General features: G+C 27.4%; 56 protein-coding genes. 10 read left to right on the top strand and 46 right to left on the bottom strand.

The features are described 5' to 3' along the window. Positions 1–363: 363 nt before the first annotated feature. The gene (locus tag BN346_RS14530) at positions 364–1,116 is read left to right on the top strand and encodes a TSUP family transporter (protein ID WP_040329582.1); all 753 of its coding nucleotides are present in this window, start codon (positions 364–366) and stop codon (positions 1,114–1,116) included. Positions 1,117–1,231: 115 nt separating this feature from the next. Here BN346_RS14530 and BN346_RS14535 read toward each other — a convergent pair whose 3' ends face one another. After that, complete coding sequence (locus BN346_RS14535; protein WP_040329583.1) at positions 1,232–1,477, bottom strand: hypothetical protein; 246 nt, start codon at positions 1,475–1,477, stop codon at positions 1,232–1,234. A 348-nt stretch (positions 1,478–1,825) separates the two neighbouring features. Between BN346_RS14535 and BN346_RS14540 the strand changes: the two genes are divergently transcribed. Then, positions 1,826–2,149, top strand: a complete 324-nt coding sequence (locus BN346_RS14540) for a hypothetical protein (RefSeq protein WP_040329584.1) — start codon at positions 1,826–1,828, stop codon at positions 2,147–2,149. A 37-nt stretch (positions 2,150–2,186) separates the two neighbouring features. Further along, a complete protein-coding gene (locus BN346_RS14545; RefSeq protein ID WP_040329585.1) occupies positions 2,187–2,537 on the top strand; it encodes a hypothetical protein in 351 nt (116 codons plus the stop codon). Positions 2,538–2,642: 105 nt separating this feature from the next. Here BN346_RS14545 and panD read toward each other — a convergent pair whose 3' ends face one another. The 4 genes from panD to BN346_RS14565 are packed head-to-tail and all read right to left on the bottom strand — an operon-like array spanning position 2,643 to position 5,617. Beyond that, entirely contained in the window at positions 2,643–3,026 is a 384-nt protein-coding gene (gene panD / locus BN346_RS14550; RefSeq protein WP_040329586.1) for an aspartate 1-decarboxylase, read from the bottom strand. A 13-nt stretch (positions 3,027–3,039) separates the two neighbouring features. Continuing rightward, positions 3,040–3,888, bottom strand: a complete 849-nt coding sequence (panC, locus tag BN346_RS14555) for a pantoate--beta-alanine ligase (protein WP_040329587.1) — start codon at positions 3,886–3,888, stop codon at positions 3,040–3,042. 47 nt (positions 3,889–3,935) lie between these two features. After that, the gene (panB, locus tag BN346_RS14560; RefSeq protein ID WP_040329588.1) at positions 3,936–4,763 is read right to left on the bottom strand and encodes a 3-methyl-2-oxobutanoate hydroxymethyltransferase; all 828 of its coding nucleotides are present in this window, start codon (positions 4,761–4,763) and stop codon (positions 3,936–3,938) included. Beyond that, the gene (locus BN346_RS14565) at positions 4,760–5,617 is read right to left on the bottom strand and encodes a Rossmann-like and DUF2520 domain-containing protein (protein WP_203226302.1); all 858 of its coding nucleotides are present in this window, start codon (positions 5,615–5,617) and stop codon (positions 4,760–4,762) included. Before BN346_RS14565 ends, panB begins: the two co-directional genes overlap by 4 nt. Before the next feature lie 657 nt (positions 5,618–6,274). Between BN346_RS14565 and BN346_RS14570 the strand changes: the two genes are divergently transcribed. Further along, on the top strand, positions 6,275–6,646 hold the full coding sequence (locus BN346_RS14570; RefSeq protein ID WP_040329589.1) for a hypothetical protein: 372 nt from the start codon (positions 6,275–6,277) through the stop codon (positions 6,644–6,646). A 119-nt stretch (positions 6,647–6,765) separates the two neighbouring features. On the opposite strand, the gene BN346_RS14575 is transcribed toward BN346_RS14570, so the two are convergent. The 22 genes from BN346_RS14575 to BN346_RS14680 all read right to left on the bottom strand — a co-directional run bounded on the left by BN346_RS14575 (position 6,766) and on the right by BN346_RS14680 (position 25,876). Beyond that, positions 6,766–7,236, bottom strand: coding sequence for a cupin domain-containing protein (locus BN346_RS14575; RefSeq protein ID WP_040329590.1), 471 nt, complete (start codon positions 7,234–7,236; stop codon positions 6,766–6,768). A gap of 47 nt (positions 7,237–7,283) precedes the next feature. Next, entirely contained in the window at positions 7,284–8,375 is a 1,092-nt protein-coding gene (eutH, locus tag BN346_RS14580) for an ethanolamine utilization protein EutH (RefSeq protein ID WP_040329591.1), read from the bottom strand. Between the two features lie 105 nt (positions 8,376–8,480). Further along, the gene (locus BN346_RS14585) at positions 8,481–9,020 is read right to left on the bottom strand and encodes a BMC domain-containing protein (RefSeq protein WP_040329592.1); all 540 of its coding nucleotides are present in this window, start codon (positions 9,018–9,020) and stop codon (positions 8,481–8,483) included. Between the two features lie 22 nt (positions 9,021–9,042). Further along, entirely contained in the window at positions 9,043–9,312 is a 270-nt protein-coding gene (locus tag BN346_RS14590; RefSeq protein ID WP_040329593.1) for a EutN/CcmL family microcompartment protein, read from the bottom strand. 34 nt (positions 9,313–9,346) lie between these two features. Next, the gene (locus BN346_RS14595) at positions 9,347–10,042 is read right to left on the bottom strand and encodes a TIGR02536 family ethanolamine utilization protein (protein ID WP_242838442.1); all 696 of its coding nucleotides are present in this window, start codon (positions 10,040–10,042) and stop codon (positions 9,347–9,349) included. Positions 10,043–10,075: 33 nt separating this feature from the next. Then, on the bottom strand, positions 10,076–10,912 hold the full coding sequence (gene eutJ / locus BN346_RS14600) for an ethanolamine utilization protein EutJ (RefSeq protein ID WP_040329595.1): 837 nt from the start codon (positions 10,910–10,912) through the stop codon (positions 10,076–10,078). Positions 10,913–10,923: 11 nt separating this feature from the next. Beyond that, positions 10,924–11,565 carry an ethanolamine utilization phosphate acetyltransferase EutD gene (gene eutD, locus BN346_RS14605; protein WP_081771026.1) on the bottom strand — a complete coding sequence of 214 codons (642 nt, stop codon included), beginning with the start codon at positions 11,563–11,565 and terminating at the stop codon, positions 10,924–10,926. A 12-nt stretch (positions 11,566–11,577) separates the two neighbouring features. Continuing rightward, positions 11,578–12,393: a cobalamin adenosyltransferase gene (locus tag BN346_RS14610; protein ID WP_040329596.1), complete on the bottom strand. Its 816-nt coding sequence runs from the start codon at positions 12,391–12,393 to the stop codon at positions 11,578–11,580. A 252-nt stretch (positions 12,394–12,645) separates the two neighbouring features. Beyond that, positions 12,646–12,930 carry an ethanolamine utilization microcompartment protein EutM gene (eutM, locus tag BN346_RS14615; RefSeq protein WP_040329597.1) on the bottom strand — a complete coding sequence of 95 codons (285 nt, stop codon included), beginning with the start codon at positions 12,928–12,930 and terminating at the stop codon, positions 12,646–12,648. A 111-nt stretch (positions 12,931–13,041) separates the two neighbouring features. Then, entirely contained in the window at positions 13,042–14,514 is a 1,473-nt protein-coding gene (locus BN346_RS14620; protein WP_040329598.1) for an acetaldehyde dehydrogenase (acetylating), read from the bottom strand. Positions 14,515–14,528: 14 nt separating this feature from the next. Beyond that, complete coding sequence (locus tag BN346_RS14625; RefSeq protein WP_040329599.1) at positions 14,529–15,152, bottom strand: BMC domain-containing protein; 624 nt, start codon at positions 15,150–15,152, stop codon at positions 14,529–14,531. Between the two features lie 15 nt (positions 15,153–15,167). Next, a complete protein-coding gene (gene eutL / locus BN346_RS14630) occupies positions 15,168–15,824 on the bottom strand; it encodes an ethanolamine utilization microcompartment protein EutL (protein WP_040329600.1) in 657 nt (218 codons plus the stop codon). An 18-nt stretch (positions 15,825–15,842) separates the two neighbouring features. After that, on the bottom strand, positions 15,843–16,727 hold the full coding sequence (gene eutC, locus BN346_RS14635) for an ethanolamine ammonia-lyase subunit EutC (protein ID WP_040329601.1): 885 nt from the start codon (positions 16,725–16,727) through the stop codon (positions 15,843–15,845). A 14-nt stretch (positions 16,728–16,741) separates the two neighbouring features. Further along, positions 16,742–18,109 carry an ethanolamine ammonia-lyase subunit EutB gene (locus tag BN346_RS14640; RefSeq protein WP_040329602.1) on the bottom strand — a complete coding sequence of 456 codons (1,368 nt, stop codon included), beginning with the start codon at positions 18,107–18,109 and terminating at the stop codon, positions 16,742–16,744. A 25-nt stretch (positions 18,110–18,134) separates the two neighbouring features. Next, positions 18,135–19,568, bottom strand: a complete 1,434-nt coding sequence (eutA, locus tag BN346_RS14645; RefSeq protein ID WP_040329604.1) for an ethanolamine ammonia-lyase reactivating factor EutA — start codon at positions 19,566–19,568, stop codon at positions 18,135–18,137. Positions 19,569–19,811: 243 nt separating this feature from the next. Beyond that, positions 19,812–21,239, bottom strand: a complete 1,428-nt coding sequence (locus tag BN346_RS14650) for a histidine kinase N-terminal domain-containing protein (RefSeq protein ID WP_242838441.1) — start codon at positions 21,237–21,239, stop codon at positions 19,812–19,814. Positions 21,240–21,245: 6 nt separating this feature from the next. After that, positions 21,246–21,824 (bottom strand): ANTAR domain-containing response regulator, encoded by a 579-nt coding sequence (locus BN346_RS14655; protein ID WP_040329606.1) that lies wholly within the window; start codon positions 21,822–21,824, stop codon positions 21,246–21,248. Between the two features lie 65 nt (positions 21,825–21,889). Further along, positions 21,890–22,324, bottom strand: coding sequence for a EutP/PduV family microcompartment system protein (locus BN346_RS14660; RefSeq protein WP_148361112.1), 435 nt, complete (start codon positions 22,322–22,324; stop codon positions 21,890–21,892). Between the two features lie 12 nt (positions 22,325–22,336). Then, positions 22,337–22,681 carry an ethanolamine utilization microcompartment protein EutS gene (eutS, locus tag BN346_RS14665; RefSeq protein ID WP_040329607.1) on the bottom strand — a complete coding sequence of 115 codons (345 nt, stop codon included), beginning with the start codon at positions 22,679–22,681 and terminating at the stop codon, positions 22,337–22,339. A gap of 211 nt (positions 22,682–22,892) precedes the next feature. Further along, the gene (locus BN346_RS14670) at positions 22,893–24,062 is read right to left on the bottom strand and encodes a 1-propanol dehydrogenase PduQ (RefSeq protein ID WP_040329608.1); all 1,170 of its coding nucleotides are present in this window, start codon (positions 24,060–24,062) and stop codon (positions 22,893–22,895) included. Between the two features lie 166 nt (positions 24,063–24,228). Then, positions 24,229–24,969 carry a glycerophosphodiester phosphodiesterase gene (locus tag BN346_RS14675; protein WP_040329610.1) on the bottom strand — a complete coding sequence of 247 codons (741 nt, stop codon included), beginning with the start codon at positions 24,967–24,969 and terminating at the stop codon, positions 24,229–24,231. A gap of 16 nt (positions 24,970–24,985) precedes the next feature. After that, complete coding sequence (locus BN346_RS14680) at positions 24,986–25,876, bottom strand: class I SAM-dependent methyltransferase (protein ID WP_040329611.1); 891 nt, start codon at positions 25,874–25,876, stop codon at positions 24,986–24,988. A 330-nt stretch (positions 25,877–26,206) separates the two neighbouring features. Between BN346_RS14680 and BN346_RS14685 the strand changes: the two genes are divergently transcribed. Then, positions 26,207–27,811, top strand: a complete 1,605-nt coding sequence (locus BN346_RS14685; protein ID WP_051540436.1) for a PAS domain-containing sensor histidine kinase — start codon at positions 26,207–26,209, stop codon at positions 27,809–27,811. 494 nt (positions 27,812–28,305) lie between these two features. Here BN346_RS14685 and cobT read toward each other — a convergent pair whose 3' ends face one another. Next, positions 28,306–29,376 carry a nicotinate-nucleotide--dimethylbenzimidazole phosphoribosyltransferase gene (gene cobT / locus BN346_RS14690; RefSeq protein WP_040329612.1) on the bottom strand — a complete coding sequence of 357 codons (1,071 nt, stop codon included), beginning with the start codon at positions 29,374–29,376 and terminating at the stop codon, positions 28,306–28,308. Positions 29,377–29,394: 18 nt separating this feature from the next. Next, positions 29,395–30,069 (bottom strand): uracil-DNA glycosylase, encoded by a 675-nt coding sequence (locus tag BN346_RS14695; RefSeq protein WP_040329613.1) that lies wholly within the window; start codon positions 30,067–30,069, stop codon positions 29,395–29,397. A 748-nt stretch (positions 30,070–30,817) separates the two neighbouring features. Here BN346_RS14695 and BN346_RS14700 point away from each other — a divergent pair. Beyond that, positions 30,818–31,471, top strand: a complete 654-nt coding sequence (locus tag BN346_RS14700) for a DUF4397 domain-containing protein (RefSeq protein WP_051540437.1) — start codon at positions 30,818–30,820, stop codon at positions 31,469–31,471. Positions 31,472–31,736: 265 nt separating this feature from the next. Here BN346_RS14700 and BN346_RS14705 read toward each other — a convergent pair whose 3' ends face one another. The 8 genes from BN346_RS14705 to cobC all read right to left on the bottom strand — a co-directional run bounded on the left by BN346_RS14705 (position 31,737) and on the right by cobC (position 39,629). Continuing rightward, on the bottom strand, positions 31,737–33,767 hold the full coding sequence (locus tag BN346_RS14705) for an ABC transporter ATP-binding protein (RefSeq protein WP_040329614.1): 2,031 nt from the start codon (positions 33,765–33,767) through the stop codon (positions 31,737–31,739). Beyond that, positions 33,767–35,518, bottom strand: coding sequence for an ABC transporter ATP-binding protein (locus tag BN346_RS14710; protein ID WP_040329615.1), 1,752 nt, complete (start codon positions 35,516–35,518; stop codon positions 33,767–33,769). The genes BN346_RS14705 and BN346_RS14710 overlap by 1 nt, the downstream gene beginning before the upstream one ends. A 221-nt stretch (positions 35,519–35,739) precedes the next feature. Further along, the gene (locus BN346_RS14715) at positions 35,740–36,183 is read right to left on the bottom strand and encodes a PadR family transcriptional regulator (protein WP_040329616.1); all 444 of its coding nucleotides are present in this window, start codon (positions 36,181–36,183) and stop codon (positions 35,740–35,742) included. A 2-nt stretch (positions 36,184–36,185) separates the two neighbouring features. Next, positions 36,186–37,034 (bottom strand): DegV family protein, encoded by an 849-nt coding sequence (locus tag BN346_RS14720; RefSeq protein WP_040329617.1) that lies wholly within the window; start codon positions 37,032–37,034, stop codon positions 36,186–36,188. Between the two features lie 301 nt (positions 37,035–37,335). Next, positions 37,336–37,563, bottom strand: a complete 228-nt coding sequence (locus tag BN346_RS14725) for a DUF1450 domain-containing protein (RefSeq protein WP_040329619.1) — start codon at positions 37,561–37,563, stop codon at positions 37,336–37,338. A gap of 87 nt (positions 37,564–37,650) precedes the next feature. Further along, positions 37,651–38,400, bottom strand: coding sequence for an adenosylcobinamide-GDP ribazoletransferase (cobS, locus tag BN346_RS14730; protein WP_040329645.1), 750 nt, complete (start codon positions 38,398–38,400; stop codon positions 37,651–37,653). Between the two features lie 19 nt (positions 38,401–38,419). Next, positions 38,420–38,968 carry a bifunctional adenosylcobinamide kinase/adenosylcobinamide-phosphate guanylyltransferase gene (gene cobU / locus BN346_RS14735; RefSeq protein WP_040329646.1) on the bottom strand — a complete coding sequence of 183 codons (549 nt, stop codon included), beginning with the start codon at positions 38,966–38,968 and terminating at the stop codon, positions 38,420–38,422. 52 nt (positions 38,969–39,020) lie between these two features. Further along, positions 39,021–39,629: an alpha-ribazole phosphatase gene (gene cobC, locus BN346_RS14740; RefSeq protein WP_040329620.1), complete on the bottom strand. Its 609-nt coding sequence runs from the start codon at positions 39,627–39,629 to the stop codon at positions 39,021–39,023. Positions 39,630–39,914: 285 nt separating this feature from the next. Here cobC and BN346_RS14745 point away from each other — a divergent pair, with 285 nt between their 5' ends. Beyond that, positions 39,915–40,565, top strand: a complete 651-nt coding sequence (locus BN346_RS14745; protein ID WP_040329621.1) for a metal ABC transporter ATP-binding protein — start codon at positions 39,915–39,917, stop codon at positions 40,563–40,565. Between the two features lie 24 nt (positions 40,566–40,589). Next, on the top strand, positions 40,590–41,387 hold the full coding sequence (locus BN346_RS14750; protein ID WP_040329622.1) for a metal ABC transporter permease: 798 nt from the start codon (positions 40,590–40,592) through the stop codon (positions 41,385–41,387). 57 nt (positions 41,388–41,444) lie between these two features. Here the strand turns inward: BN346_RS14750 and BN346_RS14755 are convergent, their stop codons facing one another. From BN346_RS14755 to BN346_RS14790, 8 genes are all read right to left on the bottom strand, one after another. Next, the gene (locus tag BN346_RS14755) at positions 41,445–42,140 is read right to left on the bottom strand and encodes a nitrite/sulfite reductase domain-containing protein (RefSeq protein WP_040329623.1); all 696 of its coding nucleotides are present in this window, start codon (positions 42,138–42,140) and stop codon (positions 41,445–41,447) included. Positions 42,141–42,231: 91 nt separating this feature from the next. Continuing rightward, a complete protein-coding gene (gene rbsK / locus BN346_RS14760) occupies positions 42,232–43,098 on the bottom strand; it encodes a ribokinase (protein WP_040329625.1) in 867 nt (288 codons plus the stop codon). Between the two features lie 86 nt (positions 43,099–43,184). Then, entirely contained in the window at positions 43,185–44,204 is a 1,020-nt protein-coding gene (locus tag BN346_RS14765) for a DUF4179 domain-containing protein (protein ID WP_040329627.1), read from the bottom strand. A 5-nt stretch (positions 44,205–44,209) separates the two neighbouring features. Then, positions 44,210–44,752: a sigma-70 family RNA polymerase sigma factor gene (locus tag BN346_RS14770; RefSeq protein ID WP_040329628.1), complete on the bottom strand. Its 543-nt coding sequence runs from the start codon at positions 44,750–44,752 to the stop codon at positions 44,210–44,212. Between the two features lie 126 nt (positions 44,753–44,878). Next, positions 44,879–45,529: a site-2 protease family protein gene (locus tag BN346_RS14775; RefSeq protein WP_040329629.1), complete on the bottom strand. Its 651-nt coding sequence runs from the start codon at positions 45,527–45,529 to the stop codon at positions 44,879–44,881. Between the two features lie 191 nt (positions 45,530–45,720). After that, entirely contained in the window at positions 45,721–46,869 is a 1,149-nt protein-coding gene (locus BN346_RS14780; RefSeq protein WP_040329630.1) for a hypothetical protein, read from the bottom strand. 15 nt (positions 46,870–46,884) lie between these two features. Continuing rightward, positions 46,885–47,931, bottom strand: coding sequence for a phosphodiester glycosidase family protein (locus BN346_RS14785; RefSeq protein WP_040329632.1), 1,047 nt, complete (start codon positions 47,929–47,931; stop codon positions 46,885–46,887). 471 nt (positions 47,932–48,402) lie between these two features. After that, entirely contained in the window at positions 48,403–49,776 is a 1,374-nt protein-coding gene (locus tag BN346_RS14790) for a PhoH family protein (RefSeq protein ID WP_040329633.1), read from the bottom strand. Positions 49,777–50,121: 345 nt separating this feature from the next. Between BN346_RS14790 and perR the strand changes: the two genes are divergently transcribed. Beyond that, the gene (perR, locus tag BN346_RS14795; protein ID WP_040329634.1) at positions 50,122–50,556 is read left to right on the top strand and encodes a transcriptional regulator PerR; all 435 of its coding nucleotides are present in this window, start codon (positions 50,122–50,124) and stop codon (positions 50,554–50,556) included. Positions 50,557–50,688: 132 nt separating this feature from the next. Then, complete coding sequence (locus BN346_RS14800) at positions 50,689–51,624, top strand: hypothetical protein (RefSeq protein ID WP_040329635.1); 936 nt, start codon at positions 50,689–50,691, stop codon at positions 51,622–51,624. A gap of 134 nt (positions 51,625–51,758) precedes the next feature. Here BN346_RS14800 and BN346_RS14805 read toward each other — a convergent pair. Continuing rightward, positions 51,759–52,790 (bottom strand): DUF1720 domain-containing protein (locus BN346_RS14805; RefSeq protein ID WP_203226303.1); only part of this gene is annotated, 1,032 nt, incomplete at its 5' end.

Raw genomic sequence — 52,790 nt, forward strand, 5'->3', positions numbered from 1 at the left:
ATTCTAATTCCATTTACTGATACACTAGGTGTAGTTTTTCGAACTCCTTCCCCATATATAATTTAAATTTATATTTTACAAGCTCTATAGGGTTCCAAGTTCAAACCAAAAATAAGAGTCTTATCAAAGAAGACTATTGATATTACAGTTTATTCTGATATCATGGTTGAAATCAATTAAGAACTAAGAATTAAGAGTGAAAAACCTATAGCCTCCCTAATTATATTGGACAAAGTTAATTTTTAAAATATAGTGGACAGAAAGAGATTATTTTGAATTTAAACTTGAAATCCTATATTATTTAATTACACAAGTTGTATTTAATATGAATTTTTAATTTTATAATTAGGAGGGTTTAATTAAATGTTATTTAAATTATCTTTTCTTGCTATTGCTGGATTTTTTGCAGCTTTTATAGATGCTATTGCTGGTGGTGGTGGACTTATAAGTATGCCCGCTTACCTAATGGCTGGAATACCACCACATCTTAGTTTAGGTACCAATAAGTTTTCAGCTTCAATGGGATCTCTTACTAGTTCATATAATTTTTGCAAATCTGGCCTTGTTAATTTTAAACTAATTAAAATTTTAGCACCATTTACTTTTATAGGTGCAATATTAGGTGTAAAAACTGTTTTGCTCTTAGATGAAAGTTTTTTAAATGTTTTTGTTTTGTTTCTTATATTAGCCATTGGCATATATACAATATTTTCAAAAAACATTGGTGCTGAAGATAACTTTACAGGGTTTAATAAGAAAAATCTAACACTAGGAATTATATTTGCATTTTCTCTTGGATTTTATGATGGTTTCTTCGGACCTGGTACAGGCTCTTTTCTAGTATTTGGTTTAATAAAAATATATAAATTTGATTTTTTACATAGTACAGCTAATACTAAATGTTTAAATTTTATAAGTAACATTACAGCACTATTAACATTTGCCTTAAATAATTCTATAAACTATAAAATTGGATTTATTGTTGCTATATTTATGGTATTAGGCGCTAAGTTTGGTACTAAAATAGCAATAAATAAAGGCTCCAAACTAATAAAGCCTATATTTATAACTATGTCATTAGCTGTAGCTTTAAAAATGCTAATAAATCTAATTTAAAAGAAGAAAGTATTTAAGTTCTACTAATACATTGTCATAGCTTATATAAAGTCTATGCTAAATTAGTTAACTTAAATACTTTCTATATATTTATATTATATGCAAATGTAGTTTTTTATAACACCTTTCTTATTTCTTCTATCTGAAAATCTTTTATGAATTTATTATTTCCTTCATCTTTTAATATTAAATAAATTTTACTATCATCAAACTTTAACACTGATCCTTTTCTTTTAGTTCCTATAATATTAACAGATGTACCTTGAACAATTTTCTTTAAGTGATTTGCCCCACAATATTTACAAACTTCATCATTCTCACATAACCTTTTGCATTCTGTACAATAATAAATTTTCCTCATAAAAATTCCCCCTTTAATATAATGTAATTTCAAAATCTATTTTATACTTATGAATAAAATTATCTTAAATTCTAATTTAAATACTCATAAGCTAAATTTTATTTTTAAAAATAAGCTAAGTGCGGGTTGTTTAAAATAATTTTAAATGTACACTTAGCTTTTAATAATATGTTGTTTCTTATATTATAATTTTAGCAAAATAAATCTCTAATATTCTTATTTTTACCAATTATTAACTATTTATTTATATTTTATATTCACTTTTCATTTTCTACTTCACAAATATGAATATAAAATTTATAATTGTATTAATACTTTTATCATAATTTTGAAAGGATAGTTTTTATTATGATGGTTATACTTTATATAATAGTAATTATTATATTTTTCTTTTTTGCTAAAAATAACTATAGAAAGAGAACTGAATTAATAAATAAAAATATTGAAGAATTTATTGTTGATATATTATCTAACTATAATTTATTAAATGTAGATAATCAAAATAAACTAATTTTGTCTTTGGATAATAATGAAAAATATTATTTTGACTCTATTATAAATAATAATTTTCCTTATAGTTCAAATATGAATGTTGTTCAATCTTATATGTTACATTTACAACAAATTATGGATAAAATAAAAATTTTATCTCATAATCAAAATAAATTATAATTTATGGAATTTTTATATTTTAGAAGGAGTGATATTTATGAAAAGATGTAACAAAAAAAAATCTAATGGCGTTTCTCCTGTTAAAGCTGCTATGGCAGTAGCTGGTATAGCTGCTACTTCAATATTTTTATATGAACAATTTAATAAAATGCATGATAAAAAAATAAGACAGTGTTTTGAAAGATTTGAATGCAATTTTGATGATGAGGACGAAACACTTTATGAATGTGATGATTTAGATGATAATTTTGGAACAATAGCTGTTGATAATAAGGATGAGCATTCTTGTTGTTGTGGAAATGATTGTGGTTGTAATAATAACATTGATTCATCAAACGAAAAAAAGGAAGATACTCTATCTTCAAATGATGATAAAAATAATGCTTAAAATTATATAAGATTTCAATACATTGATAAATTTAATTTTTGAATATATTTTAATCAAAAAGAAAAAAGACTAATTACATTAGCCTTTTTTCTTTTTATCTTAATGCTATTTTATTTCTCCATGTTTTTCATAATTACATATAGTATCTATTTGATTGTTTTCATTTACAAACACAACCTTAGGTTTATGATTTTTTATTTCTTGATCTTCTAAATCGCAATATGCCATTATTATCACTTTATCTCCTACATTAACACACTTCGCTGCTGCACCATTTAAACAAATCATTCCACTTCCTCTATCTCCTGCAATTGTATATGTTTCTAATCTATTACCATTATCTATATCTACTACTTGTACTTTTTCATATTCTAATATATCTGATTTCTCTAGAAGTTCCTCATCTATTGTTATACTTCCTACATAATTTAAATTCGCTTCCTTAACAATAGCTCTGTGTATCTTAGCTTTTAACATAGTTAATCTCATAATAGCACCTCATCTATTCTCTATTAAATGTAAAATTATCAATAAGTCTAGTTTTTCCTATATAAACTGCAATAGCAACTAAAATACTATTTTCTATTTTCTTTACAGGTTTCAGTGTTTTACTATCTACTACTTCTACATAATCTATTTTTGCTAAGGGTTCTTCTTTTATAACTCCTTTTATAACATTAATTACATTTTCTCCTGAAGCTTCACCATTTTTTAATTTTTTTAGTGCTAAATTTAATGATTTATTTAATATTAATGCTGCTACTCTTTCTTCCTTAGACAAATACGTATTTCTAGAACTTTTAGCTAATCCATCTTTTTCTCTTATTATTGGACACCCTACTACATCTATATTAAAATTTAAATCTTCTACCATCTTTTTTACAACTGCTAATTGCTGTGCATCCTTTTCTCCAAAGTAAGCTCTATCTGCCATTGTAATGTTAAATAACTTACTTACAACAGTGCATACGCCTCTAAAATGTATTGGTCTTGATGCACCACAAAGTCCTTCTGTTAATCCTTGAACATTTATATATGTAGAAGCATTATTTTTGTACATCTCAACCGGTTCTGGATTAAAAACTACATCTACACCACAACTTTCGCACAACTCTCTGTCTTTTTCTATATTTCTTGGATAACTTTCCAAATCTTCATTAGGTCCAAATTGAGTAGGATTTACAAATACACTTACTATAACTTTATCATTTTCTTTTCTAGCTTTCTTTATAAGACTTTCATGTCCTTCATGTAAATATCCCATTGTTGGAACAAGTCCTATAGTCTTACCTTCTTTTTTCCACTCACTCACTAAATCTTTAATCTCTGATATATTTTTTATTAAAACCATTTTACTCCCCCATATCATTTTTATGATTTTTAACCCACTTTTTCAAACTAATATAATTTCTGTATTATTTCATCTTCAATTTTGAATGTATGTTCTTCACTTGGAAAAGTTTCACTATTAACTTCATCTATATATAGTTTAAATCCTGATGACATTTTTTCTCCTATATTTGAAAATGTCTTAACAAATTTAGGTTTAAAATCATTAAACATTCCAAGCATATCTTGATAAACTAATATTTGTCCATCACACTTATTTCCAGCCCCTATTCCTATTGTTGGTATATCTATAGACTTAGTTATAATTTCTGCTAATTTGGCTGGAACACATTCTAATACAATAGCAAAAGCTCCTGATTTTTCAATTTCTTTTGCTTCTTCTATTAATTGTTTAGCAGCTTTTTCACTTTTCCCCTGTACCTTAAATCCGCCTATAGAGTTTATAGATTGTGGTGTTAGTCCTATATGCCCCATAACAGGAATAGATGCTTTTGTAATAGCCGCTATCTTTTCGCACATATCTTTTCCACCTTCTAATTTAACAGCATGAGCATGTCCTTCCTTTATTAATCTCCCTGCATTATATACAGCATTACTAGTAGATACTTGATATGACATAAATGGCATGTCAGCAACCACTAATGCACTTTTGCATCCTCTTGCTACTGCCTTAGTATGATGAATCATATCTTCCATTGTTACTGATAAAGTATTTTCATAGCCAAGGCAAACCATGCCTAATGAATCACCTACAAGTATTCCATTTATTCCACTTTCATCAATTAATTTTGCCATAGAATAATCATATGCTGTAAGCATTGTAATTTTTTCATTATTATCTTTTCTATTTTGAAATGTGACTACTGTATTCTTCATAACCCTTCTCCTAAAAATCCTTCTATACTTTTATAATCTTTGTTTACATTTTTCATTTTTGCAATGTTTAATAGTTCCTTACTTAAAAGTTTATATATTTCCTTGTCATTTTCATTTAACTTTTCATAATGTTTAATTATAGTTTCTACATCATTTCTTTCTATTGGACCAGTTAAACTATCTATTATTCCATTTTCCATTATGTTTTTAATATTATTGATAATTAATGGATTTAAAGCCTTTAAAGCTTCTTCTTCTTTAAATCCATATGTTTTCAAATATGATTTAGACATATTTATTAAAGCTAATACAAAATTACTAGATATTACACTAGCTGCATGATATAGTGTCTTGTCTTTTTTATTAATTATCTTTACATCATTACCAAGACTATTAAATGCACTTTTTATATTATTTATATATCTACTATCACCTTCTAAGGTTATAAATGCATTTTTTAAACTTTTATAGGAATTATATTTATCACAAATTGCAAATAATGGGTGTATTGAATATCCGTAGGCACCAAACTGTTCTATATGTGTAAAAACATCTGAGGATAATGTTCCACTAAAATGACAAATAACTCTTTTCGAAATGTTATATTCTCGTAATTCACTCCAAATATTTAATATTTCATCATCTGGAGTTGAGACACAAATTATATCACTCTCATTTACTATATCTTTAATACTTAAATAAAATTTAGAATTTGTAAATATAGATGCTTCTTTTGAGGATAAATTGTTTTTACTATAATATCCACTTAATTTAAATTTATTTTCACTTAGATACTTTCCAAAGGAAAATCCTACTTTTCCTGCTCCAATAAATCCAATTTTTATAAATACCACCACCTTAAATATAGATTTTTAAATTTTTAATAAAAATTTAAAATAATTTATTTTTATCTAATGCTTCTAAAAATTATTTCGCTATTAATTCTTTAGAAATATAAATACATTAGTTAAATAAAAAAATTTTCAAATATTTTTTCTATAAAAATTTAAATTTTTTGGTATCCAAAATTCATATAATTTTTGAATCCATACATAATTTAATTTTTTTCAGTGATACTATAATTTATACTTGTATTTAAACAAGCTAGTCTCATTCATTCGATATGAGCTGTCATTTTGTTCATTAATTTGTTTGGTGTAGTTCTTTCTGATACTACCCAAGTATAATTTATCATAATTTTATATATTGTTCAAATATTATTAATTTTTAAGTATTATACTAATACTTAACACTTAAATTAATATTTTCCATTTATGTTTAATTATATCATTTTTTTATTTTCATTTTAAACTTAAAACACTATATAAAACTAATTACAGTTAAATTAATGATAAAACTTTTAACTATTTAAATATTAAATTTAAGTAGTTTCTTATTTATAAAATTTTATAGATATATACATTTAATAAATATTTTACACGGGAATATTTATTATTTTTAATATATTTAAACATTAAAAATTCTTAAAATGGAAAGGAGTATATATTATTATGATGGTTACACTTACTGTTAGAAATCTTATGAATTTAGGTTTATGGGGAAGACTTTGTGAATACAAAGGTTGGGATAAACAGATAGTTAGAGAAGGACTAATTGCTCCAGATACAGAAATTGAATTTGACGACGAATTTTTAAAGAAAGATATAGTGCCAATAGAAGATCTTAAAGTATTTTTATTTAATATTAGTAGTGAAGATGCTTTATATTGTGGTACAGTTTTAGCAAAAGATTTAGATGATGCTAGAATTAGATTAGGTACTATCCATAATGTAAATAAAGTAACTACTATTCAAGAAATAACAAAAGAACAACTATATAATATGAAAAACAAGCACTTAGTCTTAGCAAGAATCCCACTTTAGTATTATAATTTTTAATAATAAAAAAAGATATGCTTATTTAATTTAAGCATATCTTTTTTGGGGTAAATTTTAATATATGAAAATTTAATCTGCTATTTAAATCATCTTATATTATTTTTTTAGTTTTGTTCTGCCCAGTTTGCTGGATAAGTTGTATATGTAAACTTAGCATACTTAGGAACTGTAAAATGTATTGAAGATTTTGCAGGAATAAATATTAAATCACCTTTATTTCCTACAATTTTTTCTCCATTTATATCTATTTCTAGACTTCCTTCTATTATATAGTCTATTTCATCATAGTTTAATGTCCATGCAAAGCTAGTTTCTTTCATTTCCATAACTCCACATCCAAGTCTTGGACTTTCTTCTAATGTTAAAACATCTTTTAAGTAAACTTGATCCCCTTCTTTTCCTGTATCAAATTTTTCAGGTTTTACAGTTTCAGTTTTTATTGAAATAACTCCGTTTTTACCAACTGTTTTTTCAAAATCAGGAGCTTTCTCTTCTGTAGCTTGTGCTTGTCCTAATTTTTCAGTTATTATTTTTCTTACTATTTCTTCGATTAATGATTCATTTAAATTTTCCATAACAAAATCTCCTTTTTAACCTTTTATATTTTTATATTTTTATATTTTTATGCTTCTTTTTTGCTTGCTACGTTTTTAGTCATTAACATAGCTACCATTACAGCTGTAACTCCACCAACTAATTTACCAATTATCATTGGAGTAATTAATTCTTGGTTAACTCCTGCTGCAAATCCTAAGTGATCTCCAAATACGAATGCTGCACTTACTGCAAAAGCAACGTTTATTATTTTTCCTCTTTCATCCATATCTTTCATCATTCCGAACATTGGTATACTATTTGCAAGTGATGCTATCATACCAGCTGCTGCAACATCGTTCATCTTTAATAATGATCCAACTTTCATAAGTGGCTTCTTGAATACTTTTGTTATAAAGTGTACTAATGGATAAGCTCCAGCTAAGATTATAGCTATATCTCCAACAACTGCTACACCTTCTCCAATTGGTGCCATTCCTGGTATAACTACAAATCCTGTTGCGCTTTCTATACATGCTGCTACAAGACCTAAAGTTATTACTATAGTTATAAATTTACCAAAGTAAGTAAATCCTTTTATCATTCCATTTGGTATAAGTTTTAATCCTAATGCTATAAGTACTGCAAATAATATAATTGGAGTTAAGTTTTTAAGAACTAACATAGCTGGTAATCCTGAAACTACTCCCCCTACAAATGTTCCTACTGGTACTGTTATAATTCCTGCTAAAACACCTTTAGCTAAGTATTGTTGATCATTCTTCTCTATTATTCCTAATGCTACTGGTATAGTAAATACTATTGTAGGTCCCATCATTGATCCTAATATTAATCCTGCAAATGGCGCTACTTGTGCGTTCTCTGCTAATTGTTGAGCTAATTGATATCCACCCATATCACAAGCAAGTAAAGTAGTTGCAAACATTGAAGGGTCTGCTCCTAATGCTTTATATAGTGGTACTACTACTGGTTTTAATAAATCAGCTAAAACTGGAGCTAAACACATTGCTCCTATCATTGCTAAAGCAAGTGAACCCATAGCCATAAAACCTTCTTCAAACTGTTCACCATATCCAAACTTATTTCCTAAAAGTTTGTCTACAGCTCCTATTACTAGGAATGCCATCATAATATACACAATAATTTCATTAATGCTCATATATCGCACCTCTTTTCTTAAATTTTAAACTGCTTATTAGAGAAATATCTCTATGTTGAAATTTAAATTAAATTTCTATATTATCATCTTTAAAACTATATTGATTTAAAGACTTTGTAAAAGAAGTTTACTTGGAGAAGGGATTACTACACTATGAATTATTTTTTGAGAATTTAAAAAGTCTTTTGCTGACTTAACGCCTTCTTCAACACTAGACACAGAACCATTAATTATAAAATAAGCTCTTCCTGCAATACCATTTCCTAAAACTAGTCGTACTAAATTTACATCAGATGTTTTTAATGCTACATCTAAAGCTATAATTGAAGATGTTACTGTAGAAAACTCCATTATTCCTATAGCATTAAAATTTGTTACAAGTGGTCTTTTTTTTAATCCACTTAAAACTTGTTCATGAACTCCTGATATTATAGTACTCTCAACTAATCTTTTTTCACTTTTGTCAGCTTTCTCTATAGCTTCTTTTATTTCTTCAACATCTCCAGAAATTATAGTTAAAAACTTTCCTGGACATATGTGTCTTAGAAGTTCAACATCTACAAATGAAGATTTTAAAAGAACATCACTTATTTCTATGCCTTTTGCAACGCTACTAAATTCTAATATTCCTAAAGCTTTTTTCATAAATTTATTCTCCATTGTATATTTAATTATCAAACTCTAATGAATCAATAATTCCAACTATAGTTGCATCTATTGGTGCCTTTTTGTCATCAAGCACATATCTAGCTGAACTACCTCCAACTATAATAACTTGGTCGCCAATTCCTGCACCTACAGAGTCTACTGCAACTATTGCATCGTGTGTAAGATCTCCTTTATAATCCAGTTTTCTTACAACTAAAAATTTAAAACCACTAAGATTCTCGTCTTTTCTAGTTGCCCATAAATGTCCTGTTACTTGTCCAATAACCATAATAAGTTCCCTTTCCTCTCCTAAATAAACTTTCTTAACTTTCTATTGTTATAGTAATGTTATTTATTCTTGCAAAATCTTTCGCTAATGGAGTAATTATAGATTTCTTAGAAATTCTAACTTCTTTAGCTCCATCTTTTTGCATATTTTTCATATCTATTTCTGATACTAACTTTTTAGTTATAACATTTTGATGTGTTCTAACATCTACCTTTTCTAATGATTTAACTTGTGTTTTTTCTTCACTTTTATTTGCACTTTTTTCTGTAACTTTGCTACCTATAATAGCTCTTAATGATGTGAATTCAACACCGAATGTTGATAGTTTTTCCTTATAACCTTGGAATACTTCTATTAATCCTTTTGGTGCTACATCTTCATATTCTTTATATTCTAATCCCTTTTCTAATCCGTATACTTTCTTTCCCTTTAAAAGAATATCTATAATAGCTTTTTCTTTTTCTGAGTTTTGATATCCTTGTGCTATATTAATTAGCTCATTATTAGAAAGGTTTTGTATTAATATAAATTCATAATTGTCTAAATTACCCATAGAATCTATTGAATCTACTGACATCTCATTTTCAGCTAAAATCTTTTTTACTACTGGACAAAGATTTTCACTTTTTTCTAATATTAATACTTTTTTATTATTATTTACTTCTACCATAAGCTTTATTCGCTTCATAACCTCTTTAGTTATAAGTTCTATTAACTTATCATTATCCATAGGTTTCACTCCTTCCCCCCTGTATTCGAGATTTTAAACATTCTCTTTTGAAGCACAGTTGATTGCTATTCCTAAAGGAGTAACTAAAAATGGGTTTAATGGTTTAATAGTTTCTATACCTGTTTCTTTTTTTATTATTCTCTCAAAATCTTTAAGACAACAAGTACCACCTACTAAGTAAATTTTCTCTACATTAAATCCTTGTATGTGTGTTCTAACAATTGAACCTATCTTTTGAATTACAGGTGTCACAATATGAAAAATCTCATCTTGATTCTTTATATCTTTTTTCTTTTCTTCTGCTTCTTCAAACGGAATTTTATATGCACCTGCAACTACTAGTGACAATTGAGTTCCTCCTGTCGCTTCATCTGCTGTGTATATTACTTTCCCATTTTCAAAAATTGACAATCCTGTTGTTCCACCACCTACATCTACAACTACGCCATTTTCAACTTCTAATACAGCATTTGCTGCAGTGGGTTCATCCTCTACAGATACAACTTCCATTCCAGCACCCTCAACAACATACATATGAGTTTTTATATCTCTTTCACCTGTTCCTGGTGGTACTGCTATTGCTGCTTTTGTAAGTTCAAATCCAAGTTTATCTTCAAGTTTTTTCTTAAGTTCTCTAACTATATTAGTAGCTCCAATAAAATCTACAACTAACCCATCTCTTACTACTTGTGCAAACTTCATTTCACAAGCAACTGGCTGTTTGTTTTCATCTAAAACCACTATAACTATATATGCAGTTCCTAAGTCTACTCCTACATATAATTTGTCACTAGCTGAAACTTTTTTAGGACTTTTTATTGATTGTTCTACCTTTTTTATAAGCTCATCAACTTTATTTAAGTTAGCCATAATTAACCTCTTTATTTAACTATTTCAGCATAAACACCTTTAGTAAATCCACAGGCATTTGCTTCATCATAATCAATATGAATTACAGTATTAAATTTATCGCTTACTCTAACAGCTACTTCATCAAAAATTAAACTTCTCTCTCCAGATATTTTAACTTTTACATCTTCACCATTTTTAATTCCATATTTACTTGCATCTTCTGGCGTTATGTGTATATGTCTTTTAGCAACAATTACACCTTCACTTAAAGAAACAGCTGCATTTTTTGAAACTATAGTTATTGGTGCACTATTTTTTATATCTCCTGACATTCTAACAGGTGCATTTATTCCTATAGAAACTGCATCACTTTTTGAAAGTTCAACTTGAGTATCTGCTCTTGCAGGACCTAAAACCGCTACATTTTGCATAACCCCCCTTGGGCCAACAAGTGTTACTTTTTCTTCACAAAGATATTGTCCTGGTTGAGATAAATCTCTAACTTTTTTAAGTTCATATCCTTTTCCAAAAAGAACTTCTACTTCCTTTTGAGAAAGATGAACATGTCTTCCTGATGCTTCTACTAATATTCCTTTGTTTTCTTTTTTCTCTTTTAATCTTTTAACTACTTCATCAATGATGTAGTTAATTTCTGAATTTGATATTTGCACTCTTTTCACCTCTTATTTGTACTTTCCAGCTACATATTTACACATCATTACATAAAAACAACTACTTAATCTATTCATTGCTAGTGCTATATCATTTCTTGAAAGTTCACCGTCTTCATTTATAAATGCATTATAAGCTACTATTTCTACTTCTCTACTCTCAGCTCTTAAACTATTTAGTTCTACAACTACATCTCCCATTTGATAATTTGGGAAAATTATATGTTCTGTACCTAAATATTTCTTAGGATTGTGAGAATGTGCTTTTAATTCTTGTTCATTTAAACCAAGAAGTTTAAATTCTGGTAATGGATCTTCCATTACTTCTGATGCAAGTATTAATCTTACATAGTCAAGAATTTCTTCTAACTCTTCTAGTACCTTAACCTCATTTAAATTCTTACATACCACTTCTGCTTTTAGTATTTGAGCTTGAAGTGAATCTAGTCTTCCTCTTAAAACTATTCTTCTGTGTCCTTTAGAAACTAACATGTTTCCTTTTAGTTGAGTCATATGTTCTGGTTTATTTTCAAAAGCTCCACCATTTATATATTTATAACGTGGTATAAATTTATTTTCTTTTGCTTCTGGAACTTTTGGATTTTCGCTATCAAAAGCATTTTTTGCATTGCTATTTTTTATAAAATTAGTTCCATCATATTCTTCTTTTACATCTGATTCATTAGATTTATAAACTAATTTAATGCCCTTATCTTGTAAATATTGTCTAGCTGAAGGAGTTATTATCACACCTTTTTCAACTACATATTCACTAATATTCTGATTTTTAATCTTACTTCTTAAAGTGCTTTCTGTTAATACGCTCATGTATTTCACATCCTTTACTATAGGGTTTTAAGTTGTTTTTTACTTAAATACCCGAAATAGTTAAACATACTCCTTATTGGACCTTGTTTTCCTATAAGATGCCTTAAACTTAATCATACCCATGGACTCTTAACTATAAAAATCAAACTAATTTGATTTAAGCAAGGCCAACTTAATTGGATTGCCATTACATTGTTATAAGTTCATGGGCATGATAAACAATTTATTCTTTATTCTTTTGCTTTGTTAATCCTAAGCTTCGAATTTTGGAAGTATAACTTCAACTTCTCCGTGTGGTCTTGGGATTACGTGAACTGATACTAATTCTCCAACTCTCTCAGCAGCTGCAGCACCTGCATCTGTAGCAGCTTTAACAGCTCCAACGTCTCCTCTTACCATTACAGTTACAAGACCTGCTCCGATTTGCTCTTTTCCTATTAAAGTTACGTTAGCAGCTTTAACCATTGCGTCTGCAGCTTCTATAGCTCCTACTAATCCTTTAGTTTCTATCATTCCTAATGCGTTCATGTTTGCCATTTGAAATTCCTCCTTAAATTTACCTTTAATATTTTTTTATTTATAAGTTTTATATTGTAAGTGAGGAAAAGTTAAGTTTTTCTTAACTTAATCCTCTATAATTCATCTTGATTAAGAAAGTGATGCTAACTGTTCAACAACTTTCTTTATTATTAATTCTAATTGATCTTTAGATATTGAAGATTCAGATTGAGTACAGCTTGGACATTCTTCTCCTCTAAGTTCTTCAAGTTCTCTAACTCCACATGCAACTCTTTTTATGTTAATTAAGTTAAGTGGTCCTATGTTATCAGAAGTTGAACTTCCTCCAACTGCTCCACAACCTAATGTAAGTGCTGGAACAAGATTTGTTGCTCCACCTATTCCACCTAATGCTCCTGGAGTATTTACTAACAATCTAGATACTGGAATTCTTAATCCGAAAGTTTTTATAACTTCATCATTGTTTGAGTGAAGTACTAAAGTATGTCCTTTTCCTTCATTCATTAAGATTCTTGTACAAAGATCAATTCCTTCTTCTAAATCATTAACTGTGTAGAATGCTAAGATTGGAGTTAACTTTTCTCTTGAATAAGGATTATCCTTACCAACAGTAGTTTGTTCAGATATTAATACTCTGCTTCCAGCTTTAACATTTAATCCAGCCATTTCAGCTAATTTTTCTACACTTTTACCAACGATTTGTGGGTTCATTGTTCCATTAGCTCTTAATATGAAGCTTCCTAATTTTTTAGATTCTTCTTCATTTAAGAAGTAAGCACCTTGTCTTATAAGTTCTTCTTTAACAGCTTCTTTCATAGATTTTTCAACAACTACTGATTGCTCAGATGCACAGATTACTCCGTTATCAAAAGTCTTACTATCTAAAATTCTCTTAACAGCTAATTTTATATCTGCTGATTTATCTATAAATGCTGGACCATTTCCTGGACCAACTCCGATAGCTGGTGTTCCTGAACTATAAGCAGCATGTACCATTGCTTCTCCACCAGTTGCTAGAATTAATGCTGTATCTTTGTGTTTCATTAATTCACTTGTTCCTTGTAATGAAGGAATTGTTATGCATCCAATAAGACCTTCTGGTGCTCCTGCTTTTATTGCTGCATCATTTAATATTCTTGCTGTTTCAATGATACAATTTTTAGCATTTGGATGTGGTGAAACAACTATACCATTTCCTGCTTTTAAAGAAATTAATGTTTTATATATAGTTGTTGATGTAGGATTAGTTGAAGGAATTAATCCTGCTACTACTCCAACTGGCACTCCAACTTCAAAGTACTTTTGCTCTTTGTTTTCGTTAATTATTCCAACTGTTTTTGTGTTTTTCATGTTTTCATAAACAACTCTACTTGCAAAAGTGTTTTTTACGATTTTGTCTTGCCACTTTCCAAATCCTGTTTCTTCCCAAGCCATTTTAGCAAGCTTAACAGCTTCTTTCTCTGCAGCTTCTGCTACAGCTTTAACTATTGAATCTACTTTTTCTTGAGAAAATGTTTTATATATTTCTTGAGCTTTTTTAGCTCTAGTTATTAATGTTCTAGTTTCTTGTAATGATAATAAATCTTTATCTAAAAGTTCCATTTATTTTACGCCTCCTACTGCTCATTAAGTATAGCTTCTACAAGTTGTTCTTTTTTACTAAACTTAATTTGTTTTTTAGTTAGAGAAAGCTTATGTTCTTCTTTAAGTTTTCTAGCTATAGTTCTTAGTTCTTGAACTTTTAATGATTCTAACTCTTCTTTAGTCATCTTCATTACATGTTCAATTTCTATACTAGTTTTTAAAGTTTCTTTTTCACTTTCATTCTCTAAAGTTTCTTTAGCGTCTATGTTCTCTTCTACTATCTCAAGCTCTTTAGCATCATCTATATCTTCTATATCATTTGCTAAATTTTCACTTTGAGAGCTTTCATAGGCGTTTAATTCTTCAATTACTGCAATTTCTTTTTTCTCTTCAAACATACCCACAACGCTTTCGTCTGCTCTAGCTATTACATGAGTATTTCTTAATGTTCCAACTTTATCAATTGCTATACAAGCAGCTTCTACTGCAGCTTTTACAGATGCTACATCGCCCGTAATTACTATTGTAACTATTCCACTGCTTACAAATTCACAACTTACAAATTCAACATTTGCAGACTTTAATGCTACATCAAGACCTTCTACTGCTCCAACAAATCCATAAGTTTCTAAAAATCCTAGTGTGGATTTCTTCATATTCCTCACCTAATCTTAATATTCTGTAGGATTTTCTGCTACAAATTTAACTGCTGCTGCAAAGGCTTCACAAGCTGCTTTACATGCTGATTGGCTTCCTGTTAATAATCCTCCACCAAAGTTTGTTTCTGATGGTGGTCCAAAGAATGCCTTTAATTCAACTGCTGCTGCTTTCATAGCTGCATCTAATGCATACATAGCTTCTAATGGTGGTGCTATAACATAAGCTAATGCTTCACCTTCTCTTATTCCTGCTGTTTTAGAAAGATATGAACCTGTTCTTGATATACATTGTGCATAGTATGGAATTGAATCATCATCATTTGCACTGTAGAATGTTGCTACTCCGCTTTCGATGAAATCAACTGCTGCATTCATTCCACTTCTAACTTCTGCTGGACTTGGTCCTGCTATTATTCCTATAACTTCTCCTGCTAATTTACTATTAGCATTTGCTGCTCCACCATAAAATGATTTTGCATAAACTACTTCAACATCTGCTGCTTTAGTAGCTTCATCTAATGCTGTGTAAGTTACATCATCACAATCAGCAGTTAATATTCCAACACTTTTGTGCTCAGGTTTTAAATCGAATTCTTTTGCCATATCAGCATTAACATTTGGTATTATTTTAACTGCTAAAACTGATGGACGTAATTGATCGTTTTTCATAATGCTATACCCCCTGAATTATAATTTTAAATCTAATCCACTTGCTTTTTTATCTAACATTAGTTTTATTATATCTGCAATGTAAGCACCAGCTTCAACTGCAGGAGTACCGCCTTTATGTATGTTAGATACAACTGTTCTTCTTGATTCTGGCATTCCAACTGTTGCTTTGTAAGCTATATAAGCACTCATACTTTCAGCTGTTACAAGACCTGGTCTTTCTCCAACTAATAGACAAGTTACATCTGCTCCAAGTTCTTCTGATACAACATCCATAGTTCCAACTCTTCCAAGTCTTACGAAGAATGGGTCTCCTATAGATATTCCGTGTCCTTGTAATCCTTGAATTAATGCTGGTAATATATCTTTTATGTTAGCTTCGATAGCTTTTGAGCTTAATCCATCAGCAATAAATATTTGAACTTGAGGATTTCTCTTGAATGAACTTAATTTAGCTAATTCTTCTCTAGATATTTGTCTTCCAAGGTCTGGTCTTGTTATAAACTGGTCTTTAGATTCACATTTTGTTTGAAGTGTTATTAAGTTCATTTCTTTTAATAACTCTTCATTAACATCTGTAAATACAGCATCTTGAGCTGCAGCGTGGTCTGCTCTAAATCTTAATACTGTTTCAGTTTTGTATCTTGTTCCAGTTTTGCCTATTCCTATTCTTGCAGGAGTATGCTTTTTCATTTTTAAGTATGCTTCTGCATCTTCTGGATTCTCTACTAATAGAGTTGTTCTTATATCTTTTTCTGTGATGTCTGGAATCATTCCATTCTCATCTACAGATGTATTTTCTGTGTTATTATTTGCTGCGGCATTAACATTTGAACCGCTATTAGCTGTCATTTCTACTAATACTTGTTCTACTAATTTTTTTAAATCATTTTCTGAAAACATGTTACTTACCCCTCCTACTTTTTAAGAAATACAGAAGCATCTCCTGCTTTTGCTGTTAACTTTCCATCATTCATGAAGCCCCATTTTTCTAACCAAGCTTCAAACTCAGCTATTGGTCTCTTATTTAAAAGTTCTCTTAATGTTGCTGTTTCATGGTATCCTGTAGTTTGATAGTTAAGCATTATATCATCCCCGTGAGGAATTCCCATAAAGTAAGTACACTCTGCTGCTGCTAATAATACAGCTAGGTTTTCTACATCATTTTGATCTGCTTTCATATGGTTTGTGTAACAAACATCACAACCCATTGGTATTCCACTTAATTTACCCATGAAGTGATCTTCAAGACCTGCTCTTATAACTTCTTTACTATCGTATAAGTACTCTGGTCCTATAAATCCAACAACTGTGTTAACTAAGAATGGATCAAACTTTTTCGCAAATCCATAACATCTAGCTTCCATAGTTACTTGGTCTGCACCATGGTGTGCATCTGCAGATAATTCTGATCCTTGTCCTGTCTCGAAGTACATAACATTTGGACCTGCTGCTGTTCCTTCTTTTAATGCAAGTTGTCTTGCTTCTTCTATAATTGTTCCTGAAAGACCGAAAGCTTCATTTCCTTTTTCAGATCCTGCAATACTTTGGAATATTAAGTCTGTTGGAGCTCCTTGTTTTATAGCTTCCATTTGTGTTGTTACGTGAGCAAGAACACAGTTTTGTGTTGGTATTTCGTATTTTTGTTTTATTTCTTCAAATTTCTTTAATACTTTTACTACACTTCCAACAGTATCATCAACTGGGTTTAATCCTATAACAGCATCACCAATACCATATGTTAAACCTTCTAATAATGAAGCAACTATTCCATCAACATCATCTGTTGGGTGGTTTGGTTGTAATCTTGCTGATAATCTTCCAGTTTCTCCTATTGTAGTGTTACAGTGAGCTGTTACTTTTATCTTTTTAGCTCCTGCTATTAAGTCAAGGTTAGACATAAGTTTAGCTACTGCTGCAATAACCTCACTTGTTAGTCCTCTTGATATTCTTCTTATATCTACACCTGTTGTAGTATCTTTTAATATCCATTCTCTTAATTCTGAAATTGTCCAATTTTTAATTTCAGCATATATTTTTTCATTTACTGCATCTTGTATTATTCTTGTAACTTCGTCTAATTCATAAGCAACAACTGGGTTGTTTCTTATGTCTGCAACTGTTAAATTACTTAATACAACTTTTGCTGCAACTCTTTCTTGAGCTGTTGTAGCAGCAACACCTGCTAATTTGTCTCCTGATTTTTCTTCATTAGCTTTTGCTAATACTTCTTTTACATCCTTGAACTGATACGTTTTTCCAAATAATTTAGTTTTTAGTATCACTATAGTTCACCCCTCTAAAATAAAATTATGAATTAAATACTAGTGTTTTTATTACTACTGGTACGACTTTCCCATTTACAAGTGGTTTTCCAATGTCAATATAATCTCCATTTTCAACCTTTATGCTATCTATACAAACTACATTTGTAGCTCTGCCTAGTTTAGCGTAAATAGTTTGTCCTAAAACTTTTGCAATATCATTTTCTACAACTATAAATAATGGATATTTACTATTAATTAAAGATTCCATACCATTTATAATTGAAGTTGCTAGGTTTTGTATATCTATAAAGGAAGGATTTTTATTTCCCTTTAAGGCTACTGCTACTAATTGGTTTTCATTTTCTATGTTAAACCAATTAACTTTTTCTTTAATGGCTTTTTCTATTGACTCAAAGCCACCATTTTCATCATCTTGTGATAATTTCAAAATTGGTAAATTCTTTATTGGAAACACATCTGCTGTATAAGTTATAGTACTACCACTTATATCTGTTGTGTGTGACCCTGCACCTACTACAGTTGCTCTTATAGTTTCTATAGCTTCTTTTAACTTTAGTTTTGAAATTAAGTTTGAGTTTCTTATTTCCTCACCTAAAATTACACCCATATCACCAAACTTGAAATAATCATTGTAATCTGTATTGTATATATAATCAGCTACTCCACCTGAAAATGTTACATATTCTATGTTATAGCCATCTTTAATACCTTTATTAGTTTGAAGATTTTCGTACATTGAAGTTCTAGCTTTAATGCATACAGACTCTTCTAATATCTCAGTCATTTTTCTTGCTATTTTTCTTAGTTTATCTACATCTGCTATATCTCCAACATTTACATTTACACCTATAGATTCAGCTAATTCTTTTATTTTTGGATATATATAGTAAATCTTTTTAGTATTTGTATCTATTTTTATAAGTCTTCCACCTATATCCATACATCCTGTGTCTATAAGTTCTCCATTTTTAAATAATGCTAGGTTCGAAGTTCCTCCACCAATATCTATATTTACAACAAAGGCATTTTCTTCATCAGATACTTTGTCAGCACCTGCTCCTCTACCTGCAATTATTGATTCTAAGTCTGGACCTGCTGTTGCAACTACAAAATCTCCTGCGAAACCACTTAAAGTTTGAAGCACATCATTTGCATTTTCTTTTCTAGCTGTTTCACCAGTTATTATTACAGCCCCAGTTTTAACGTCATTCACACTTACTCCAGCTTTTTCATACTCACTTCTTATTATTTCTTTTACTTTTTCTTTATCTATTTTTGTTTGAGTTACAAGTGGTGTAAAATAAATTCCGCTTCTGTAGATAATTTCTTTATCTACAATATTTACTCTTGGTACTGTAAAGTTGCTTGCTGTATTTTCAATTGTTATATTGCTAAATACAAGTTGAGTTGTAGAGGTTCCTATATCAATACCTACACTTAAAATTTCTTCTCTCATTTTTGTTACCGTTATATAACTTCTAAGTTTAATAAGTTATAAGTTACTTAATACGGATTTCCCCCTTTCTTTTATAAATTTAATTTCATAATCATTTCTTAATTTTAGAAATTTATTTTTTATAAAATAAAGCCCAGAATATTCATTAGCTTATTTAAAACAATTTTTAAATAATATCTAATAAATATTCTGGGCTTCATTGCCTTCTTATCAAAAACAGCATTGTATTTGATTTAAACCTATTTAATTTTCAAAATCAAATGTAACAATTGTTCCATTAGAATTTGATTGTATATCAAGTTTTCCCTTAAGTTTATCTGAAACTAAACTTTTAATAATCATAAGTCCTAAGCTACTTTCCTTCACTTTTGATATATCAAATCCTATACCATCATCAATAATTGATACTTTTGAATATGTATTTCCTTTTTCTACTTTTACTATTATTTTTCCAACATGCCTATTCTTAAATGCATGCTTTAAACAATTTTGTATTGCTTCATTTACTACTAATGCAACTGCTGTGGATTTATCTGAGCTAACAGTTAAATCATCACCTACTATTTCAATAGTTAAATCTAAATTCTCTCTTTTTTCTAAACTTACCATGCATGCTTTTATTTTGTTTATAACATCTTTTATATTTACTTCATCAATGCACTCTTTAGCAAGAATTTCATGAGTTATTGCTATACTAAGTATTCTGTTTATACTTTCATTTATAGCATCTCTAAATTCTTTTCCTTCTATCCTTCTAGATTGAAGTCTTAAAAGACTTGCTATTGTTTGAAGGTTGTTTTTCACTCTATGATGTATTTCTTTTATAACTACTGATTTTAAAATTAATTCTCTTTCCTTTTCTTTCATATCAGTAATATCTCTTACAAGCATTGCAAGTTTTAATACTTTGCTGCTTTGAACTATATACTTTATTTGAAATGACATTTCGCCTATTTCTATTTCTTCGACTTCTATAGATTCATTTTTCATAATATTATCTATAGACTTATTAGATAATGCTAAATTTGAAAATTCCATTCCAACTAATTCTTGATTGTATCCAAGTTTTTTATATAACTCTTCTGCTACAGGATTCCTAAATCTTAAAATTCCTTCCTCATCAAAAATAAGTATTGCATCATCTATATGATATGTTATGCTTCCATTTTCATCTCTAAGTTTTTTTCCTTCTATTTGAGAAATTAACTCTTCATTCGTTTCTGCTAATATTTCCATTTTCTTTGTTTTTATAAAATCTTGTGTTATATCTTTTTCTGATATAATTACAGCAATTACTTCACCATTCTCATTAGTTATAGGCTCAACATTTTGTTTTACTATTATATTTTCTTGTGTTGTTGCCTTTATATCTCTAGATGGTATTCCTGTTTCAAAAGTTCTCATAACTGCTGGCTCATTTTTTCTTATAGCCAACTTTCCTACAACTTCTTCTTTGTAAAGTGACTCTTTATCTCTAGGTTTTGCACTTACAACTACTATCGCTGCATTTTTTTCATCTTTTGCTAAACAATCTATGAAAATATCTGCTTTTGAAGAATCTGCTATAAATTGAAGTGTTCTAGATATACTTTGTATTATCTTTATATCACTTTCCTTTAAAAAAGTATGTTTTAAGCATATATCTTTTATATTTTCCCTATTTATCTTCACTTTTATCTATACTTCCTCTTCACTGATAATTATTATTCGAGCTATTTCTTCCATATTAACTCTCTTTTTCATGCTAAGGTTTCTTATATAAGTATAAGCCTCATCTTCTGAAATGCTTCTTTGTTTCATAAGTATTCCTTTAGCTTTTTCTACAACTTTTCTAGCTTCTAATTTTTTTTCTAGAACTTTTACATTCTTTTTTATTTCTTTTAATTCTTTACATTTTGATAATGAAACTTCTATAGTGGCTATCAAAGAATTATTGTCTAAGGGTTTTACTAGATATCCTACAACCCCTACCTCTTTAGCCTTTTCTATAAAACTTTTGTCACTATAAGCACTTAAAAGCACTACGCCACCAGCTAGTTCTTCTTTTGCTATTATTTTAGCCGCATTCAAGCCATCTAACAATGGCATCTTAATATCCATAATTATAAGGTCTGGCAAATGTTTTCTAGCAAGTTCTATAACATCAAAACCATCTGAAGCTTCAGCTACAACATTGTACCCTTCTTCTTCTAACATTTCCCTGATATCCATCCTTGTAATAGGTTCATCGTCGGCTATTACAATTCTTTTACTCATGCGATACACCTCTTTTTGGTAAAACAATATATAGGTTGTTACTAAATTATTTTATCATAAAATGTCTAATTAAAGTTTAAATATTTTTTTAATTCTTCAATTCCTTTATTATTTACAGAACTTAAATAAAATATTTCTCCAGCACCTGCTAATGATAAGAACTCTTTAGCTCTTTTTAAATCTTCATCATTTTTGCACAAATCAGTTTTTGTACAAATACCTATAACTTGCTTATTAAACATACTTCCAAATCCAGGTGGGAAACTACTGCTTTCATTAGTACAATCTTGCACCAACGCTATCACATCCACTTCTGCTGATGTTATAATTAGTGCATTATAGTATATTCTATTATCAATGTATTCTCCTGGAGTATCTATTATATAGTCATTAAATTCTATAGCTTGTGTTTTTTTATACTCTATAATCTCGTCTTTCAACCTTTGTGTTAAAGTTGTCTTTCCTGCTCCTATAGATCCTATAAGCATTATCTTTTTCAAGGCTTGTACCTCCTAAGATTTTGTTATATCTGTCGTTGTAAAAAGCAATACATTTTTAAGCATATTACAAACCTCTCTCAAGGAAGCTTCTACACTTGAAACATCACCTGTTATAACTAACGACCCACTGAATCTATCTATAAATCCAATTTCAACACCTGCTGCTTTAGTTGCAACATCTGAAGCTATAATCGCTGCCTCACTTGGAGTTATTGTAAGAATCCCAATTGCTTCTGAATTCTCTTCGTTAAGTCCTAACTTTTTATAAATTGCTCTATTAGGGTGTGCAATTAAGTGAGCTAATGTAACTTGCTTACCAGGAACATATTCCTGTATAACTCTTTGTTTTTCTTCCATTTTTCTCACTCCAATTCTTTTTTTTAAGACGCAAAAGCTCCTTAAATCACTCTCGTTGTGTTTTAAGGAGCTCCATTGCTCTTATATTTATATTGTACGCCGTTGCACAATTTAGTTCTCATTAATTTATACTAAGATTATATAATTAATATTTTCAATTGTCAATCATTTTCTGAAAATATTTTTAAATTTTCTTACTTAGATAACTTAATTATTTTCCTTGGTATACAACTTTAAACAATTCTCTCAATTCATCTACTGTAGGTTCTTTTGGATTAGTTTTTGTACATCCATCTTTTAATGCAATTTCTGAAAGCTCCATTAAATTAGCTTCAAAATCCTCTTTGGTAACTTTTGCATCTTTTAACGTATTTGGAATTTCCATTGTTTTCTTTAATGAGTTTATTGCTCTTATTAATGATCTTACGCCTTCTCTTACATTATTACTACTTGTAAGATTTAAGAACTTAGCAATTTGCGCATATCTTTTAGCTGCTTCACTATATTCATTTCTATTGTTAAAGCTTATATCTGCATTATACTCTATAACATATGGTAATAGTATAGCATTAGATTTTCCATGAGGAATATGGAATCTTCCACCTATTATATGTGCCATACTATGATTAATTCCTAAAGATGCATTTGTAAATGCCATTCCAGCTATGCAAGATGCGTTGTGCATTTTTTCTCTTGCTTCTAAATCTTGTCCATTTTTATATGCCTTTTCCAAGTATTCAAACACAAGTTTTATAGCCTTTTCTGCTAAAGCATCACTAAAATCAGAACTTTCTGTTGAAACATATGCTTCTATTGCATGTGTTAAAACATCCATTCCTGTATCTGCTGTTATAAAGTTTGGTACTGTTTTTACAAGATTAGCATCTAAAATAGCCATATCTGGTATCATTTCTTCTTCTACTAATGGATATTTCACATTATACTTTTTATCAGTTATAACTGAAAAAGAAGTAACTTCTGAACCAGTACCACTAGTTGTTGGTATTGCTATAAATAGAACTTTTTTATCTTCTTCTGATTTATGTAGACCCTTGTTTATAAGTCCTCTAAAATAACTTATAGCTTTGGCTGCATCTATAGCAGAACCTCCACCTAATGCAATTACAGCTTCAGGATTACATTCATCCATTGCTTTAATTCCCTTTGACACTATCTCTAGTGGTGGATCTGGCACTATTTCTGAGAATATGCTAAACTCAATATTAGCTGCCTTTAAATGATCTGTAACTTGATTTATTGTACCAGACTTAACCATAAATGGATCAGTAACAACAAATACTTTTTTGCATTTAATTTCTCTAAGCTTTTCTAATTTTCCAACTCCAAAGTAAACATTAGGTCCTACTTTAAAATTACTCATACTTTCACATCCTATTATAAATTTTTATAAAATAAAAAACTCCCTAAGAAAAACTTAAGGAGCTTCATTACTCTTTTAAAATTACACATCATTGTGCAAAATTTCACATATTCATTTTTATATTTTTGATTTTATAACTTTCTGTTATTTCTGTCAATAGTGTATTTTATATATTATCACCTTGCTTATCTTTTAAAATCTTACAAAGTAGCTCTGGCTTATTTGTTATTATACCATCTACATCTAATTCTACAATTTTTTTTAAATCCTCTTCATCATTAACTGTATAAACATTTATTCCAATATTTTTGCTTTTACATTCTTCTATATTTTCCTTAGTTAAAAAATTATAACTAGGATGAATATAATTTACTCTATATGGACTTATATATGAATTTAAATTGTTGCTCATTACTGGGCATAATGCCCCTACTTTTATTCTTGGACATACAGCCTTTATTTTAAATATAGAGCTGTGATTAAAACTTGATATTATTACATTGTCCTCTAATCCTGCTCTAAAAACTTCATATAGTATTTCTATCTCTATATCTTTATATTTAACTATAGAATTTTTTATTTCTAAATTTACTGTTATATTTTTATTTTTTACAAATTGTAAAAAACTCCTTAGTGTCGGAATTCTACATGTAGAAAATCTTCTATCTTTAAAACTTCCTGCATCCAGTGATGTTAATTCTTCATATTTCTTCTCGCATACTAGACCTACCCCATCTGTAGTCCTATCCAAATACTCATCATGAATTAGAACTAATACTCCATCTTTAGTCCTTTGCACATCTGTTTCTATACCTGTGCAGCCCATCTCAATAGCTTTACTAAATGCCAACATTGTATTTTCAGGATATGATTCACTAGCTCCCCTATGTGCATAATTAACAATCATCTTCCCACCTCATTTTTTATTTCTTGCTTATTATTACACAAGCCTTAAACTTTTCACCTTTAGCTGGAATTATATCCAATTCATTTTTTTCACCAATAGACTCACCAATAGTTTCACATTTATATTCACTAAATCCAATACTACTATATATTTCTTTTATTTTTTCCTCTACAGCCACTATTTCTGGATTAGGAAATCCTAAATTTTGTTTTGTAGCTGCTTTTATCTTATTAAAATAATCATCTTTTTCATTAACTACAATTCTAGAATCTAAAATTAATCCTTTATTTTTTAGTATTCTTCCACACTCCTTCATTATATAAGGCGAATTTACTGTAAGATTAGGAAATCCATAAAAAGATGTTACACATTCAACAGTATTATCTTTAATAGGTAACTTTAGGTAATCACATGCTATATAAGTTATTTTAATATTAGGATTTATTTTTTTTATTCTTTCTCTATTATATTTTAATGTGGCAAAATTTAAATCTGTTGAAATAACATTTAAATTGCAATTTACTTTTTCAGCTAATGTTTCTAACAAAATACTTCTTCCTGATGCTATATCTAAAACTATTTTAGGTTTAACTTTATTTATAATAGCTGATATATAGTTTTTAGATAATATATGAACTTTTTTTAAGTTATCTGGAGTTTTTTGTTCTATAATCTTATCTAATTCTTTAAAATTTCTCTCAAAATAAAACTCACTTAAATTTGGAGTATTAGTATTTTCTTTGTAATGAAAATCTATAACACCATGTTTAATATAGAACTTATGATTATTTTCACAACACAAAGTTCCCTCTATGACTTCGTCGTTATCTTTTAAATAAATCTTTCTCACTCTTATCTTACTTTTACAAATCGGGCAAATTAAATCTTCAACTACATCAGTATACAATATTTACCTCCTACTTCTTTAACTCTTACTTTGAATAATTATATAGTTTTAAAATTAAAATAATATAAGAAAATTTCTAAATTTTGTAAATAGATAATAATTACTTAAATAAGTACTCCTTTCAAATTCAAAACCGTATATTATTCACCATAAAATTAAAGACAAATAAAATTATTATTATTACTTATATATTATTAATAATTATGTTTTATAACTTTTTAATGTTTTTTTTATAAAAAATATATAAAAATTATTTTTTCTACATATTTTTACATGTTTTTTGTTTTTTTGTTGTTATAATTTTATTATTAAATAAAAAGGTGATGAATTATGGTAGATATGGACTTTAATAAAAATTATTTACTTGATGATATGGATATATTTAACGATATTGGATTTTTTGTATATGATATCGCTACTAAAAAATTAACTTTTTCTAAAGGCTTTTGCAATATACTTTCTATCGAATGTTCAGAATTTACAATAAGTTTAAATGAATATATTGATAAATTTGTTTACTATGCTGATACAAATTTATTTTACAAAATTGATAAAATTGAATCACCAATAAAATTTAGATGTAGATTGATTGATAGTCTAGGTTATTTAAAATTACTATACTTTTCTATTTCACCTCAATATGATGATAAAAATAAAATTATAAAAATGGATGGTTGCATAAGGGATTTATCTGAAAAAATGCATTTAAAAATAGAATCTTCTTTTACTGAGAAAATTTTTACGGAGATTTTAGATAAGTCTTATCAAATTGTATATTCAATGAATGAAGATGGATATTTTACATATTGTTCTTCAAATGTAACTAAGTATTTAGGATATGAATTAAGTGACGTAATAGGAAAGCATCAAAAAATTTTTACAGATGAATTAACTAACGACAATTTATACAAAGTTCGTGAAAAGGTAAAAAATACTGGAATACCACAAGAACTAGTTAACTATAAACTAAAGCATAAAGATGGTAGTTTAAGCTGGAATACTACTACTTTCTTTTATTATAAAGACCCTTATTTAGATGAAGGAACTTTTTGGGCTGTAATGAAAGATATAACTACAACAAAAATGATTGAAGAAAAATTAGATGAAAATGATAAAAAACTTAAAGAAAGTAGAGAATATGAGAGAATTAAAAATGAATTTATAGCTAATATTTCTCATGAATTAAGGACCCCAGTTAATATTATATATTCTTCCTTACAACTTTTTGATTTATATATTGATAAAAATGATTTTTACAACACTAAAGATAAATTTATATATTATTCTAAGGTTATGAAACAAAATTGTTATAGATTATTAAGACTTATAAATAATCTTATTGAATGTTCTTCTTTAAATGCTGGAATATCAACTTTAGAAACAACCAACTTTGATATTGTAAGTCTTACTTTAAGTATTTGTAATTCAGTTAAACCACATTTTAAAAATCATAACTTGAATTTTTCTATTATGCCATTTGTATCTAGCGCAATAATAAATGGAAATGTTGATAAAATAGAACTAATACTCTTAAATTTACTATCTAATTCAATAAAATTTTCAAAGCCAAATGGTCATATAATAGTTAGTATTTATGAAGAAGATACCTATATATTAATCTCCGTTAAAGATGATGGTATAGGAATCTCTGAAGATAAGCTTCCAATAATTTTTGATAGATTTACTCAAGGACAAGCTCTCCTTACAAGATCAAATGAAGGTAGTGGTGTAGGTCTTTCTATAGTTAAATCTTTAGTTGAAATGCACAATGGGTCAATATCAGTCACCAGCAAAAAAGATATTGGTACTGAATTTACAATTAAATTACCCATTATAGCTTTTAACTCTCATAATTTATCTAAACTTGACAATGTTATACATTTGAATCATGAAAAAAAAGTTAACATAGAGTTTTCTGATATATATGATGGGTAACTAAGTACTAAGGGTTTCAAGCTGAAATTCAAAATAATTTCTTTCTAAAATGATACTATTAATTTTACGGTTTATTCCATTATCGTATTTAGAACCAATTAACAGTTAGCAATTAACAATGATGGTTAATATTTTTCACTTTATTCTTAATATTTATGAATAGAAATACCTAAAAACTAAGTTTTTATATTGTGTTTAAATAATTTGCTTTGCAAATCATTATAAAAATTGATTTAAAAAACTGATACTTCAGTTTTATCCTTCATTGTTAATTGTTCATCGTTAATTGTTAATTTTTCTAAACTCGTTTAAATATCTTTTTCTCAATTGAATTAGGAGTAATTTTATTTTCAACTTTTTTCACCATATTTAGTTACTATTAGCACTTTTAATATTGCAGCTAAAAAAGGAGAATAAAAAATTACTTTTTTACTCTCCTTTTCTTAATAAACTTAATGTTTTTCTTTAACACATTTAATGACCTTAAATTAAATTTATTTTCTTATGTCTATATAATCATCTCTACATATTCGAGCTTCTTCAAATGTAACCATGTTTTTCATTGAATATAATGCTGCTTCCATTATATTAAATGCTAATGGACATCCTGACCCTTCACCTAGCCTCATTTTCAAATTTAAAATTGGCTCTAGATTTAATTCATTCATCATATAAACTGCACCTGGTTCTGCCGATAAATGAGATGGAAACATAAATTCCCTACAATACTTATTTAATCGTTGCGCACAAAGAGCAGCCGCTGATGCAATAAATCCATCTATAACTATAGGTAATCTATTTTTAGCTGCTCCTAAAAATGCACCACATAATCCTGCAATATCATACCCACCAACTTTACTTAAAACATCTATGATATCTTCTTTGTTAGGCTTATTTACTTCTATTGCTTTTCTTATAACTTCCTTTTTATGTTCTAATTGTTCTTCAGTAAGTCCTGATCCTTTTCCTGTAACCTTATCCACATCAATTCCAGATAAAACACTTAATACCGCTGCACTAGTTGTTGTATTACCTATTCCCATTTCGCCTGTTCCAAGTATCTTGTATCCTTTGCTTACTAAATCATCTACTATTTCTATTCCATTTTCTATAGCTTTTATAGCTTGCTCTCTTGTCATTGCAGGTTCTTTTGTCATATTTTTAGTGCTATATGATATTTTTTTATTAATTACTTTATCACTATGTATATCATTTTTTACTCCCATATCTACTATTGTAAGATCTGTTCCTGTAAACTTTGAAAGTACACAAACCCCTGTTATACCTTTAGTAAAATTATATGTAACTGTTTCTGTAACCTCTTGTGGGCAAGTACTTACCCCTTCCTCTACAACACCATTATCTGCACACACAATTATTATGTTTTTTTTATCTAAACTATTATTAATTTCTCCTGTGATTCCAGATACTTTTATTGCTATATCCTCTAATATACCCAAACTTCCTATTGGTTTTGATAATGAATCTAATCTTGCCTTCGTTCTATCTTTAACACATTCATAACTTGGTTTAATTTCTTTTAGTGTTTGTTCTAAAATCTTCATATTTCCCCCATATAATTTTTATATATTTGGTATTTGCCAATCAATTGGCTCTTTATTTAATTTTTTTAATATATCATTTGCTTTTTCAAAATGATTACATCCAAAAAAACCTCTACTAGCAGATAATGGACTTGGATGTGCTGCTGTTAAAATATAATGTCTATTTGTATCTATAAGTTTAACTTTATCTTTTGCATTTTTCCCCCATAATATAAATATTACAGGTTCTTCTCTTTCATTTAATAATGAAATTATCTTATCAGTAAATATCTCCCAACCTATATTTCTATGTGAATTCGCTTCTCCAGCTCTTACAGTAAGTGATGTATTTAAAAGCAAAACTCCTTGCTTTGCCCAACTTGTTAAATTTCCATTGTTAGGTATGTAACAATTTAATGTACTTTTTAATTCCTTATATATGTTAAGTAATGATGGTGGCGTTTGAACCCCTTTCTCTACTGAAAAAGATAATCCATGTGCTTGATTCGGTCCATGATATGGATCTTGACCTAATATAACTATTTTTGTATCTTTATATGATGTTAACTTTAAAGCTTCAAAAATCTTATACATATTGGGATATATAGTTTTAGTTTTATATTCCTGAGCTAAAAAACCTCTAAGTTTTTTATAATAATCTTTTTCAAACTCATCTTTTAAAAGTTCATCCCAATCATTGTTTAATTTAATCACTAATCTCATCCTCTCTAAATTCTAAATGAAGTATATATAAGTAACTCACTTTATCTATAGGGAAACAAGCTCGAATTCAAAACTATTCTTTTAGCTGTAAATATATTGCTTTCAAAAGAAATGCTTATTATAAAATAATTCCGAGCTAGCCTCACTCTTAAGGGTATCCAAGTTTTGGAACTAATAATTATGAAGATGAACTTGGAATCCTATATATGGTTCCAAGCTTAAATTCAAAATAATCTCTTTTTCAAATGATACTATTAATCTTATAGGTTATTGCTATTTTTATATTTGGAACCAAGTAAGAGTTAAGAGTGAAAAGTGAAAAGTTATGGTAGATATTCTCACTTCGTTCCTAATATCTAAAAATAGAAGTACTTAAAAACTACGTTTTTATATTGTTTTCCACTAATTTGCTGTGCAAATTTAATAAAAAATCATTTTTTAAAATTGGATCTCCAATTTTTACATTCACTTTCAACTTTTAATTTTCCATTTTCAATTAAATTAATTAGAATTCTCAACTGAAACATGAATAACTTAAAGTTTTAACTTGGATTCCTATATATACATATATTATAAACTATTTAGTATAAAATAGTTTGTATTTTTTATTTTATATTTAAATATTTTAAACTTATCTTGTTTTAATTTAATCTTCAAAAATTTTATTTTCGAAATTTATCACCATTTTATTCCAGTTGCATATATTGATTGTAGAAACACTAATAAAGAGGTTTTAATTATGTACTTTAGAGATGATTCAATTGAAAACAATAATAAAAATCAGATTGTTAGCTATATTAGATTACTTCATGCATCACCAAATGCTCCAAAAGTAACTGTTCTTGTTAATAATCTACCTTTTGTTAAAGATTTTGAGTATACAGAATTTACTGATTATGTAAAAGTGTTACCTGGAAAATATAATGTAAAAATAGTCAGAAATAATAATCCAACTGATGTCTTATATGATACAGTTTTAGATATTCCTAAGAATAAAATTTTTACTGTTGCTGCTATAGGTAAATTCCCTGATGATTTTGAATTATTCCCTATAGAAGAAACTTATTCTGGCCCTGTAAATGATAATAAAGTTTATTTTAAAGTTGTAAACTTAATTCCTGATGGACCATCAATAGATTTAACCACAGAAAATAATATTCTTTTATTTTCTGATGTAATGGAAATGGAAGTAGAAAACTATAAAGAATTATCTCCACGTAAATATAATATGACTGTAAAATTGCAAAACACAGATATAGATATACTTTATGTACCTAATATATATCTTAGAGGTGATAAATTTTACACTATGTATTTAGTAGGTATTTTAAATGGTACACCTGGGCTTGAAGCATTAATACCTTTAGATGGAATTACATATTTGAAACATTAGTTTCAACTATGTAGCATGTTAATATATTAAATTTAAAAATTGTAATTATCTTCAAACTGCTTTGACAGTTTGAATTTCCCCCATAAAAATTCATTTATTTAAAACTTATTTGATTTTAGTCCAACAATCTTTTGTTGGTCTTTTTTTTATATATAATCATAAATACACTAATACTTAACCATCATTTTTTTCTTTTTAAATTAAAATTTCTACGCACTAAAAAAGCAACTGAATTTTATTCAATTGCTTTTCTATTATAAAATATTTAATGTGTTTCATATTGTAATTTATATAAATTACTATATAAACCATCCTTCTTTATAAGTTCTTCATGTTTACCCATTTCTCTTATTTTTCCCTTATGCATAACAATTATATTGTCTGCATTTTTAATTGTTGAAAGTCTATGTGCAACTACTATAGTTGTTCTTCCTTTTGTAAGTTTATTTAAAGCATCTTGTATTAATGACTCAGTCTCAGTATCTATATTAGCTGTAGCTTCATCTAATACTAAAATTGGTGGATTAAATGCTAATGCCCTTGCAAACGCTATAAGTTGCCTTTCACCTTGTGAGAATGTAGTTCCTCTCTCATTTACTGATGAATCATATTTTTGTGGTAACTTTTCTATAAACTTACTTGCATTTACATATTCACAGGCTTTAATTATATCTTTATCTGTTATATCTTCATTATTAAGCCTAACATTACTTTTTATATTTCCAGTAAATAAGAACACATCTTGAAGTACTGTGGCTAAATTCTTTCTTAAATCCTCTTTTTTCATGTGCTTTATATTTTTTCCATCTATTAATATTTCACCCTTTTGTATATCATAAAGTCTACTTATTAAACTAATTACAGATGTTTTTCCTGCACCAGTTGCACCAACAAAAGCCACCGTTTCACCTTTATTTATTTTAAAACTAACATCTCTTAAAACCCAATCTTCTTCATTATAAGCAAACCAAACATTTTTAAATTCTATATCTCCATCAAATCTTGTAACATTAATTGGATTTTCTGGATTTTCAATATTAGATTTAGTATCTAATATCATAAATATTCTTTCGGCTGATGCCATGGCTGATTGCATTATATCAAATTTTTCTGAGAGATCAAAAATTGGTTGAAAAAATTGTTGTATATAGTTTATGAATATATAAAGTACTCCTATATTTATTTCAGCACCTAAAACTGCTTTTCCACCAGCACCAATTAAAATAGCAAGTCCCAATTGATATATTAAATCCATAACAGGTCTAATTATAGCAAAAAGCTTTATTTGTTCCATAGATGCATCTAAATATGATGTATTTATTTTATCAAATTCTTTATACTTCTTATCTTCTTTTCCATACGCTTGAACAGTTTTCATTCCTGTAATGTTTTCACTTAAAGATGAATTTATTTTTGAAAGTCTCCCTCTAACTTTTCTATATATTTTTCTATCATATTTATTAAATATGAATATTAAAAGCAATATTATTGGAACTGTTATAATGGATATAAAAGCAAGTTTTACATCCATTATAAACATAGCTACTAATATTCCTACAATTAAAAAGAAATCCTTAAATAAATAAACTAAAACTGCAGTGTACATTTCATTTAACGTCTCTACATCATTAGTAACTCTAGTAACTAATTTACCTACTGGATTTTTATCAAAGAATGATAATGGTAATAATTCTATATGTCTAAATACAGTATCTCTTATTTTATATACTATTTTTTGACCAGTATATTCTAATATATATATTTGAATGTAATTTAAGAAAAATACTATTGCTGCTATAATACAAATTGCTATCCCTTTATTAACTACAGCTGAAAGATCATTTTTTCTTATAATTTTCAAATCATCTTTAGATATTTTATATATTTCATAATTTTCGTTTCCTTGAATCAAACTATTCCCATCTATTTTATATTGTAAATTTTCTTCTACTTTTCCATTTACCACATAAAAATTTTTTCCTTCATAAATTAATGATGCATTGCTTTCCTTTTTATTCTTACTTTCTGATATATACATTTGATCTTTTATTTTTATAGAATTTTCTGTGTTTTCTTTTGTTATTATATAATTTGCCTTTGGAGGATTTATATTGTCATCTATTGCAGTTTTGATAATATATGGTCTTAAAAGATCCAAACATATAACTATAAACATAATTACTACAACACCTAATATCTGAATTTTAAAAGGTTTTGCAAATTTTAAAAGCCTTTTCATAAGTTTTGAGTCATATTGTTTAGTTAATGTTTCTTCTTGTAAATTAAAATCTTCCATTATTCCACCTCCTCAGCCATAATAGCATCTTCTAATTGTTGTTTTTCATAAATATCCTTGTAAATACCTTCTTCTAATAAAAGTTCACCATGTGTTCCACTTTGAACAATTTCTCCATTTTCTAAAACTATTATTTTATCTGCATTTTTTATTGCTGAAATTCTATGTGAAATTATAATAGACGTTTGATTTTTCATTATTCTATTTAAATTCCCCAATATTTTAACTTCTGTTTTAGCATCTACTGCAGATAAACAATCATCTAATATTAAAAGTTCTGGTTTTTTTATAAGTGCTCTTGCTATTGAAACTCTTTGTTTTTGGCCACCAGACAATGTAGTTCCTCGTTCCCCTACTACCGTATCAAATTTATTAGGAAAATCCATTACATTATCATATATATCTGAGTTTTTAGCCGCTTCATAAACTTCTTCTATATTCATATTTTCAAATGCTAAATTTATATTTTCTGAAATAGTATTGGAAAATAAAAAAGGATCTTGTGATACAAAACCTACATTTTCTCTTAAAACCTTAATTGGTATTCTGTTTATGTCTTCTCCTCCAATAATGATTTTATCATTTTCAATATTGTATAATCTCAAAAGTAAGTTAATCAAAGTTGATTTACCACTTCCAGTTCTTCCAACTATACCTAATATTTCTCCTTCTTTTATAGTTAAGTTTATATTCTTTAATACATCTGTATCTGTTCCTGGATATGAAAAAGTTAAGCTTTTCAACTCTATATCACCTTTTATCGATTTGATATTTTTCACATTATTATCTACTATTTCTGGTTTTTGAACTAGGACTGCCTCTATTCTTTCCAGTGATGCAAGTCCTCTTTGAAGATTATTTATAACCCATCCAATAGCCATCATTGGCCAAACTAAATTTCCTAAGTACATATTAAAAGTTATAAAATCACCTACAGAAATATTACCTAAAATAACAAATGTACCACCAACAGCTACTAATATTACGAAACTTAATAAGGAAATAAATTCTACTAGTGGAGAAAATACACCCCATATTTTAATAAAATCCATATTTGCTTTAAAATTATTTTCATTTTCTTTTGCAAATCTTTCAAATTCCTTTTCTTCTTGAACGAAAGATTGAATTATTCTTATACCTGAAAAATTTTCTTGCACTAAATCTGTTATTTTTGAAAAACACCTTTGAACTTTAGTAAATCTTTTGTGGATTTTTTTGCCGAATATTCTAGATGATATTGCTATAAATGGTAGTGGTATTATTGCTAAAAGTGTTAACTTGAAATTTATAGTAAGCATTATTATTACTGTTGCTATAGTTAATACAACAGCATCAAAAAACATAATTACTCCTGGTCCTAATGCCATTCTCACTGCATTTAAATCATTTGTTGCTAATGCCATTAAATCTCCAGTTTTATTTTCATTATAGAAGTTTATAGATAATTCTTGTAAATGTCTGAAAAACTTATTTCTTATATCATATTCAATTTTTCTTGAAGTTCCATTTACATAAATACGCCACATAAATCTTCCTATAGCCATGAGTAACGCTAATAGTAACATTTGTATTATTGCAATAGCTATCATTTTTGATGTAGCCTCACCTAAAGTTAATGAGTCTGTCAAATGCCCTAAAATTTTAGGTGGTATAAGTTGAAGAATATCTACCATCAGCAAAAATACTATTCCTACAAAATATCTCATTTTATACTTAGATGCGTATTTTAATAGCGATTTTACCTTCCCCATGTAATCCCCGCCCCCTTACAAATATTGATAAATTTTCCTTATGTTATAATGTTATAACAATTGTGTAAATTCTTCAATAAACTTAATAAATTATTAATTTATTAAAATTTATATATGTTTATTTTGAATTTATTAAAATAAAAAAGACAAAAATTATTATATAAAAATTTTTTAATATAATAATTCTGTCTTTTTACTTAACTAATATTAACCGTTAAATGTTATTCATATAAATCCTGATATATCATTTTAAAAACTTCTAATGATTGTTCTATTCTATCTCTTAAAAGTTCTTTTTTATTTTCTAATTCCTTTTCTCCATCTTCAGTAAGTTTATATACTTTTTGTGTTTTTTTCTTAGTATCATCCCACTGACCTTCAACCAATTTTTGCTTTTCAAGCTTTTTTAATAATGGATATATTCCACCAGTGCTCGGCACCCATGCCCCATTAGTCCTTAAACCTATTTTATTAGAAATGTCATTGCCATTTGTTGGTCCCAAACTTAATATATACAATGCATATATAGGTAATAATCCTTTAGTAAAAACCTGACCAACAGCTTCTTTTTCTTGTTGAACTTTTTTTAGTTCATTAAGTTTCGCTTTATATTCTTCATATAATAGACGTTCCTCTTCTTTTACATCTCTTAAACTTCCACTCATATTTAATTAACCCCGTAAAAAACTATTCCTATAAGCCCAGGGCCTGAGTGTACACCAGCTACTCCACTTATAAGTCCTTTAAAGTATGTTCTATTTATATTTTTATTTTTTGAAATTTCTTCTAACATTTTTTTGGATTCTTCTTCAGCACATCCATGCCCTACATAAACATCATATCTTCCTCTGTCTAAAATCTTGTTTGCAATTTCTATCATTTTATTTATAGATTGCTTTCTTCCTCTTACTTTATCATAAGTTGTATACTCGCCCTCTTCACTAACTCTTATTATAGGTTTTATATTTAAAATTTCTGCAATCGTTCCAGCAACTTTACCTATTCTTCCACCTTTTTTTAAATACTCTAATGTTCCAATTATAAAAAATGTTTCACTTTTTTCTCTTGTTTCTTTTACTATTTTAACAACATCTTCAAAACATTTTCCTTCTTCTATCAATTTACCTGCATGTTGTATCATTGCAGATTCCATACAAGATATACTTTTTGAATCTATCACTTCTGTTATTATTTCTGGATAATCATTACTTACAAGTCTTAATGCATTATTCATACCTGATAATTTACTTGATATAGTAACTGCTATCACATGAGTGTAACCTTCTTCTTTTAGCTTTTCAAACATTTTTGTCATATCATCCATAGATGTTAATGATGATGTTATGGAGTATTTATCCAATGAATCATATACCTCTTGAGAATTTATATCTACCCCATCTCTATAATCATGTCCATCCATTATTATTCTAAACGGCAATACTGTAATATTATATTTCTCTACCATATCTCTTGTTATATCAGAAGCACTATCTGTTACTAATGCTATTTTTTCCATTCTCTTACCTCCTAAATACACTTAACAACTATGAATAAGTTTTACAATCTTTTCTTGTTTTATATTTATATTATATATCACTACTGATACATATATCAATAGTGATATATGTATCAGTAGTGATATATAATATATTTCCCATATTTATAATATAATATAAATAAAAAAATGAAGATTCTAGTGACTTTCATAACTAAAATCTTCATTCTAACACTTAAATTAAATATAATAAATTATCTATTTAAAGGAAATTTTAACCTATTCTACTCAAAAAGTCCACACCTTAAATTAAAGTTTATTTTTATTTCATAATTTCTTTCTTTATTTTATAATATAATTCTTCTGTGTTTTTTCCATCTACTAACACTCCATCAACTCTAGAAATCAAATCCCATCCACACTTGTCACATGCCCCAATACATTTATTAACCTTTATATTAACTTCTTCCTTAAACTCTTTTTCTACTTTTCCCTTAACTTCTTCATATCCTTCATTGCATCCACAAAAACTTATAGTTTTCTTACTCATGATAAATCACCTCTATCTTACATTTTGTAGACCGACTTATAATCTAAATAGGTTGAAACAACTTTTTATAAATTTTAACTTTAATAATTATATTGCAAAAAATATAGTAAGTATTAATATTTCTACAATTTCATTTATAGCACCTAATGTATCTCCTGTAAGTCCATTAATTTTAGAATTGCAAAACATATTAAATAAGTATGTAACTACTAATACTGTAATCATATTTATAATTATCGCTTTAGGTGTTATAAATATTGCTTGTATTAATATAGCTATTACACTAGTTACAATTAATTTTTGCCATGAAATTCTTCCTATAAATAAATTTCCACTGCCAGTTTCCTTTGCTGGTTTTCCTATAGTTGAAATAAGAACTACTGCTAATCGTCCCATTACTGGTGCTATAATTATCATTTCTGGAGTAAATGATTCTATAGCTAATTTTATAAGTTGATATTTAAATAATATATCTATAACTATAGCTATACAGCAATAAGCTCCTATTCTACTATCTTTCATTATTTCTATTATTTTTTCTTTTCCACCTTTAAATGCAAAGAAACCATCACATACATCTCCAAGCCCATCCATATGTAATGCACCAGTTAAAAGTACTGCCGTAAGTACAACAAACATAGATGTTATGCTAGGTGGTAAAAATTTATTAAAAAATAAATATACTAAATACTGTATTCCACCTATTATTAATGCTATAATTGGAAAAAAGCTTGAACCTCTTATGAAGTTTTCATCACTACATTCTAATTCCTTATTTACTGGAATTCTTGTGAAAAATTGAACATATAATAAAAAGTCATTTATGTAATTTTTAATTTTCATTTTTCTCTCCTAATTATTTTAATTTTAATGGTAATCCACAAGTAACAAAGTAAACTTCATCACTTAGTGATGCTATAAATTGATTAACTGAGCCAGCTATATCTCTATATATTCTGCTTAGTCTATATTCTGGCACTAATCCACTTCCAACTTCATTGGTTACCATTATCAAATTTTTATTATTTTCTTTAGAACTAAGAATTAATTTTTGAAATTCATTTTTTATATTTTTTTCCATATCATCTACTTCTTCTAATGAAAGACTATCAAAATCTATATTTTTTTCAAACATTAAATTAGTAATCATTATTGTAACACAATCTAATAAAATATTTTTCTTATCACTATTCTTTATACATTCATCCAAATTTTTATATCCTTCATAAGTATTCCAATTTGAATTTCTTCTTGTAATATGCTTATCAATTCTATTTTTCATTTCTTCGTCTGTAACTATAGCAGTAGCAATATATAAAACATCATCATTTCCATCTAATATTTTTTCTGCATATTCACTTTTGCCACTTCTACTGCCACCAGTAACTAATGTTATCTTATTCATATTTTCCTCCTCTTTTTCTTTATTAAAACTTTTTAAGAAATTTAACATTTATTTATTTCAAAATACTATTAGAATTTATTCCTTCTATAAATAGATTTTCATATTCATATTTAATAACAGCTACATCACCATTATGACATGCAAACTTCCAAAATAAATCCATATTATTATTCATAATATAGCAATATATTGATCTTATAACTCCACTATGAGTAACAACTATAACATTTTCATCATTACTTTTTATTATTTCTTTAAAAATTTTAACAACTCTATTATACATTTGATTATAACTTTCACCTTTAGGTGGAATGAAATTAATCCAGTCATTTTGCCATACTTTAGATTCTAATGGATATTTTCTACATATACTATTATAATCCAATCCTTCAAATTCTCCAAAATTTCTTTCATTTAGTCTACTATCTTCTACTACATTTATCTTCTCATACTTCTCATTTTCTAAAATTAATTCTAACGTATCATGAGTTCTCTTTTTCTCACTGACATACGCCTTACTTATATTTATATCTTGAAAAAAAATTTTTAGTCTTTTACATTGTAAAACGCCTTTTTCCGTTAATACACTATCCATATCACCATAAAAACTTTTTTTAATATTTTCATCCGTTTCTCCATGCCTTACTAAATATATATTCATGTTCTACCCTCACTTATAAAATAATATTATTTAACAACCAATATTCATTATATACTACTTTCCATTATATTTTAAATAAATGAAAATAGTAACTGACTAACTTTTTAAACCAATGAATTTTATTTTTTTATATTTTATGATATACTTTTATTTGTTATTGATAATGATTATTAGTTATATTTATTATTGAACATATATTCATAGATGTTCTTATAAATTTTACTATTTTTGTCTATAATATATAGTGTAATATTTTTACATATCAGAGTGCGAAAGGATGATTTCATGATTGATATAAAAAATTTATCTTTTTCTTATAATAATTCTAAAGATTATATTTTAAAAGATATTAATTTAAAAATTGACAAAGGTGAGTATGTTTCCATAATTGGAGAAAATGGTACAGGAAAAACTACATTAGTAAAATTAATTCTAAAACTTTTAAAGCCAACTACTGGTTCTATAAATATAAATACTAATAATGTATCTTATGTTTGTCAAAAAATAGATAGTTTTAATTCAGGATTTCCAATAACCGTTTATGAAGTATTAGATATTCAAAGGAAAGTTTTAAAAATAAAAGACAAGTCTACTATATTGAATGCTCTTAGTTCTGTAAATATGTTAAATTATAAGGATTCTCTTATTGGCAGTCTTTCTGGTGGTCAACAACAAAAAATTCTCATTGCCAGGGCAATAATGAGTAAAAGTGATTTAATCATATTAGATGAACCATCTACTGCTCTAGATGAAAAAAGTATTGAAGATTTATACACTATAATAAAACATCTAAATAAACATCACAATATAACAATCTTATCTATCGAACATAACATTGATAATGCACTTAAAGTTTCATCTCAAATTTTACATGTTAAAGATGGTTTAGTTAAACTACATTCAGTTATTAATAACACTGTAGATTTAGTTCGATAATGATTAACAAAATGGAGGTTTCAAATGTTTCAATATGAATTTATGCAAAATGCTTTTATAGCAGCTGCTTTTGTTTCTATATTATGTCCTTTAGTAGGTGTGTTTTTAGTGTTAAAACGATATTCTATGATGGGTGATACTCTTGCACATAGTTCATTTGCTGGTGTTGCAATAGGTCTAGTTACTGGATACAATCCAATTTTATGTGCATTTATATTTACAAGTTTATGTGCAATATTTATAGAAGTTTTAAGAAATTATTATAAGAAATATGCAGATTTAATATTAGTAATAATTCTAACATTAAGTGTTGGTATAGGTATTACATTATCTAGTATGGGTAAAGTTAATGCAAATATAAATTCATTTTTATTTGGTAGCTTATTAACCGTTACTAAACAAGATTTATTAACTATGCTTATACTAACTATAATTTCTATACTTGTACTTTACAAACTTTATGATAAATTAGTTTATATAACTTTTGATGAGGATAATGCTAAAGTAAGTAATATAAATGTCACAGCAATAAATTACATCTTTGCTCTTTTAGTTGGTGCTACAATCTCTGTATCAATTAGAGTTATGGGTATTCTTGTAATGTCATCTATGATTGCATTACCTGTTGCAACTGCATTACAACTAAAAAAAGGATTTAAATCTACATTACTGTTTTCTATACTATTTGGATTTATTGATATTATTTTAGGACTATTTGCTTCTTACTATTTAAATTGTGCTCCAGGTGGAACAATTGCTTTAGTTTCTGTAGGAGTTCTTATGCTAGTTATTATTTTAAATTCTCTATTTAAAAAACAATAATATATACTTATAAAAAAAAACTTAGGTTTATAACATAATAACCCTAAGTTTTCTATTTTAAATTATAACATTATTTTCTGTATATTCTAAGTTAGCCTTTTGTATAACATCCTTTCTAAACACTTCAGCACCTATTCTATCAATAAAAACACCTAGTTTTTCCCCAAATTCAGCATTTTCCTTATAATATTCTAATATAACTTTAACTAAATTATATGCCTCATTTTCATTTAGCTCAGACTTTATTATATTTGCCATTCTCTGATGATATCCAGCAGATCCACCAGCTACAACTATTAATTTACCATTGTAATCTGCTATGACACCTAAATCTTTAGCATAAACACTCCCACAAGCATTTCTGCATCCAGCAACTCCTATTTTCGTTCTATTAGGTACTTCCATCCCATGAAAATCTTTGCTTATCCTCATGGCTAATGGCATAGTATTATATCTCACTCTTTTACAAAATCCCGCTGGGCATATTTCAACATTCTTCACAGAGTATTGATTTTTTACTGCCGGTTCCATTTCCAATTCATCCCATATACTTTTCAAATCTTCTTCTTTTAAATTTGTAATCATAATTCTTTGCCCAGAATTTATTTTTAAAACACCATTATATTTTTCTGCTACTTCTGCTATCTTTTTTAAATTTTTAGGTGTTATAAATCCGCCTGGTATATGTGGAGTTATTGCATATGTTCTCTTTCCATCTCTTATTTTTTGTAAATTTCCATAATGATTTCCCATAAATTCAACTCCTATATATATTTTTTTATTAAGTATATCATAAAAGTAAAAATCTATAATGTAACTTAAGTTACATTATAGATTTTTAGTACTATATATCTTTTAAATAAGGCATACCACCTTGTGCACCTAATTTTGTTACTGATATACTTGAGCATTTTACACCAAATTCTATAGCCTCGTTCAATGAAACACTTTTTGCTATTGCACTAGCAAATGTTCCTATAAATGTATCTCCAGCACCTGTAGTATCTACTACCTCTACTTTAGGCGCTTTAATATTAATCACTTCGTTATTCTCACAATACCATACACCTTTGTCACCATTTGTTATTATTAATTTCTTAGGATATTTCTTTAAAATTTCATCAATTGGTTCATTTGTATCAAAAAGTATTTTATATTCATGCTCATTAGGGATTATATAATTTACTTTTTGTAATAATGCTTTATCCATTTTTAGTGCTGGTGCAGGATTTAATATAATTATTTTATTATTTTCATATGCAAAATTAATAACTTCCTTTACTGTATCCATAGGTATTTCTAATTGCATTATTATTACATCACATTCTAATATATGTTTTTTTACAGAATTCACATAATGTGGTGTACATTCTTTGTTTGCTCCTTGAACTACTATTATAGAATTTTCACCATTACATAAAACTATATTTGCCACACCTGTTTTGGTGTTTTCACATATATTTATATAATCCGATTTAACTTTATTTTTCTTCATAGAATTTAACAAAAATTCTCCATTTGAATCTTTCCCTATTGCTCCAAATAGCGTTACATCACTTTCTACTCTTGATGCTGCAACAGCTTGATTTAACCCTTTTCCACCTTCACCAATAAAAAACTCTAATCCTGTTATTGTCTCACCTGGCTTTGGCACTTTACTTGTTTTTGTGATTAAATCTGCATTAATACTTCCTACAACTGCTATTTTCATATTTTCTTCTTCTCCTATTATTTATTTTATATACTATTTTAATATTTAGTTTTCTCATTATAATTTTTGATGATAATTACATAGTTTTATTTATCTAGATCTATATCAATAGCTTTTTCTCTAAAAGTTTTTTCTCCTACATATGGAATTAGTTTTACTTTTTTTACATCTTTATTTATATTATATATTGCCCTCGTCCTTTTAAATTTACCATTAGAACCTTCCATAAATAATTCTTTTCCATTCTCATCTTCTATTTTAAATTCAACAATATCATATCCATCTTTAAATAAATTTACATTGTAATATAATTTAAGTGAAACAGGCGAAATTCTTATTTTAGATAAATTTATTGTTGTATCCATTATCTCTATGCTTTTATTAATTTTTATTTCATTAATTTCTTTTATTATCTCTTTTCCACTTGCTTCAAATTTAAAATTCCACACATTTTCTATATTTTTGTGATACTCTAAGTTCTCTCCTGCCTCTATATATAGATTATCATATATTATTTCTATATCATAGTTTTTCCCTATTCTCGAACTTTTAGTATTCCCTGTGAAAAAAAGATTTATTGTTCCATCAGTATTCATTTCTGATGTACCTCCTCCAGATTTTATATATTTTCCATCTATATAAATTCTAGGTACTGAATTAACTAAAATTAAATTTTCTCTTTTTAATCTTTCATCTTGCTCTTTTAACTTTGAAATATCAACTAAACTATTTATTATTATTTGACCATCATCTATAATAACTTCCTTTAATGTTATTTTCACTCCATCATTTTCTATAGTTGTTCCTATTATAGTTTTATATTTATCTAATTCTCCGTCATTTTTATATAAAAAGTCCTCAATTTTTGTTCCTAATACATTCATTTTTGCTAGTACATCTTCATTAGAAAAAACTCCAACTAATGCAATTATACATATAATGGCTACACTTGCAGCCACTTTTCTATATCTTTTCTTAGTATTAGTTTTTGTTGTATTTATAAACTTTCTTTTCATTTTTTCCTTTTCTAATTCACTAATTTCAGTAACTTCATATTCATCTAAGTCTATATTTATTTCATTAAATATCTCAAAATTATTTTTCAAATAAATCACCTCCAAAATGATTCCATAATACCTCTAATTTTTCTTCTTCCTCTAGACAGTTTATTGTAAATTGAAGTATCCTTAATTTTCATCTCTCTAGCTATTTCCTTTATACTCTCTTCTTTTAAATAGTATTTTTTGAATATTTCTCTATCTGTCTCATTTAAATTCTTTAATAAATCTGCTACCTCTTCTTTTAACTCTTCATTCAATAAATCAGTATCAACTTTTTGTGAACTCACTATATTTAAATTTTCAATGTTTTCATAGTTTAAATATTTTATATATTTTCTTTTATAATCAATAGCTTTGTATTTAGATATTGCCCCTATCCAGTTTTTAAACTGATTTTTAGATTCATCAAAGCTTTCAATATTATTCCATATAAGAAGTAATACGTCATTTAAACACTCTTCCGTAAAATCATTTAACATTCCTAATTGCTTATTAATTATGAATTTCATTAGTGCTCCATACTCATTTACTAATAATTCAATTCCTTTTTCCTTCTTATGCTTTATATAACTTATTATCTCTTTATCATTCATACTTTGAGCACCTCCTAACTTTATTTTTTTATTAATTCATATATTAATACGATTATTTCATCATAAACTTATCATAAATATATAAAAAAGCTACAATAAAATTTAAAATTTTATTGTAGCTTTTTACTAAAATATCATTCCTACTATTTTTACAATTGAGTAAAAAATATAACTTGCTGGTCTACTAATTAATAAACTTAATAATGAATATCCTCCAAATATAGGCATTATCATAACTATTAATATAATAAATTGATATCTGTATATATTATCTGAGAATTTAAAGAATTGTTTTGGAAATAAATCTCTTAATATATGAAAACCATCAAATCCAGGTAATGGTAACAAATTAAGTATCATCCATAAACAATTATAAAAAGCAACATTATATACTATTTGATTAATTATAATATATAAATTGTTATTGTGTGATATTGGTAATATATAAAGTATGTTCATCAAAACTACACCAACTATTGCACAGAAGAAATTAGCTAGTGGTCCTGCTATAGATACTTTTAAATCATCCTTATAATAATTTTTGAAATTATTAGGATTTGTCTGCACAGCTTTTCCCCATCCAAAATGGAAAATTAACATCATAACAAATCCTGCTATATCTATATGTGCTAATGGATCTAATGTTAACCTTCCTTGATATTTAGGAGTATCATCTCCTAATTTTACTGCCATCCATGCATGTGCATATTCATGAAAGGTTATTGCTACTAATATAGCTGGAATTAATAATATAGTTCCTAATATCCTATTACTCATACAAAAATCTCACTCCTTTTCTACTTTATCTAGAGTTTTAAAGTTGAATTTACAATAATAATATAAAATAATTTTTTGCTAAATTCCAATTTTAAATATATATTTCTATAAATATACCATATTAAATTCTTTAAATTCAATTTAATAATAAAATTAAGGATAGAAATTCTATCCTTAATTTTATTTATAGTCTATTCATAATCTACAATAGTTACAATATCACCTTGTTTTACTAGTATTCCTGACTCTTCAAATCCTAAGAATTCGCCTTCATAAGATACTTCTTTTCCATTCATTTCATCTGTTATAGTTTTATTTTGAATATCATGTACATATACTTGACCTTCTTTGGTAACATGTATATTCTCCCTCTTAGCAGGCTTATTCATATTAACTGATTTAAAATCTTCACTGTTGTATGATATTCCTGAATCTGATTCATCTTCTTTATTTTCATATTGATAATTACTGTTTTCATTAGTTTCTTTATTACATTCTACAGACTTATAATATATTTTAGTAATTAAATTATTTTCTACTTTTCCTAAATACAAATTACTTTCAGAATCTGTTCCTAATAATGATAATCTCTCTGCTCCATCAATTATAATTTGATGATTTCTTGTTCCCTTATTAGTCTTATCTATATTATAAACTGTTGATTCATATACAGCATTGTAAACCTCACCCTCATAATATAACACTGCTTCTTTTTCAAGCGTTGCTACATTACTTATATGTTTAGGAACAGTATCCATCAATAGATTTCCTCTCATTCTATCAAATCTATATATATAACTTACATTTGAAGGATCTACTAACTTTACATATGTAAGACCTGTCAAAACTGACATTTCTATATTATCTACTTTTGTATTTTCATCATAAATATCAATCTTATATATTTCTGATTTTTCATCCTTCTTTAAATCATATGAGAAAAGAACAATTTTATTTCCTTGATAACCAGATATTTTTTCTGCTGTAATAATTCTATCTCTAGATGGAACCCATTTATAATAAATTATTTCAGCGCCATCTTCTTTTTCATAAGAAAAATTAGATTTTTCATCTATAGTTTTTAATACCAATTTTTCATTTTCTAAATATGATATATATTTTAAATTACTAGATATTGAAATATCTTCAGCTGTTTTAGGAACCTTAACTTTTACTGGTCCTTGCTTTTCTTTTTTTTCAGTACCATCTAGTTCTTCTATTTTTGTTGTTTTAAGATTAGTTTCAGAATTTAAATATATTCTATCTACATAATAAAATCCTAAAAGTTGAATGGCTAAAGATATTCCTATCCAAATTACTAATGTCTTTACCGCTTTCATATATTTCTCCTTAACCTATTTTTCTACATATATAACTGATGGAACAGTTCTTTCACCTAATGTGTCTGATGGGCTATTTATAACTTCTCCATTATAAAACATAGTAGTAGATGACCCACCATCTAAATTACTCGCTGTAACTGCACCATTTTCATATAATATATTTTGAGCGTCTTTTAAAGTTGCACCACTCGAAGTTAACTGTCTACCATCTATAACTAATAATAATATGGTTCCATCTGCTTTTTGACCTATAGCAGTTCTTGGAGCAATTCCCCAACCACCATCTCCATATTCTCCTATAGTTTTTTCACCATTTACTATAAGTGCTGGACCAAAACTTACAGCATTTAAAACATTCTGCTCTTGTAATTCATTTAAGCTATAGTTTCCAACAAGTAAAGTTCCATCATCTCTAAATGCAACCATTTCTCTTTTCTCATCAGCACTTGATAAATCATTATGTTCAATCTTTCCATTGCTCATTAATAATCCAGTAGGACTTCCACCAGTTCCTGTCCACTCTTCACCAGTAGATTTATCAGTAAATCCACCACCATTAATTGCTGCTATAGCATCATTATTTATAGCTATTTCACTTGTAAGTTCACCAATTCCATTATTCAGCTGTGAAGAACATCCAACTTTTAATCTTGTTGGATCATTTATTGTAAGTAAATAACCTTTAAACTTATTACTATTTACTTCCTCTAATAAAATTTTGCGATCATTTTTCTTTTCAATAACTACACCACTTTTAGAATTATCCTGTGCTATAGTCTTTATTGCTTGATTTCCCATTATTTCATTGATTTTTTCTTCACTTAAAAATGTAGTTGCTATCCATTGATGACTAAGTGTTGTCATGGCAGTTGTTACAAGTGTATCCCTAACATTAGTGAAAGGACCATGATAAGCTATAAGTGGAGCTGTAACCCCTGTAAAAACTATTTCAAATAGTAAAAATCCCATTATTATTTTAAATCTACTTTTTTTCTTTTTTACATTTTTCTTTTTTATATTTCTATTTTTTGCATTTGATTTGCTTTTATTCTCCTTCATCCTAACCTTCCTTTTTAAATTTAAAAATTTTAAGAAATTATTCAAATTAAATTATTAAATTATACAACTGTATCTAATCATGTAATTCTATGTTGTAAAACAATAATATAATATCGTAGAAATGAAAAAAAATCAATTACAATTATGTTACTAAATCGTTTCATATTTATGATATAGTTTGAAATTAAGACTGATTTTAGTAAAACCATATCCAATATATTGTATATTATACGAATTTTATTTAAATAAAAGTAGTGACTTTATGCCTAAATTTAATTTATATATTTTCATATATAACATAGGAAATAATCTCTAACTTACAATTATATTTTAAATTGTTTTTAAGTTTATTTCACTATTAAACTATAGCATAATTCACTACTTATAAATATATAATTAATTTTTAATAGTATATTTTAAAAATTTTTTTAAGTTTTAACAGAATAAATCAATTTTAACTATTTATTTTTTCTACAATTTTCTTGCGGCTTCAAATGCTAGTGGTGATCTTTCACATTCATCAAATTTTAAAGTTATTTGATAACATAACTCACTACCTTTCATCTTTTCAGATGCATAGCATAATCCATTTGATCTTGAATCCATGAATGGATGATCTATTTGATCTGGGTCACCTATTAATATAAGTTTTGTTCCTTCGCCTACTCTAGTAGTTATCGCTTTTATTTGTTTTGGAGAAAGATTTTGTGCTTCATCAATTATAAGCCAATTTTTAACAATTGATCTTCCTCTTAAATAAGCTACAGCTTCAGTGACTATTATTCTGCGATCAAATACCTCTTTAACTTTATCTTGAAGTTCTTTTTCATTTTTATATCTTTCATTTTCATCTGAATCTACCAATATTTCTAAATTGTCAAATATAGGTCTCATAAATGGTGCTATTTTCTCTTCTTCTGTTCCTGGTAAAAAACCTATTTCTTCGTCCATTGTAACATTAGGTCTACACACTAATATTCTCCTATATTCATTGATATTTTCTTCAAATATTTTTTGAAGCCCAACTGCTAAAGAAAATAAAGTTTTAGCAGTTCCAGCAGGTCCTTTTATTATTACTAGTGGTGCTTTAGATGCATCTGTACATAAAGCCTCTATCATAAATTTTTGTCCTATATTTCTTGGTGATATTCCCATAGGCTTTACATCCTTAAAATAAAGTGGAACTATTCTTTTTCCATCATATCTACCAAGAGCAGTTTGTTTAGGGTTTTCTATACTATGAAGTAACACAAATTGATTTGTGTATAAATGTGGCTCATAATAATCTTCTGTTTCATTATCATAACTTAAAAGATTTTCAGCATTAATAAATTTGTTTGAATAAAAACTATCTATTTTTTCAAAAGGCAAATATAATTCTATCCTTCCAGTATACTGATCATTCTCTGGAACCTCAGTTTCATAATAATCGTCACTCTTTATACTTACTGTATCTGCTTTTATTCTCTCAAATATATCTTTAGTTATTAGAACTACATCCTCACCAAGCTCTTTTAATCCCTTACACACTTGAATTATTCTATTATCTGCTTTACTCTTATCCCATGATACTGGTATCACTGTATCATGATGATTCATTTCTACTCTTATCTTCCCTCCATTTGGAAGTTCAACACCTTCAACTAATGCTCCTTGCTTTCTTAATGCATCTAACATTCTAGATGCTTGCCTAGCATTTGAACCTAGCTCACCTTTATCTTTTTTAAAATTATCTAGTTCTTCAAGTACAACCTCTGGTATTACAACATCATTGTCCCCAAAAGATAATATAGCTGTTGCCGAATATAAAATAACATTAGTATCTAACACATAGGTTTTTTTCACAGCATATATTCCCCCTCTCATATAGTAAATATATTTATATATAATACATATTCTTATTGCATAAGTTTTTTTCCAAATTTTATACAAATATATTTATACTACTAATATATGAGAGTTTTTTAATAAATGAATATATATATTTAAATTTTAACATTTATTCTAACTATTTTCTATTTTAATATAAATTTATATAAGCAAATTCTAAATTTTGTAATATTATTAGCATAATTTTATTATTATGTAATGATTATGCAACAACTAGTTATTGATAATTAATAGTTTTTATTATATAATAATTATAATAGTAATAAATTTTATACTGATTATTAAAAGAGGATGGTGACTATGCTAAATTTTACGCATATTTTCAAAGAAAAAAAGCTTAAACTTACCCCTCAACGTATAGCTGTATACAAATATTTATGTTCTACTACAGAGCATCCTTCAGCAGAGGCTATATATAAAGCATTACAAGAAGATTATCCTACTATGAGTCTTGCTACGGTATATAAAACTTTAAAGGTTCTTGTGTCTGTTAATTTGATCCAAGAGTTAAATGTTGGTGAAGGTAACTTTAGGTATGATGCCAATGTAGAACCACACCCTCATATTCAATGTATTGAATGTTCTAAAGTTGATGATATTTGTGATGTTTCATTTACTCACTTAAATAATGAAATAACTAAATACACTAATTATGATGTATTATTTAACAGAGTATATTTTTATGGATTATGTAATGAATGTAAAAATAAAATGAATACAGATGAGGAATCTTAATTATCTACAAATTAAGCAAATATTTTAATCGATGGCTAGTATTAGTCATCGATTTTTTGCATAAAATTATTTATTCTTCATATACTTCATAAATAAAGAGATTTCATATTTTCAATATAAGGAGGACTGTTTATGAAGTCAAAAAAAAATATGGTTCTAAAATCAGCATCTTTTATTATAATGATTTTATCCATAATTATAATAATATTTAATACCAATTCTATGAAAACTCTTCCTACATTTAAAGCTATTGATAAAAACCTTACTATTAATGAAGATTTTAATGGAGATGGAAAAAAGGATGTTTTATATATTAAAACCGATTCATCTGAATATTTAATTCAAGTCAATTTGAATAATGAGGATAGCCTAAGTTTAGATCCTTCTAAAGATTTGTCTACTTTAGGCGAACATAAAACTTATTGGCCTATGCGTCTAACAGTAAAAGATATTTCTAGAGATAATTTAAAAGAAATTTTTACCCAATCTTCTTTTAATGAAACTCCAATACAACACCTATTTATTTTTAATAACAATAAATATGAGAATATATTTTCAGCAAAAAATAATATACTTGGCTTTTTAGATGATTCAAATGGAAAAACACCTAAAGTAATAAGTGGTAACTTTCAAAATGGTACTATGATTTTAAAAAGCTACTTATTAGTAAACAAAGAATTAAAAGAATATGCTTATTCATATCCTAGCAATTTTGTTGGCAATAATTGTGTTTCTGAATTTATAAATCTAATAGAAAGTTTTCCTTATGAAAATTTGGATGTTCCTGATTATTTTAGTTCTAATATTTCATATAATTCTATTACTTCACTGTATACCATAGCTAATAATAATCATGTATATAAACTTCAGGATTGCTTTTTTAAAGATATTTCTTATGATGAAAAAAATGAACCTTATGAATTTAGTTGGACTTTAAATTTTAAAGGTATTGATGAAAGTGATAAAAATAAAATTAAAAATTTTACTGTAGATTTAATAGTTACAAAATCAAATGTAGCTTCTCCAAATTTTGAGTATAAAATTACCTCATTAGATATAAGTTTTTAAATAAAAAAAGGGACCTATTACGGTCCCAAGGGGGATGGGGGGTAACCAAAGAAAAAATCTTTGGTTAATGGAGATTTCAACTCCTATTACATTATATAATATTGCCTATTTAAATTTTTTTATTCACTTTTTTCCTATTTTGCTGCATTTTCTTTAAGAAAATTTTTTAATAATTCTAGCTTATATGGTTCTATAAGTTGTATAAGTATTTTTATAATATCGTATAGTTCCTCTTCAGTAAATTTTCTGCTACCTTGATTATTTTCTTTTTTTGTTTCATTCTGTGATATTTCTTCTTTTTCATCCCCAACCTCAACTACATCTTCTACATCTATTATATCTGAATTTTCACTATTTAAATTTTCGTTAAGTGAATTTAAACTCAAATTATCCAAATCTAAATCAATATCATCAACTTTTGTCTTATAAATTTCATTTTCTTTCAAGTTATCTGCAACCTTACCTAAGTTTACTCCTCCAAAAATATCATCTATATTTAATGTTTGATTTATAGCACTTTGAGCTGCATTAAACAAATTACCTATTACTCCTTGAAATGCCTCAATATCTTTCGGTGAAACTGCACTAAATACTGCTGAAAAACTATTTATGGGATTGCTGTTATCTTGTCTTCTTTCTTCTCTAACAACTTCATCATTAGTCGCTGCTTGTTCATTCCCCATAAAACTACTTACCATTTTAGCTAATTCACTAAAATCAAACCCTCCAAAAGGATTTCCATTTTGATTTTGATTTTGATTATTATTATTCATGTCATTATTCATTGGTGCATTATCCATGTTACCATTTCCCATGAATGCAGAAATTAAATTAGATACAATATCACCATTTCCGCCTCCACCGCCTCTTCCTGTTCCAGTCAACGCTCCTAAAAGTCCCATCATATCAAGTCCACCAAACATATTTGCAAAAGGATTTCCATTCATTTGTGGATTCATACCCCAATTCATTTGTGGATTCATTCCCCCATTCATTTGCGGATTCATTCCTCCATTCATTTGTGGATTCATTCCTCCATTCATTTGTGGATTCATTCCTCCATTCATTTGTGGGTTCATTCCTCCATTCATTTGTGGGTTCATTCCTCCATTCATTTGTGGGTTCATTCCTCCATTCATTTGTGGGTTCATTCCTCCATTCATTTG

This window comes from Clostridium ihumii AP5 (assembly GCF_000612845.1).
GTDB classification, from domain to species: Bacteria; Bacillota; Clostridia; order Clostridiales; family Clostridiaceae; genus Clostridium_J; species Clostridium_J ihumii.

Excerpts from the sequence above, each read along its gene's own strand:
- BN346_RS14530 (WP_040329582.1), top strand. The coding sequence starts at position 364 with ATGTTATTTAAATTATCTTTTCTTGCTATTGCTGGATTTTTTGCAGCT.
- BN346_RS14535 (WP_040329583.1), bottom strand. The coding sequence starts at position 1,477 with ATGAGGAAAATTTATTATTGTACAGAATGCAAAAGGTTATGTGAGAAT.
- BN346_RS14540 (WP_040329584.1), top strand. The coding sequence starts at position 1,826 with ATGATGGTTATACTTTATATAATAGTAATTATTATATTTTTCTTTTTT.
- BN346_RS14545 (WP_040329585.1), top strand. The coding sequence starts at position 2,187 with ATGAAAAGATGTAACAAAAAAAAATCTAATGGCGTTTCTCCTGTTAAA.
- panD (WP_040329586.1), bottom strand. The coding sequence starts at position 3,026 with ATGAGATTAACTATGTTAAAAGCTAAGATACACAGAGCTATTGTTAAG.
- panC (WP_040329587.1), bottom strand. The coding sequence starts at position 3,888 with ATGGTTTTAATAAAAAATATATCAGAGATTAAAGATTTAGTGAGTGAG.
- panB (WP_040329588.1), bottom strand. The coding sequence starts at position 4,763 with ATGAAGAATACAGTAGTCACATTTCAAAATAGAAAAGATAATAATGAA.
- BN346_RS14570 (WP_040329589.1), top strand. The coding sequence starts at position 6,275 with ATGATGGTTACACTTACTGTTAGAAATCTTATGAATTTAGGTTTATGG.
- BN346_RS14575 (WP_040329590.1), bottom strand. The coding sequence starts at position 7,236 with ATGGAAAATTTAAATGAATCATTAATCGAAGAAATAGTAAGAAAAATA.
- eutH (WP_040329591.1), bottom strand. The coding sequence starts at position 8,375 with ATGAGCATTAATGAAATTATTGTGTATATTATGATGGCATTCCTAGTA.
- BN346_RS14585 (WP_040329592.1), bottom strand. The coding sequence starts at position 9,020 with ATGAAAAAAGCTTTAGGAATATTAGAATTTAGTAGCGTTGCAAAAGGC.
- BN346_RS14590 (WP_040329593.1), bottom strand. The coding sequence starts at position 9,312 with ATGGTTATTGGACAAGTAACAGGACATTTATGGGCAACTAGAAAAGAC.
- BN346_RS14595 (WP_242838442.1), bottom strand. The coding sequence starts at position 10,042 with ATGGATAATGATAAGTTAATAGAACTTATAACTAAAGAGGTTATGAAG.
- eutJ (WP_040329595.1), bottom strand. The coding sequence starts at position 10,912 with ATGGCTAACTTAAATAAAGTTGATGAGCTTATAAAAAAGGTAGAACAA.
- BN346_RS14610 (WP_040329596.1), bottom strand. The coding sequence starts at position 12,393 with ATGAGCGTATTAACAGAAAGCACTTTAAGAAGTAAGATTAAAAATCAG.
- eutM (WP_040329597.1), bottom strand. The coding sequence starts at position 12,930 with ATGGCAAACATGAACGCATTAGGAATGATAGAAACTAAAGGATTAGTA.
- BN346_RS14620 (WP_040329598.1), bottom strand. The coding sequence starts at position 14,514 with ATGGAACTTTTAGATAAAGATTTATTATCATTACAAGAAACTAGAACA.
- BN346_RS14625 (WP_040329599.1), bottom strand. The coding sequence starts at position 15,152 with ATGAAGAAATCCACACTAGGATTTTTAGAAACTTATGGATTTGTTGGA.
- eutL (WP_040329600.1), bottom strand. The coding sequence starts at position 15,824 with ATGAAAAACGATCAATTACGTCCATCAGTTTTAGCAGTTAAAATAATA.
- eutC (WP_040329601.1), bottom strand. The coding sequence starts at position 16,727 with ATGTTTTCAGAAAATGATTTAAAAAAATTAGTAGAACAAGTATTAGTA.
- eutA (WP_040329604.1), bottom strand. The coding sequence starts at position 19,568 with ATGAGAGAAGAAATTTTAAGTGTAGGTATTGATATAGGAACCTCTACA.
- BN346_RS14655 (WP_040329606.1), bottom strand. The coding sequence starts at position 21,824 with ATGAGTAAAAGAATTGTAATAGCCGACGATGAACCTATTACAAGGATG.
- eutS (WP_040329607.1), bottom strand. The coding sequence starts at position 22,681 with ATGGAAGAAAAACAAAGAGTTATACAGGAATATGTTCCTGGTAAGCAA.
- BN346_RS14670 (WP_040329608.1), bottom strand. The coding sequence starts at position 24,062 with ATGAGTAATTTTAAAGTAGGACCTAATGTTTACTTTGGAGTTGGAAAA.
- BN346_RS14675 (WP_040329610.1), bottom strand. The coding sequence starts at position 24,969 with ATGATTGTTAATTATGCACATAGGGGAGCTAGTGAATCATATCCTGAA.
- BN346_RS14685 (WP_051540436.1), top strand. The coding sequence starts at position 26,207 with ATGGTAGATATGGACTTTAATAAAAATTATTTACTTGATGATATGGAT.
- cobT (WP_040329612.1), bottom strand. The coding sequence starts at position 29,376 with ATGAAGATTTTAGAACAAACACTAAAAGAAATTAAACCAAGTTATGAA.
- BN346_RS14700 (WP_051540437.1), top strand. The coding sequence starts at position 30,818 with ATGTACTTTAGAGATGATTCAATTGAAAACAATAATAAAAATCAGATT.
- BN346_RS14705 (WP_040329614.1), bottom strand. The coding sequence starts at position 33,767 with ATGGAAGATTTTAATTTACAAGAAGAAACATTAACTAAACAATATGAC.
- BN346_RS14710 (WP_040329615.1), bottom strand. The coding sequence starts at position 35,518 with ATGGGGAAGGTAAAATCGCTATTAAAATACGCATCTAAGTATAAAATG.
- BN346_RS14715 (WP_040329616.1), bottom strand. The coding sequence starts at position 36,183 with ATGAGTGGAAGTTTAAGAGATGTAAAAGAAGAGGAACGTCTATTATAT.
- BN346_RS14720 (WP_040329617.1), bottom strand. The coding sequence starts at position 37,034 with ATGGAAAAAATAGCATTAGTAACAGATAGTGCTTCTGATATAACAAGA.
- BN346_RS14725 (WP_040329619.1), bottom strand. The coding sequence starts at position 37,563 with ATGAGTAAGAAAACTATAAGTTTTTGTGGATGCAATGAAGGATATGAA.
- cobU (WP_040329646.1), bottom strand. The coding sequence starts at position 38,968 with ATGAATAAGATAACATTAGTTACTGGTGGCAGTAGAAGTGGCAAAAGT.
- cobC (WP_040329620.1), bottom strand. The coding sequence starts at position 39,629 with ATGAATATATATTTAGTAAGGCATGGAGAAACGGATGAAAATATTAAA.
- BN346_RS14745 (WP_040329621.1), top strand. The coding sequence starts at position 39,915 with ATGATTGATATAAAAAATTTATCTTTTTCTTATAATAATTCTAAAGAT.
- BN346_RS14750 (WP_040329622.1), top strand. The coding sequence starts at position 40,590 with ATGTTTCAATATGAATTTATGCAAAATGCTTTTATAGCAGCTGCTTTT.
- BN346_RS14755 (WP_040329623.1), bottom strand. The coding sequence starts at position 42,140 with ATGGGAAATCATTATGGAAATTTACAAAAAATAAGAGATGGAAAGAGA.
- rbsK (WP_040329625.1), bottom strand. The coding sequence starts at position 43,098 with ATGAAAATAGCAGTTGTAGGAAGTATTAATGCAGATTTAATCACAAAA.
- BN346_RS14770 (WP_040329628.1), bottom strand. The coding sequence starts at position 44,752 with ATGAATGATAAAGAGATAATAAGTTATATAAAGCATAAGAAGGAAAAA.
- BN346_RS14775 (WP_040329629.1), bottom strand. The coding sequence starts at position 45,529 with ATGAGTAATAGGATATTAGGAACTATATTATTAATTCCAGCTATATTA.
- BN346_RS14780 (WP_040329630.1), bottom strand. The coding sequence starts at position 46,869 with ATGAAAGCGGTAAAGACATTAGTAATTTGGATAGGAATATCTTTAGCC.
- BN346_RS14785 (WP_040329632.1), bottom strand. The coding sequence starts at position 47,931 with ATGAAGGAGAATAAAAGCAAATCAAATGCAAAAAATAGAAATATAAAA.
- perR (WP_040329634.1), top strand. The coding sequence starts at position 50,122 with ATGCTAAATTTTACGCATATTTTCAAAGAAAAAAAGCTTAAACTTACC.
- BN346_RS14800 (WP_040329635.1), top strand. The coding sequence starts at position 50,689 with ATGAAGTCAAAAAAAAATATGGTTCTAAAATCAGCATCTTTTATTATA.